51 protein-coding genes, 3 tRNA genes and 1 pseudogene (1 of these 55 only partly in view) are annotated in these 57,163 nt (G+C 69.4%); 32 read left to right on the top strand and 23 right to left on the bottom strand.

Translation table 11 applies throughout. From position 1 onward, the window contains the following. The first annotated feature begins 120 nt into the window (after positions 1-120). The 3 genes from JMF97_RS13875 to JMF97_RS13865 all read left to right on the top strand — a co-directional run bounded on the left by JMF97_RS13875 (position 121) and on the right by JMF97_RS13865 (position 3,979). Positions 121-1,905: an N-acetylglutaminylglutamine amidotransferase gene (locus tag JMF97_RS13875; protein ID WP_203221915.1), complete on the top strand. Its 1,785-nt coding sequence runs from the start codon at positions 121-123 to the stop codon at positions 1,903-1,905. Then, positions 1,892-3,016, top strand: coding sequence for a carboxylate-amine ligase (locus JMF97_RS13870; RefSeq protein ID WP_203221914.1), 1,125 nt, complete (start codon positions 1,892-1,894; stop codon positions 3,014-3,016). Before JMF97_RS13875 ends, JMF97_RS13870 begins: the two co-directional genes overlap by 14 nt. A gap of 93 nt (positions 3,017-3,109) precedes the next feature. Continuing rightward, complete coding sequence (locus tag JMF97_RS13865) at positions 3,110-3,979, top strand: manganese catalase (protein WP_203221913.1); 870 nt, start codon at positions 3,110-3,112, stop codon at positions 3,977-3,979. A gap of 75 nt (positions 3,980-4,054) precedes the next feature. On the opposite strand, the gene JMF97_RS13860 is transcribed toward JMF97_RS13865, so the two are convergent. After that, a complete protein-coding gene (locus JMF97_RS13860) occupies positions 4,055-5,590 on the bottom strand; it encodes a non-reducing end alpha-L-arabinofuranosidase family hydrolase (protein WP_203221912.1) in 1,536 nt (511 codons plus the stop codon). A gap of 540 nt (positions 5,591-6,130) precedes the next feature. On the opposite strand from JMF97_RS13860, the gene JMF97_RS13855 reads away from it, so the two are divergent. The 4 genes from JMF97_RS13855 (at position 6,131) to JMF97_RS13840 (ending at position 9,310) form a co-directional block, all read left to right on the top strand. Next, positions 6,131-6,757: a mycothiol-dependent nitroreductase Rv2466c family protein gene (locus JMF97_RS13855; protein WP_203222007.1), complete on the top strand. Its 627-nt coding sequence runs from the start codon at positions 6,131-6,133 to the stop codon at positions 6,755-6,757. 96 nt (positions 6,758-6,853) lie between these two features. Continuing rightward, a complete protein-coding gene (locus tag JMF97_RS13850; protein WP_203221911.1) occupies positions 6,854-7,984 on the top strand; it encodes an ABC transporter permease in 1,131 nt (376 codons plus the stop codon). Then, positions 7,981-8,667 carry an ABC transporter ATP-binding protein gene (locus JMF97_RS13845; protein ID WP_203221910.1) on the top strand — a complete coding sequence of 229 codons (687 nt, stop codon included), beginning with the start codon at positions 7,981-7,983 and terminating at the stop codon, positions 8,665-8,667. Before JMF97_RS13850 ends, JMF97_RS13845 begins: the two co-directional genes overlap by 4 nt. A 40-nt stretch (positions 8,668-8,707) precedes the next feature. Beyond that, positions 8,708-9,310, top strand: coding sequence for a TetR/AcrR family transcriptional regulator (locus JMF97_RS13840; RefSeq protein WP_203221909.1), 603 nt, complete (start codon positions 8,708-8,710; stop codon positions 9,308-9,310). A 38-nt stretch (positions 9,311-9,348) separates the two neighbouring features. Here the strand turns inward: JMF97_RS13840 and JMF97_RS13835 are convergent, their stop codons facing one another. Continuing rightward, entirely contained in the window at positions 9,349-10,575 is a 1,227-nt protein-coding gene (locus JMF97_RS13835) for a putative manganese transporter (protein WP_203221908.1), read from the bottom strand. A 197-nt stretch (positions 10,576-10,772) separates the two neighbouring features. On the opposite strand from JMF97_RS13835, the gene JMF97_RS13830 reads away from it, so the two are divergent. Then, a complete protein-coding gene (locus JMF97_RS13830; protein ID WP_203221907.1) occupies positions 10,773-11,414 on the top strand; it encodes a response regulator transcription factor in 642 nt (213 codons plus the stop codon). Positions 11,415-11,434: 20 nt separating this feature from the next. On the opposite strand, the gene JMF97_RS13825 is transcribed toward JMF97_RS13830, so the two are convergent. The 5 genes from JMF97_RS13825 to JMF97_RS13805 all read right to left on the bottom strand — a co-directional run bounded on the left by JMF97_RS13825 (position 11,435) and on the right by JMF97_RS13805 (position 15,714). After that, the gene (locus JMF97_RS13825; protein WP_203221906.1) at positions 11,435-12,223 is read right to left on the bottom strand and encodes a spermidine synthase; all 789 of its coding nucleotides are present in this window, start codon (positions 12,221-12,223) and stop codon (positions 11,435-11,437) included. Positions 12,224-12,279: 56 nt separating this feature from the next. Next, the gene (locus tag JMF97_RS13820) at positions 12,280-13,041 is read right to left on the bottom strand and encodes a CE1759 family FMN reductase (protein ID WP_203221905.1); all 762 of its coding nucleotides are present in this window, start codon (positions 13,039-13,041) and stop codon (positions 12,280-12,282) included. After that, entirely contained in the window at positions 13,038-13,511 is a 474-nt protein-coding gene (locus JMF97_RS13815) for a MarR family winged helix-turn-helix transcriptional regulator (protein WP_203221904.1), read from the bottom strand. Before JMF97_RS13815 ends, JMF97_RS13820 begins: the two co-directional genes overlap by 4 nt. Then, positions 13,508-14,698 (bottom strand): LLM class flavin-dependent oxidoreductase, encoded by a 1,191-nt coding sequence (locus tag JMF97_RS13810; RefSeq protein WP_203221903.1) that lies wholly within the window; start codon positions 14,696-14,698, stop codon positions 13,508-13,510. The genes JMF97_RS13815 and JMF97_RS13810 overlap by 4 nt, the downstream gene beginning before the upstream one ends. A gap of 161 nt (positions 14,699-14,859) precedes the next feature. Then, positions 14,860-15,714 (bottom strand): SDR family NAD(P)-dependent oxidoreductase, encoded by an 855-nt coding sequence (locus JMF97_RS13805; protein WP_203221902.1) that lies wholly within the window; start codon positions 15,712-15,714, stop codon positions 14,860-14,862. Between the two features lie 255 nt (positions 15,715-15,969). Between JMF97_RS13805 and JMF97_RS13800 the strand changes: the two genes are divergently transcribed. Further along, positions 15,970-16,851 carry a hypothetical protein gene (locus tag JMF97_RS13800; protein ID WP_203221901.1) on the top strand — a complete coding sequence of 294 codons (882 nt, stop codon included), beginning with the start codon at positions 15,970-15,972 and terminating at the stop codon, positions 16,849-16,851. 284 nt (positions 16,852-17,135) lie between these two features. On the opposite strand, the gene JMF97_RS13795 is transcribed toward JMF97_RS13800, so the two are convergent. From JMF97_RS13795 to JMF97_RS13785, 3 genes are all read right to left on the bottom strand, one after another. After that, positions 17,136-17,864, bottom strand: coding sequence for a zf-HC2 domain-containing protein (locus JMF97_RS13795; RefSeq protein WP_203221900.1), 729 nt, complete (start codon positions 17,862-17,864; stop codon positions 17,136-17,138). Continuing rightward, the gene (locus JMF97_RS13790) at positions 17,861-18,361 is read right to left on the bottom strand and encodes a sigma-70 family RNA polymerase sigma factor (protein ID WP_203222006.1); all 501 of its coding nucleotides are present in this window, start codon (positions 18,359-18,361) and stop codon (positions 17,861-17,863) included. Before JMF97_RS13790 ends, JMF97_RS13795 begins: the two co-directional genes overlap by 4 nt. 838 nt (positions 18,362-19,199) lie before the next feature. Then, positions 19,200-20,246 carry a DUF1996 domain-containing protein gene (locus JMF97_RS13785; RefSeq protein WP_203221899.1) on the bottom strand — a complete coding sequence of 349 codons (1,047 nt, stop codon included), beginning with the start codon at positions 20,244-20,246 and terminating at the stop codon, positions 19,200-19,202. A gap of 769 nt (positions 20,247-21,015) precedes the next feature. Between JMF97_RS13785 and JMF97_RS13780 the strand changes: the two genes are divergently transcribed. Then, positions 21,016-23,454, top strand: coding sequence for a non-reducing end alpha-L-arabinofuranosidase family hydrolase (locus JMF97_RS13780; RefSeq protein ID WP_273543850.1), 2,439 nt, complete (start codon positions 21,016-21,018; stop codon positions 23,452-23,454). A gap of 155 nt (positions 23,455-23,609) precedes the next feature. After that, on the top strand, positions 23,610-24,956 hold the full coding sequence (locus JMF97_RS13775; RefSeq protein ID WP_203221898.1) for a poly(ethylene terephthalate) hydrolase family protein: 1,347 nt from the start codon (positions 23,610-23,612) through the stop codon (positions 24,954-24,956). 125 nt (positions 24,957-25,081) lie between these two features. Here JMF97_RS13775 and JMF97_RS13770 read toward each other — a convergent pair whose 3' ends face one another. From JMF97_RS13770 to JMF97_RS13755, 4 genes and pseudogenes are all read right to left on the bottom strand, one after another. Next, positions 25,082-26,716, bottom strand: a complete 1,635-nt coding sequence (locus JMF97_RS13770) for a hypothetical protein (RefSeq protein WP_203221897.1) — start codon at positions 26,714-26,716, stop codon at positions 25,082-25,084. Positions 26,717-26,899: 183 nt separating this feature from the next. Beyond that, positions 26,900-27,154, bottom strand: a pseudogene (locus JMF97_RS13765) (TetR/AcrR family transcriptional regulator); the annotation flags it as partial. Between the two features lie 40 nt (positions 27,155-27,194). Further along, a tRNA-Arg gene (locus tag JMF97_RS13760) sits at positions 27,195-27,270 on the bottom strand. A gap of 35 nt (positions 27,271-27,305) precedes the next feature. Next, positions 27,306-27,396: transfer RNA gene (locus JMF97_RS13755), tRNA-Ser, on the bottom strand. Between the two features lie 613 nt (positions 27,397-28,009). On the opposite strand from JMF97_RS13755, the gene JMF97_RS13750 reads away from it, so the two are divergent. Beyond that, positions 28,010-29,077, top strand: a complete 1,068-nt coding sequence (locus JMF97_RS13750) for a hypothetical protein (RefSeq protein ID WP_203221896.1) — start codon at positions 28,010-28,012, stop codon at positions 29,075-29,077. A gap of 73 nt (positions 29,078-29,150) precedes the next feature. Here JMF97_RS13750 and JMF97_RS13745 read toward each other — a convergent pair whose 3' ends face one another. Continuing rightward, positions 29,151-29,921: a CPBP family intramembrane glutamic endopeptidase gene (locus tag JMF97_RS13745; protein ID WP_203221895.1), complete on the bottom strand. Its 771-nt coding sequence runs from the start codon at positions 29,919-29,921 to the stop codon at positions 29,151-29,153. Between the two features lie 142 nt (positions 29,922-30,063). Here JMF97_RS13745 and JMF97_RS13740 point away from each other — a divergent pair, with 142 nt between their 5' ends. Then, positions 30,064-31,182, top strand: a complete 1,119-nt coding sequence (locus JMF97_RS13740; protein ID WP_013736459.1) for a globin domain-containing protein — start codon at positions 30,064-30,066, stop codon at positions 31,180-31,182. Between the two features lie 197 nt (positions 31,183-31,379). On the opposite strand, the gene JMF97_RS13735 is transcribed toward JMF97_RS13740, so the two are convergent. Continuing rightward, positions 31,380-32,894 (bottom strand): peptide deformylase, encoded by a 1,515-nt coding sequence (locus JMF97_RS13735; protein WP_203221894.1) that lies wholly within the window; start codon positions 32,892-32,894, stop codon positions 31,380-31,382. Between the two features lie 334 nt (positions 32,895-33,228). On the opposite strand from JMF97_RS13735, the gene JMF97_RS13730 reads away from it, so the two are divergent. Continuing rightward, complete coding sequence (locus JMF97_RS13730; protein ID WP_203222004.1) at positions 33,229-33,951, top strand: hypothetical protein; 723 nt, start codon at positions 33,229-33,231, stop codon at positions 33,949-33,951. Positions 33,952-33,968: 17 nt separating this feature from the next. Here JMF97_RS13730 and JMF97_RS13725 read toward each other — a convergent pair whose 3' ends face one another. After that, positions 33,969-35,792 (bottom strand): hypothetical protein, encoded by a 1,824-nt coding sequence (locus JMF97_RS13725; RefSeq protein WP_438803753.1) that lies wholly within the window; start codon positions 35,790-35,792, stop codon positions 33,969-33,971. Between the two features lie 210 nt (positions 35,793-36,002). On the opposite strand from JMF97_RS13725, the gene JMF97_RS13720 reads away from it, so the two are divergent. After that, a complete protein-coding gene (locus JMF97_RS13720) occupies positions 36,003-36,713 on the top strand; it encodes a class I SAM-dependent methyltransferase (RefSeq protein ID WP_203221893.1) in 711 nt (236 codons plus the stop codon). A gap of 137 nt (positions 36,714-36,850) precedes the next feature. On the opposite strand, the gene JMF97_RS13715 is transcribed toward JMF97_RS13720, so the two are convergent. Continuing rightward, a complete protein-coding gene (locus tag JMF97_RS13715; RefSeq protein ID WP_203221892.1) occupies positions 36,851-37,384 on the bottom strand; it encodes a YbhB/YbcL family Raf kinase inhibitor-like protein in 534 nt (177 codons plus the stop codon). Positions 37,385-37,828: 444 nt separating this feature from the next. Here JMF97_RS13715 and JMF97_RS13710 point away from each other — a divergent pair, with 444 nt between their 5' ends. Then, positions 37,829-38,932: an AlbA family DNA-binding domain-containing protein gene (locus tag JMF97_RS13710; protein ID WP_203221891.1), complete on the top strand. Its 1,104-nt coding sequence runs from the start codon at positions 37,829-37,831 to the stop codon at positions 38,930-38,932. Between the two features lie 97 nt (positions 38,933-39,029). On the opposite strand, the gene JMF97_RS13705 is transcribed toward JMF97_RS13710, so the two are convergent. Both JMF97_RS13705 and JMF97_RS13700 read right to left on the bottom strand, forming a co-directional pair. Next, complete coding sequence (locus tag JMF97_RS13705) at positions 39,030-39,725, bottom strand: HAD family hydrolase (RefSeq protein WP_203221890.1); 696 nt, start codon at positions 39,723-39,725, stop codon at positions 39,030-39,032. Beyond that, positions 39,722-40,588 carry a GntR family transcriptional regulator gene (locus JMF97_RS13700; protein ID WP_203221889.1) on the bottom strand — a complete coding sequence of 289 codons (867 nt, stop codon included), beginning with the start codon at positions 40,586-40,588 and terminating at the stop codon, positions 39,722-39,724. Before JMF97_RS13700 ends, JMF97_RS13705 begins: the two co-directional genes overlap by 4 nt. 339 nt (positions 40,589-40,927) lie before the next feature. On the opposite strand from JMF97_RS13700, the gene JMF97_RS13695 reads away from it, so the two are divergent. The 12 genes from JMF97_RS13695 to JMF97_RS13640 all read left to right on the top strand — a co-directional run bounded on the left by JMF97_RS13695 (position 40,928) and on the right by JMF97_RS13640 (position 51,349). Continuing rightward, a complete protein-coding gene (locus JMF97_RS13695) occupies positions 40,928-41,176 on the top strand; it encodes a DUF6284 family protein (RefSeq protein WP_203221888.1) in 249 nt (82 codons plus the stop codon). Further along, complete coding sequence (locus JMF97_RS13690) at positions 41,176-41,550, top strand: RRQRL motif-containing zinc-binding protein (RefSeq protein WP_203221887.1); 375 nt, start codon at positions 41,176-41,178, stop codon at positions 41,548-41,550. The genes JMF97_RS13695 and JMF97_RS13690 overlap by 1 nt, the downstream gene beginning before the upstream one ends. 29 nt (positions 41,551-41,579) lie before the next feature. After that, positions 41,580-41,888 carry a hypothetical protein gene (locus tag JMF97_RS13685; protein ID WP_203222002.1) on the top strand — a complete coding sequence of 103 codons (309 nt, stop codon included), beginning with the start codon at positions 41,580-41,582 and terminating at the stop codon, positions 41,886-41,888. Then, positions 41,888-42,763 (top strand): ABC transporter permease, encoded by an 876-nt coding sequence (locus JMF97_RS13680; RefSeq protein WP_203221886.1) that lies wholly within the window; start codon positions 41,888-41,890, stop codon positions 42,761-42,763. The genes JMF97_RS13685 and JMF97_RS13680 overlap by 1 nt, the downstream gene beginning before the upstream one ends. A 90-nt stretch (positions 42,764-42,853) precedes the next feature. Then, positions 42,854-43,285 carry a DUF3307 domain-containing protein gene (locus JMF97_RS13675; RefSeq protein ID WP_203221885.1) on the top strand — a complete coding sequence of 144 codons (432 nt, stop codon included), beginning with the start codon at positions 42,854-42,856 and terminating at the stop codon, positions 43,283-43,285. 38 nt (positions 43,286-43,323) lie between these two features. After that, a complete protein-coding gene (locus JMF97_RS13670; RefSeq protein ID WP_203221884.1) occupies positions 43,324-43,536 on the top strand; it encodes a hypothetical protein in 213 nt (70 codons plus the stop codon). 95 nt (positions 43,537-43,631) lie between these two features. After that, on the top strand, positions 43,632-45,845 hold the full coding sequence (locus JMF97_RS13665) for a P-loop NTPase family protein (RefSeq protein ID WP_203221883.1): 2,214 nt from the start codon (positions 43,632-43,634) through the stop codon (positions 45,843-45,845). A 389-nt stretch (positions 45,846-46,234) separates the two neighbouring features. Continuing rightward, positions 46,235-46,534, top strand: a complete 300-nt coding sequence (locus JMF97_RS13660) for a hypothetical protein (RefSeq protein WP_203221882.1) — start codon at positions 46,235-46,237, stop codon at positions 46,532-46,534. A 182-nt stretch (positions 46,535-46,716) separates the two neighbouring features. Then, positions 46,717-47,631 carry a bifunctional DNA primase/polymerase gene (locus tag JMF97_RS13655; protein WP_203221881.1) on the top strand — a complete coding sequence of 305 codons (915 nt, stop codon included), beginning with the start codon at positions 46,717-46,719 and terminating at the stop codon, positions 47,629-47,631. Next, positions 47,628-49,226, top strand: a complete 1,599-nt coding sequence (locus tag JMF97_RS13650) for a YfjI family protein (RefSeq protein ID WP_203221880.1) — start codon at positions 47,628-47,630, stop codon at positions 49,224-49,226. The genes JMF97_RS13655 and JMF97_RS13650 overlap by 4 nt, the downstream gene beginning before the upstream one ends. A gap of 522 nt (positions 49,227-49,748) precedes the next feature. Continuing rightward, positions 49,749-49,949, top strand: a complete 201-nt coding sequence (locus JMF97_RS13645) for a helix-turn-helix transcriptional regulator (protein WP_203221879.1) — start codon at positions 49,749-49,751, stop codon at positions 49,947-49,949. Beyond that, the gene (locus JMF97_RS13640; protein ID WP_203221878.1) at positions 49,946-51,349 is read left to right on the top strand and encodes a tyrosine-type recombinase/integrase; all 1,404 of its coding nucleotides are present in this window, start codon (positions 49,946-49,948) and stop codon (positions 51,347-51,349) included. Before JMF97_RS13645 ends, JMF97_RS13640 begins: the two co-directional genes overlap by 4 nt. 123 nt (positions 51,350-51,472) lie before the next feature. Here JMF97_RS13640 and JMF97_RS13635 read toward each other — a convergent pair. Next, a tRNA-Ser gene (locus JMF97_RS13635) sits at positions 51,473-51,559 on the bottom strand. Between the two features lie 156 nt (positions 51,560-51,715). On the opposite strand from JMF97_RS13635, the gene JMF97_RS13630 reads away from it, so the two are divergent. Then, a complete protein-coding gene (locus JMF97_RS13630) occupies positions 51,716-52,693 on the top strand; it encodes an NAD(P)H-quinone oxidoreductase (protein ID WP_203221877.1) in 978 nt (325 codons plus the stop codon). Positions 52,694-52,714: 21 nt separating this feature from the next. Here the strand turns inward: JMF97_RS13630 and soxR are convergent, their stop codons facing one another. After that, the gene (gene soxR / locus JMF97_RS13625) at positions 52,715-53,152 is read right to left on the bottom strand and encodes a redox-sensitive transcriptional activator SoxR (RefSeq protein ID WP_203221876.1); all 438 of its coding nucleotides are present in this window, start codon (positions 53,150-53,152) and stop codon (positions 52,715-52,717) included. Positions 53,153-53,199: 47 nt separating this feature from the next. Here soxR and JMF97_RS13620 point away from each other — a divergent pair, with 47 nt between their 5' ends. Both JMF97_RS13620 and JMF97_RS13615 read left to right on the top strand, forming a co-directional pair. Further along, on the top strand, positions 53,200-53,934 hold the full coding sequence (locus JMF97_RS13620; protein WP_203221875.1) for a thiamine pyrophosphate-binding protein: 735 nt from the start codon (positions 53,200-53,202) through the stop codon (positions 53,932-53,934). A gap of 32 nt (positions 53,935-53,966) precedes the next feature. Beyond that, positions 53,967-54,863 carry a transketolase family protein gene (locus JMF97_RS13615; protein WP_203222001.1) on the top strand — a complete coding sequence of 299 codons (897 nt, stop codon included), beginning with the start codon at positions 53,967-53,969 and terminating at the stop codon, positions 54,861-54,863. Here the strand turns inward: JMF97_RS13615 and JMF97_RS13610 are convergent. Beyond that, on the bottom strand, positions 54,860-55,558 hold the full coding sequence (locus tag JMF97_RS13610; protein ID WP_203222000.1) for a glycosyltransferase family 2 protein: 699 nt from the start codon (positions 55,556-55,558) through the stop codon (positions 54,860-54,862). The two genes, JMF97_RS13615 and JMF97_RS13610, sit on opposite strands and share 4 nt — an antisense overlap. Positions 55,559-55,682: 124 nt before the next feature. Between JMF97_RS13610 and JMF97_RS13605 the strand changes: the two genes are divergently transcribed. Continuing rightward, positions 55,683-57,163 carry the 5' portion of a DUF2142 domain-containing protein gene (locus tag JMF97_RS13605; RefSeq protein WP_203221874.1) on the top strand. The gene runs 754 nt beyond the window's last position, so the window shows 1,481 of its 2,235 coding nt (coding positions 1-1,481); it begins with the start codon at positions 55,683-55,685; its stop codon lies beyond the right edge, outside the window.

Genomic DNA, 57,163 nt, shown 5'->3' with positions numbered 1-57,163 from the left:
GGACGCTCGATATTCCTCCTCACCGATCTAGGCTCGGTCGCCCCTCCGGGCCGCATACGGTCAAGGTCAGCCGCTGCTCCGAGCGCGTGTTCGCTGACCTATGGCTAGCTAGGGGGAGGCATGTGCGGGATCAGTGGAGAGGCGAGGTTCGACGGTACGAGCCCGGACGCTGCCGCGGTGACTCGGATGACCGAGGCGATGCAGTCCCGAGGGCCGGACGGCACGGGCCGGTGGAGTGACGACTGGGTGGCCCTCGGGCATCGACGGTTGACCATCATCGACCTGTCCGAGGCCGGCAGCCAACCGATGGTGCGGGAAGACCTCGGGTTGGCCCTGGTGTTCAACGGCTGCATCTACAACTACCCGCAGCTACGCAAGGAGTTGCGGACCGCCGGGCACACCTTCCACTCCACCAGCGACACCGAGGTGATCCTGGTGGCGTACGCCCAGTGGGGTGAGAACTTCGTCGACCACCTGGTGGGCATGTTCGCCGTCGGCCTGGTCGACCGGGCGCGACGGCGGCTGGTGCTGGCCCGGGACCGGCTCGGCATCAAACCCCTCTACCTGGCCGAGACGGCCGGCCGGCTGCGCTTCGCGTCGACCCTTCCGGCGCTGCTCGCCGCCGGTGAGGTGGACACCGACGTCGATCCGGTGGCCCTGCACCACTACCTGTCCTGGCATTCGATCGTGCCCGCGCCGCGGACCATCCTGCGCGGGGTGCGGAAGCTGCCACCGGCGACCGTGCGGGTGGTCGAGGCCGACGGGCACAGCCGGGAACGGGTCTACTGGCGGCCCGACTACGTCCGGCAACCCGCCCACCGCGACTGGGACGCCCGGGACTGGCAGGACGCGATCGGCGACGCGCTGCGTACGGCCGTGGCCCGGCGACTCGTCGCCGACGTGCCGGTCGGTGTGCTGCTCTCCGGTGGGCTCGACTCCAGTCTCATCGTGGCGCTGCTCGCCGAGGCGGGGCAGGAGCACCTGCGTACCTTCAGCATCGGCTTCGACAGCCGGGGTGGCGAGGCCGGCGACGAGTTCCACTACTCCGACCTGGTGGCCCGCGCCTTCGACACCGACCACCAACGCATCCAGCTCGCCAACGACGACCTGGTGCCGGCGGTACGCCGGACGATCGAGGCGATGACCGAGCCGATGGGCAGCCACGACGTGGTCGCCTTCCACCTGCTCTCCGAGCAGGTCGCGCGGCACGTCAAGGTGGCACAGTCCGGCCAGGGCGCGGACGAGGTGTTCGCCGGGTACGGCTATCACCAGCCGTTCGCCGAGGTGCCCCGGCACCAGACCGCCGGGGCGTTCGCGGAGGCGTTCTTCGACCACGAGCACGCGGAGTTGGCGGGGGTCGTCGGTCCCGCGTACGCCCTCGTCGACGATGCCAGCGGTGACCTGGTCGACGCCGACCTGGCCGCTTCCGGCGCGGACACCGCGTTGGACGCCGTCCTGCGACTGGACACCCACCGTATGCTGCCCGACGACCCGGTGAAGCGGGTCGACAGCATGAGCATGGCCTGGGGGCTGGAGGTGCGTACGCCCTTCCTCGACCAGGACCTGGTCATGCTCGCCGCCGCCTGCCCTCCGGAGCACAAGGTGGCCCAGGGCGGCAAGGGCGTCCTCAAGGAGGTCGCCCGGCAGGTCCTGCCGGCGGAGGTGATCGACCGGCCCAAGGGTTACTTCCCGGTGCCCGCGTTGCGCAACGTCGACGGGCCGGTCCGCGAACTGGTCGTCGAGGCGCTGCACGCGCCGGCCGCCCGGCAGCGTGCCCTGTTCCGACCCGAGTACGTCGAACGCTTGCTCGCCGATCCGCAGGCGGCCCAGGCGGCGGCCGGCAGCAACAAGCTGTGGCAGCTCGGCCTGCTCGAACTCTGGCTCCAGACCCATGGCGTCGAGTAGTCGCGGGGTCGAGCAGGACCGCCTCACCCTGGGGGTGGAGGAGGAGTTCCTGCTGCTGGACCCCGAGACCGGGGAGAGTCTGCCGGTCGCCGAGCAGGTGCTCGACGCGCTGTCCGGCACCGCTCGCACACAGAGTCGGCAGGAGTTCCGGCACAGCATGCTGGAGATGGTCACCCCGGTCTGTGCCGACCTGACGGAGTTGCGCGAGCATCTGATCACCCTGCGGCGCGCGGCCGCCGAGGCGGCGTCGGCGGCCGGGGCACGGCTGGTGGCGGTGGGGGCAACGCCGATCTGCGAAGCCCATCTCACGGTGCCGGACGAGCAGCGGTACCACGCCATGTCCCGCCGTTTCGGGCCGGTCGCGCACGACCCGGCGGTGTGTGGCTGCCACGTGCACGTCGGGGTGCCGGACCGGGAACTGGCCGTGCAGGTCTGCAACCATCTGCGTCCCTGGCTGCCGGTGGTGCAGGCGCTGACCGCCAACTCGCCGCTGTACGACGGTCGGGACACCGGCCACCACAGCTGGCGGTCCATGCAACTGGAACGCTGGCCGAGCATCGGGCCCACCCCGCACTTCGATTCGGTCGCCGACTACGACGCCACGGTGCAGGAGTTGATCACGGCCGGGATCATGCTCGACGCCGCGATGGTCTACTGGTACGCCCGGCCGTCGGCCAAGTACCCCACCGTCGAGGTCCGGGTCGGCGACGTCTGCCCGTCCGTGGACGACACGGTCCTGGTCGCCGCACTGGTCCGGGCGCTCGTCGTCACGATGATCGACCGGGTACGCGACGGCGTACCGCCCGTACGGATCCGGGACTGCCTGGTCGCGGCCGCGCACTGGCGGGCCGCCCACGACGGGATCGACGGGGTGCTCGTCGACCTGCTCGGCGGCGGTGCCCGGCCCGCCTGGGAACTCGTCAACGCCCTGCTCGACACCATCACGCCCGCACTGGCCCGCTACGACGATCTCGACCTGGTACGGCGACAGGTCGACCGACTGCGCCGGGAGGGCACCGGAGCGACCCGGCAGCGTCGGGTCATGGCCGGCACCGACGGCGACGTCCAGGCGGTGCTGCAACACCTGATCGCCCAGACGGTCGCGGGTTGACCTGGAGGTTGGCCCGGACGGGCCACCGGATGGCCCACGGATGCCACCAGGGCGGGAAGGCACCTCGACAGCGTTCTACGACGAGGAGGCCGGGTGTTCAGCCACATCAAGAACCTTCAGTTCGAGGCCAGACCGGACGGGCCGGACGCCGCTTTCGCCTGCCGGCTGCAGGAGGTCCTGGGCGGCAAGTGGGGCGAGATGACAGTTGCCAACCAGTACCTCTACCAGGGCTGGAACTGTCGGCTGCCCGGTAAGTACAAGGACCTGCTGCTCGATGTCGGCACCGAGGAGATGGGCCACGTCGAGATGATCGCCACGATGATCACCCGGCTGCTGGAGCACGCGCCGTTGTCCCTGGCGGAGGCCGCCGACGGCAACCCGATGGTGGGAGCGATCTACGGCGGCTCGAACCCGGCGCACTTCATCCACGGCGGTGGAGGCGCGATGCCGGTCGACAGCGTGGGCGTGCCGTGGAACGGCAACTACGTCACCGCGAGCGGCAACCTGATGGCCGATTTCCAGCTCAACGTCACCGCCGAGGCCCAGGGCCGGTTGCAGGTCTCCCGCCTGTTCAACATGACCGACGACCCCGGCGTCAAGCAGATGCTGCGCTTCCTGCTGGCCCGCGACACGATGCACCAGAACATGTGGATGGCGGCCATCGAGCAGCTCAAGGAGGACGGCCTGGAGGCCATGCCGGTGCCGGAAGCCTTCCCCGACTCCCCGGATTTCACCGAGGAGTTCAGCTACACGTACCTCGACTTCTCCCCGGACGGCGACGCCGGCCAGGGTCGCTGGGCATCCGGACCGGCGCCGGACGGCAGGGGAGAGTTCCGTTACGACAACAGCCCTCGGGCGCACGCACCGGAACCCGTCCTGCCTCCGGGCGACCCACGCCTGTACGGGACCGACCCGGGGATGGTGCAGGGTGTGATGAACAAGGTCGAGAGCAAGGTCACCTGACGTGTCGGGCGGGCTCGGCTGATTGCCGAGCCCGCCCGCCTTTCACGTCATTCGTCGTGGGACGGTGTCACCTGGTCAGCGTTGCAGGGTGAGGACGCCCGGACGGTAGGGCAGCAGGCCGTAGTCGCCGCCGGAGTTCGGGGCACGGCCCTGGTAGAGCAGTTGCAGGTTGCAGGGGTCAACGGTCATCGTCTGGTCGGCGTTGGAGCGGATCAACTCGCCGTGGCTGATGTCGTTGGTCCAGGTCGCGTTGCTGTTGGCCTTACCCGCGAACGGGTTGCTCTCCGACGCGGCCTGCGGCGTCCACGTCCCACCCAGACTCGTCGCGGTGAACGACCGGAAGTACCGGCCCTGCGACCCGATCGCCTCCACCAGCATCAGGTACCGGTTCTGACCCTGAAGCTTGTACACCTGCACACCCTCGAACAGGTTGTTCGTGGTGTCCGTCATGATCGTCGTGTAGTTCGACCCGAAGCTGCCCGGGAAGTTCCCGATCGGCATGCTCGCCCGGTAGATCCGACCGTTGTCACCGGCGAAGAACAGGTACATGTTCTGGTCATCACCGATCAACGCCTGATCGATCGGCCCGGTCCCCGAGTTCGAGATGCTGCCGGTGAACAGGGTCTGATGCGCCGACCAGCTGTTCACATTCGCCGGGTTCGTCGACGTCCGGTACGAGAACGCCGGCCCACCCCACTGGTAAGCGAGGACCCAGATGTTGCGCGGCGCGAAGTAGAACAACGACGGCGCCACAGCCGCGAACGGCATCTGGTTCTGGCTGGCCGAACCCATCTGGTTCCAGTTCGAGAACAACCCGAAGTTCATCGAACCCCACGTCGTGCCCGTGTCATGCGTGGTCGCGTAGACCAGGTGCTGACCGTTGTACGGGGCGTGCGTGAAGTCCTTCAGCGACACCCAACCGGCACGGGGCTGCGCGAGCGCGCCCGTCGACGACCACCGGTACGACGACGGCAAGTTGCAGGTGCCACCGGGCGGCGGGGTGGTGGGGGTCGGGTCGGGGTTGTTGCCCCCGTCGACGCGGACGAGCTGCCACTGCTGGTTGGCGCCGTTCCAGTCGTCGTACTGCACGATGTTGCCACCGTCAGCGGTCGAGGCGCCCTGCACCTCCACCACCTTGTTGCTGTGCCGGCTGATCAACCGGACATGGCCACCGTCGGAGTCGGCCAGCCGGAACTGCTGATTGGTCCCGTTGTGGTCGGTCCACTGCACGATGCTGCCACCGTTGGCGGTCGACCAGTTGTAGATGTCCAGCACCTTGCCCGACAACCGCGACTTCAGGCGGTAGTAGCCGCCACCCGAGTCGACGAACTGCCACTGCTGCTGATTGCCGTTGTTACGCGTCCACTGGGTGATCCGCGCTCCGTCGTTGGTGGCCAGGTTGTACACGTCCAACGCCTTGCCACTGTTGCGGTTGAGCAGCACGTACCACGCGTTCGTGTCCACTGTCGCCGCGGCGGCCGGGGTCGACGTCACCGCTACGGCGGTGACACCGCCCACCACCGCCGCCACGCCGGCCGCGACGACGCGCAGCAACCGCCCACGCCGACGCGACGGCGGCGCGAGCAATTCAGATCTACCAAAGGCAGACATGATCCTCCTTCAAGATGACCAGGACCCCGAACGGCCCAGGACGGTCACACCACGACGCGCAGCGACCGAGCCGTGACGTGTTAGCGCTAACAGTGGCGTCCGCATGCCCTGGCGCACGCCTGAACCAAGATCCGACGACACAGGCCTGCCCGGTGAACCTCCGGCGTCATCACCCTTGAACATCGAATGTGGGCGATAACATGCCGTTCGTCAAGCCGTAACTTGGTGGTTTCACGGAGACCGGCCGCGCCGGGAACCCGGGCGCGGCCAGTGCCGAACCGTCGCTGCGCAGGCATCGCCCTGCCCACCGCCACAGTCCAGGACGGACCGCCCGCAGCAGGCTGCCTGATGGCGCTAACATCGGCGTTTACGCATGATTCGGTCGCCGCCGCGCCTGCCCGGGAAAGGCGTACCGAACCCGGCCGGGCAGAGACTCGCCTTGCAGCGCACCAGCGCGGTCGCGCGGACTGGCGAACAAAAGACTTCCGTGCAGGAGATTTGGTATTGACCGGCCGCATGCCTGAAGGGACAGGGACGTCGATGACCCGCGAGGTGGATATCTGGTTCGACCCGAGTTGCCCGTACACCTGGATCACGTCGCGCTGGCTGGTCGAGGCCGCGACGGTGCGACAGCTGCACATCCGCTGGCACGTGATGAGTTTGTCGGTGCTCAACGAGCACCGGGAAGTCGATCCGGAAGGCGACACGGAGGGCTACCTCTGGGGACCGGTGCGCATCTGCGCGGCCGTCGAGCGGCGGTACGGCCAGGCCGGGCTGGCACGATTCTTCACCGCGTACGGTATTCGGGTTCACCAGGGCGGGCAGTGGGTCGAGTTCGCCGACGCGCTGGCCGACGCGGGCCTGCCCACCGACCTGGCGACGGCGGCCGACACCACCGAGTTCGACGATGCGGTCCGCGCGTCACACGCGGAAGGTGTCGCCCTGCTCGGCGATCACGTCGGCACTCCGATCATCAGCACCATCGGCGACGGCGGAGATCCGATGGCCTTCTTCGGCCCGGTGATCTCCCGGATTCCGCGGGGCGAGGAGGCGGGCCGGCTCTGGGACGGCGTCGTACTCGTCGCCGCGATGCCCGGCTTTCACGAATTGAAGGGGCGATCACACGCCGAACCGCAATTCGGCGAGGTCACCCCTCACTCTGCGTGAGCTCCCTTACAGCATCCACCCTGACGCCATCTTCTCGACAGGGCGTCGGTATCTTTGCCGACATGCTGTCGGCTACCTATCGGATGCGGTGAGCCCATGTTCCTCGCCATACGCGAACTTACTTTCGCCCGCGGTCGATTCGCCCTGATGGGCGTCGTCGTCGCGCTCATCGCGATCCTCACCGTACTGCTGAGCGGACTCTCCGTCGGTCTGGTCAACGACGGAGTCTCCGGCCTGAAACGTCTCCCCGTGACCTCGCTGGCCTTCCAGCACGAGGTCGCCAAGGACTCCGCCTTCTCCCGCAGCGTGGTGGAGACCTCAGCCGTCGACACCTGGGCGGCCCAGAACGGTGTTGCCGAGGCGGCACCACTGGGCAACACCCTCGCCAACGGTCGGACGAACCAGGGCATCGAGGTCGACCTCGCCCTCTTCGGCGTCGAGGTCGGCTCCTTCCTCGACCCGGCCGTCGCCGAGGGTCAGCGCCTGGCCGGCGAAGGCGAGGTGGTGATCAGCTCCACCGCCGCCGAGCTGGGCATTTCGGTGGGCGACACGATCACCCTGGAACCCGCCGGGACCCCCCTCAAGGTGGTGGGCATCCTCGGCGAGCAGCACACCTTCGGCCACGTCGACATCGGTTACCTCCCGCTGCGCTCGTGGCAGGAAGTGAAGGCAGGCGTACGGTCCGGCGACGCCGCACCCGAGCGCATCTACAACGAGATCACCGCGGTCGCCGTACGCGCCTCCGACGGTGCCGACGTCGACCTGGCGGCCGGTGACAAGGCCGCCGGCACGACCTCGATGACCCTGGAGCAGTCCTTCGGCGCCTCGCCGGGCTACACCGCCGAGACCTCCACGCTCCAGCTGATTCAGGTCTTCCTCTACGCCATCTCGGCCCTCGTGGTGGGCGCGTTCTTCACCGTGCTCACCGTGCAGCGCAAGCAGGAGATCGCCGTGATCCGGGCGCTCGGTGCCAGCACCCGTTACCTGCTCCGGGACAGCCTGCTCCAGTCGGTGGTGCTCCTCGTCCTCTCCGCCGGGGTCGGCGTCGGCATCGGTGTGGCAGCCGGCATCGGCATCTCGGCCAGCCCCATGCCGTTCGTGCTGGAGGCCGCACCCATCGCCGTCGCCACCGCTCTGCTGCTCATCCTGGGCGTCGTCGGTGCCACCGTGGCCGTCCTGCGCATCACTCGCGTCGACCCGCTCACCGCGCTCGGAGGCAACCGATGACCGCCATGCTGTCCCTGTCCGACGTCACTCTGATCCACGGCGACGGCGAAGACACCGTCACCGCCCTCGACAAGGTCAACCTGGAGGTCGAGGCGGGCGAACTGGTCGCGATCGTCGGCCCCTCCGGCGCCGGCAAGTCCAGCCTGCTGGCGGTCTGCGGAGCGCTCATCAGCCCCACCTCGGGCACGATCCGGCTCAACGACCTCGACCTCAGCGTGCAGTCGCCGCGCCGGCTCACCGCGATCCGTCGGGAGCGGATCGGCTTCGTGTTCCAGAGCGGCAACCTGATCCCCTCGCTCACCAGCCTGGACCAGGTACGGCTGCCGCTGACCTTCGGCAAGGTCGCCAACCCGCGTGACCCCCGGGAGTTGCTGGCCGAGGTCGGCATGTCGCACAAGGCGGACCGACGCCCGCACCAGCTCTCCGGCGGCGAACGGCAGCGGGTCGGCATCGCGCGGGCACTCGTCACCCGCCCGCAGGTGCTCCTGGTGGACGAGCCGACCGCGGCGCTGGACCGCCAGCGCAGCCAGGACGTCGTCGCGCTCCTGGCCCGCGAGGCGCACGAGCACGGGGTCGCCACCGTCATGGTCACCCACGACCACGAGGTGCTGCACCACTGCGACCGGGTGCTTGAGATGATCGACGGCAGGCTGTTGCCCGCCGAGAGCAACGCCGCGGTCTGAGGTCACCGCCCGGACCAGTTAGCCAGACGAGGAGGAGCGCGTGCCGCGGATCCAGGCGGCCAGCGTCGCCGAGCACCACGCCCGACAACGGCGTGCCCTGCTGGACGCGGCACGCGCTCTGCTGGCCGAGACCGAGCAGGCGCCCTCCATGGCGGCGATCGGACGCCGCGCCGGGCTCGCCCGCTCCAGCGTCTACCAGTACTTCGCCTCCGCCGAGGACCTTCTCGCCGCCGTCGTCGCGGACGTCTTCCCGACGTGGGCGGGCCAGGTTCTGGAGCGGGTGACGGCGGCGCCGACGCCGGGCACCCGCATCTGGGCGTACGTGGTGGCGAACGTCGACCTGTTCGCAAGCTCCGAGCAGGCGGTGGCCCGGGCCCTCACCCGGGTGGTGGAACCGCGCGTGTTGCAGGGCCCGCTGGAGGAGTTCCACGCCCAACTCCAGGGGCCCCTGCGGCAGGCGCTCGCCGAGTTCGGTGAGCCGGAGCCGGAGACGATGGCCGAGCTGATCGACTCCCTCATCGTGCGGGCGTCCCAGGACGTCGGCGCCACCGTCCGCACGCAGGCGAGGAGGACCGCAGACGTCACGCTCGCCCGGTTACGCCGGCTGCTCGGCCCGTACCTCGGCCTGGGTCCGCAGGACTGACGCCCCACCGGCCCCGGCCGAGGCACGGGCCGCGCTGGTCAGAGCAGGAGCAGCAGGGCCGATCCGACCACCACCGCCGGAATGGTGGTGATGACCGTGGCCATCAACGCGGAGTGTCGGCGCAGTGCGGCGAGCGGGATCAACGCGTCGCCGTCCTGACTTATCGCGTTGGCGACCAGGGTCGGCAGCGGCAGTCCCCCGCTGACGTACAGGCCGGTGAAGACGATCTGCACCGCGCAGCCGGGGATCAGGCCGATGCCGGCGCCGACCAGCACACCCAGCAGCCCACCGAGCGCGATCTGCGAACCGTCGAATCCGGTGGTGCTGGTGACCACCTGCCAGGCCAGGTACGCCACCGCCACCCAGACGGTGATGAAGGACGCCTCGTGGGCGCTGTGCCGCAGGGTCGCCCCGATCGACTGCGGGTGCGCGGTCTCCAGGTTGTCGTCCGCCAGCCGTCCGCGACCGGCGGCGAAGATCAGCGTGGCGAGCAGGGTGCCGAGCACACCGAGCGCCAGGTACGGGTCGACCCCACCGAGTGCCCGGGTCAGCATCGCCGGGTCGATCAGTTGGAACAGCACCGGTACCGACACGGCGAAGGCCGGCACGGTCAAGCCCCAGAAGATCGTGGACGCCGACATCTGCGGCAGCACGCCACCGAGCAACCGTCGTGAACCGGCCAGGTCGGGCACCCCGACCGCAACCAGGCCGCCACCGCCTCCGACCGGCACGGCCCCAGACCCGCCGGACCCGGACCCGCCGACCCCAGAACCGCCGGAACCAGCACCGCCGACCCCGGAGCCGACGGGCGTGGTCAGTGCCGCGGAACCGGCGGGCACGGCCACCACGGCGGGTGTCCGGCGTACCGCACGTGCCGGGTCGATGCCGAGCGCGTCCACCACGTACCCGGTGATCAGACCGACCACGAAGAGCAACGTGTGGATCTTGAGCGCGAACATCGGATTCCAGGCCATCACCACCCACGAGGAATCGCCCATGGTCGCCACCAGGGCAGCGATCACCGTGCCGAACGACACCTTGCCCCGGGCGTACAGCGGCATGAGGATGATCGCGCCACCGCAGCCGGGACTCACCCCCAGCAGCGCTCCGACCATCGGCCCGAACCGCCGATGCCGGGTCAGCCCGTCGGTGACCCGGTCTCCGTAGCGCCAGCGCAGCCAACCGAAGAGCGCCACCATCACCGCGACGTAGACACCAACCTGCATGAACGCGTCAGCGATCGGACGCAGGACGATTTCGGCCATGAACACACCTCCAGGCGACAGACGGCCTGCGGGGGATGTGCTGCTTCAGGCCGCAGCAGGTACGCCACGGCACTTCCCCGGACGCTGGCCCTTATGGGCCATTCGGCGACCCCGCTGGGTCATCCGGTCCAGTCACGGTCCGGGATCGCCTTCGGTACGAATGCGCATGATGGCTCGTTAACCGGGAAGGAGCGAACATGTCACACTGTTCCCCCATCCGGGTCGCAGTCGTCGACGGCCAGCCGATCTTCGCTCGCGGCCTCGAACTGCTCCTTCCTGCCGCCACCGATGGGCGGGCGCAGGTGGTGGGCTTCACCGCCGACGCCGCGGCGGCGGCCTCGCTGGTCCGCCGGTGCGTACCTGACCTGGCCCTGGTCGACCTGCACATGCCGGCGCCGGGAGGGATCCGAGCCGTGGCGGCGATCCGACGGACCACGCCACAGGTCCGCATCGTGGCCATGTCCGACGCGGAGGACCTGAGTTCGCCGCTACAGGCGCTGGAGGCCGGCGCCGGGGCGTACGTGCCCAAGAGCGCCGAGCCGGAGAAGCTGCTCCCCCCACTGCTGGCGGTCCTGGACGGCTGGGCGGTGATGCCGACGCAACTGCTGAGCACGTTGCTGCGACCCGCCCGGTTCCCGCCCGTCAGCCTCGACGAGGCGGAGCGTGCCCTGCTCCGATCCATCGCCGCCGGCCGGAGCACCCTGGAGATCGCCGATCAGATGCACGTCTCCGACCGGACCGTGAAGCGGATGTCGGCCGCGCTGTTGCGCAAGTTGCGGGTCTCCAACCGCGCCCAGGCCGCAGCCCTCGCCGGCCATGCGGGGCTGCTCGACGACTGACCGGTCACGCCCGGCAGGTCTCATCGCTCGACGTCGTCGGTACGCGGGCGGGCACCGGCGATGAACGTGTCGAGCGCCGGCCCGTGCAGCACGCCGCCGGGCAGCGGATCACGCAGTGCCCGTACCACCAGGCGCGCCACGGGTAGTCGGTCCGGGCGCAGCGCCGCCGCGAGGACCACGTTGCCGTACCGCCGGCCGCGCAGCATCCGGCGGTCGGCGACGACGCAGACGTCGGCGAAGACCGCCCGCAGGGTGGCCGCCTGCACCCGGGCGAGGACCAACGGCGGCAGGTCTGTCACGTTGACCAGGTAGATGCCGTCCGGTCGCAGCACCCGGGCGACCTCGGCGGCGAACGCCACGGTCGCCACGTGCGGCGGCATCCGGGCCGCCCGGTAGATGTCGGCGAGCACCAGGTCGTACGCCCCGGCGGGTGCCTCGGCGACCGCGTCCCGCGCGTCGGCGACGTGGATCTCGACGCCGCCCGGGACGGGCGGCAGCTCGCGTGTCACCAGGTCGACCACGGCCTGTTCCCGCTCGACGACCAGCTGCGCCGAGCTGGGCCGGGTGGCGGCGAGGTAGCGCGGCAGCGTCAGTGCGCCGCCGCCGAGGTGCAGCACGTCCAGCGGCCGACCGGCGGGCGCGGCGAGATCGGCCACGGCGGCCATCCGCCGGACGTACTCGAAGTGCAGGTACGTGGGATCGACGAGATCGACGTACGACTGCTCCACACCGCCGGCCAGCAGCGTACGCCCGGTGGGCCGGACCGGATCGACGACAAGTTCCAGCCGGTCGTCGTCGGATGCCCCCATGACCAGGCAGGCTAACCGACCCGCCCGAGCTGCTCTGCCGGCCCGCCGGCACCGCCTCAGGCGGTGCCGGTCTCGCGGCCGGCCCGGATCGACCCGCCGGTCGCGAGCCGCATGAGGTCGGTGTTGAAGTCGATCTCCTGCGGGCCGCTGCTCGGCCGGGCGTTTCCACCCCAGGTGTGCTGGTAGCTGTCCCAACTCTGGTCGGTGATGGCGCTGCGGACGGAGCTCGCCACCAGCGCTGCCAACTCGGCGGCCGTGCGGTCGATCCGACGCCCGAGGGAGGTGTCTCCCCAGTCCTCGGGGGCGGCGAAGACCGAGGTCGGGACCGGCAGGGCCCGCATGAAGGCGAAGAGCGGACGCAGCTGATCGTCGATCACCAGGGCGTGCCGCGAGGTGCCCGCAGTGGCGCCGAGCGCGATGGGTGTGGCGATGAGCAGGTCGTTGTCGAGCACGTCCACGAAGGATTTCAGCAGCCCGCTCATGCCGGCCTTGTAGACGGGCGTGGTGACGACCACGCCGTCGGCGCCGGCCAGCGTCTGGATCGCGGTGAGGAGGTCACCTTGCGGGTGACCACTGACGATGGCGCTGGCGATCTCACCGGCGAGCGGCCCGAGGTCGATGATCGTGACGGTGGCCTCGATGTCACGGGCAGCGAGCCGGTCGAGGGTCTTCTGCGCGATGCGGTCGGCGAGCCGACGCGAGGACGAGGGCACGCTCGTACCACCGTTGACCACGACGATGCGGCGGGGCGCGGTGTCGTCGGGGTCGGTGTGTCCGGGCGCGGAGGTCGCCGGGGTGTGCGAGGGCTCGAAGGTCATGCCGAGTCCTGACTGTCGTGTCGGGTGGGGCCGGGGTCGATCCGGTCGATGACCTGCTGGGTGAGGGCCCGCAGCTCGGTGAGCTGGGCCGGGGTGAGTGCGCCCGTCATGGCCGACGTGACCGCCTGGGCGTGACGGGCGCCGACGGCCCGCTGGAGCGCGGCACCCTTCTCGGTAAGCGTGAGTACGGACGCACGGCGGTCACGGGGGTCGCAGTCGCGAGCGACAAGTCCGCGCTGCACGAGCCGGCTGCACAACCGCGACACCCCGGCCTGGGTCATGAGGATGCCGCGGTTGATCTCCGTCATGCTCATGCCCTGCGGCGATTTCCTCAGCGTGTAGAGGACGTCGTACTCGTTGGGCGTGAGCTCGTGCCAGATGTCGTCGGCCAGGAACCGGCGGGCGAGGAGGACCTGGGCCCGGAAAAGGCTCTCCCAGGCCTCGTTCGCCAGCCGCTCCTCGGCGTTCACCGGATCACCGGGTAGACGGCGGGCGTCGCGGGGTCGCTGTCCTGGTAGGGCGAGGTGCCCGTGACGTTGTCACCGCGGTTGGCGTTGGGTCGCGGCTGCCGCGGCTGCTCGTCGCCGTACTTCTGCCGGACCCGCTGCTCGTGGGTGGGTGCCTCGGCGGCCTGCGGGGAGCGACGCGACGCCATCTCCTTGCGCAGCACCGGGACGACCTCCTCGCCGAGCAGGTCGAGCTGTTCGAGAACCATCTTCAGCGGCATGCCGGCGTGGTCCATGACCCAGAGTTGGCGCTGGTAGTCACCGAACATCTCCTGGAATCCGAGCGTCTTGTCGATCACCTGTTGCGGGCTGCCGACACTCAGCGGGGTGCGCTCGGCGTACGTCTCCAGGGAGATGCTGTGGTCGTAGACCGGCGCCTCGTCGAAGTACGGGCGGAAGGTGCGGAAGGCGTCCTGCGACCTGCGGGCGATGAAGGCCTGACCGCCCAGCCCGACGATCGCCTGCTCCTCGGTGCCGTGCCCGTAGTGGGCGAAGCGCCGCCGGTAGAGGTTGACCAGCGGCAGGAAGTGCCCGGTCGGGGCCAGGATGTTGTTGGCGAAGAAGCCGTTGCCGTAGTAGGCGGCCTGCTCGGCGATCTCCGGCGTACGGATCGAGCCGTGCCAGACGAAGGGCGGTACGTCGTCCAGCGGCCGAGGGGTCGAGGTGAAGCCCTGCAACGCCGAGCGGTACGTGCCCTCCCAGTCCACGACGTCCTCCCGCCACAGCCGGTGCAGCAGGTTGTAGTTCTCGAGGGCCAGCGGCAGCCCTTGACGGATGTCCTGACCGAACCAGGGATAGACGGGAACCGTGTTGCCTCGGCCGAGCGTGAGATCCAGCCGGCCCTTGGCCAGGTGCTGGACCATCGCGTACTCCTCGGCGATGCGCACGGGATCGTTCGTGGTGATCAAGGTGACCGAGGTGGAGAGGATGATCCGCTTGGTCAGCGCGGCGACGTGGGCCAGGAAGGCCGCCGGGGACGAGGAGAAGAACGGCGGGTTGTGGTGCTCGCCGATCGCGAAGACGTCCAGGCCGACCTCTTCGGCCTGGACCGCGATCCGGGTCATGGCGTCGATGCGTTCCGCCTCGCTCGGTGTGGTGCCGGTGACCGGGTTCCGGGTGACGTCACTGACGGAGAAGATGCCGAACTGCATGGTGATGCCTTTCCGGGGTTGGTGAGGTCTGACGGCGTGCCCACCGACCTCAACGTACATGACAAGTCATGTATTTCGACGGCCGGTGCGGCTGAGGCCAGGACGGTGCTGCCGGAGCGGTGGGCAGGGTCGTCCACCGCCCCGGCGACGGCAGGCCGGGCTCAGGCGACGCGGGCACCCAGCAGTTCGGCGCGCAGCGCGTCGAGTTGCTCGTCGGTGTCGCTCGCGACCCGGCGCAGGATCTCCACCGCGTCCTGCCCGACCGGTGCCCGGCTGGGGGCAGGTTCCTCGGTGGCGAGGCGGACCACCCAGGCCGCCGCGTCCACGGCAGGCAGCCCGGAACCCTGCATGCTGTTGAGCGCGTCCTTGAAGGCGGCGAAGTTCTCCCCGTACAGATCTCGCTGCTGCGCTGTGAAGCTCTCGGTGACGCGGTCCAGCGCCGCGGCGGTCTTGGCCGGTCCGCCGGTGAGCATGTTTCCGGCCTGGGCGATCACCACGTCGACCCCGAAGGGACGCAGTTCGTTGCGGTAGACGTCGGCGATCGCTTCGAGCGCGGCCTTTGTCGCGCTCGATGGTCCGTTGAACTGCAACGGGAAGCGACCGGTCATCGCGCCGATCAGCACGATCCGCCCGCGGGCGGTGCGCAGCAACGGCAGGAAGGCATTGGTCGCCGAGATGGTGCCGAAGACGTTGACGTCGAACTCCCGGCGTATCTCCGCGATGGGCAGCACCTCCAGCGGGCCCGGGGTGAGGATGCCGGCGTTGTTGATCAGAATGTCCAGGCCATGGTCGCCCACGGCCTCGGCAACCTCGTCCGCCCAGGCACGGACGGCCGCATCGTCGGCGACATCGACGATGCTGAGGTTGACGCCCGGCTCGTCCGCGAGGCCGCCGGCCTCCTCCATCGAAAGCGCGGTCCCGTAGACCGTGTAACCCACCGCGGCGAACTGCAGCGCGAGCTCACGCCCCAGGCCGCTCGCGGCACCGGTGACAGCGACGGTCCGAAGCTCAGACATGGCGAGCACCCCTTCCCCGATTCGTTGTGCCGATCCGTGGTGGACCGGCACTCCCCCCAACATTCATGACTCGTCATGTATTTCGGATGACGGTCGTCGGTCGGCCTTCTCGGCTCAGCCACGAGCCGACGCCGAGACCCTGAACCGTTTTCAGTCTGGCTGCGTGTAGATGCCGAGCGGCTTTGGAAGCGCTTAAACCAGGAGAAAACGGAGAGTTCAGTGTCGCGAAAGAGTGCTTTGTCCATTGTTGTGCTGATGGCGGTCGGTGCCGCGTTGGCCGCCTGCGACTCGACCCCGAGCACCCCCGCCCCGCAGCCCACCGCCGTCGGGCAGGGCGAGACCACTCCCGCTACGGTGCCCGGCGAGGGCGCTGCCGGGCTCTCACTGCTCACCGGCACCGCCAGAGCCAACAACTCCCCCGCCGACACCGGGGACTGGGCGGTGCCGAACGGCGGCGTGCCGAAGGGTGCGGTGGCCCGGGCCGCGGCGAAGTGGGTTCAGCTCACCGCGAGCAGAGCCGGCGACCTCGACCCGGTCGTGGTGAACGGCGCCCGGCTGACCCTCTACCGCTTCGACAACGACAGCAACAAGCCGTCGAAGTCGAACTGCAACGGCGACTGCGCGGCCACCTGGCCCCCGGTGACCATCGCCCCCGGCGGCACGATCTTCGTCGCCGGCGTCGAGCAGTCCGCGATCGGCACCGTACTGCGGAACGACGGCCGACTTCAGGTCACCATCGACGGCTGGCCGGTGTACCGGTTCGCTCGCGACACCCAGCCCGGTGAAACCCTGGGACAGGGCGTCGGCGGCACCTGGTTCGGCATCACCCCGAACGGTCAGAAGGCCGGCGGTGCGGACGCCCCGCAGGACGGTGGGCCGAACGTTCCACCGGCGACCAGCGTCATCCTCTTCGACGACGCCAACTTCAACGACCTCGGCCCGTCCCAGGGGGTCGCCGGCAGCGGTTGCCGAGACGTCGGCCGGGCCGGCGTCGCCTCCTCGCTGATCACGTCGGGTTCGCTCAAGCTCTGGTCCGGGCCGAACTGCACCGGCCGCTCGGTCGTGGTGGACGGCGACGTCGCCGACCTCGCTTCGATCAACTTCGACGACACGGTCGCCTCCGTCCTCTTCGGCTGACCCCTTTCGCTGCTTCACCGGATGTGCCGGCTCCGCCTCGCGCGGGCCGGCACATCCGTTTGTGGTGCCCGGCCTCCTGACCAGAACGGCCGGCAAGCACACCAGAGAACCTGATCGCCGCCGATGTCGACGACCGCAGTCTCCCGTCCGGTTTCGCCCGGGTGCAGGCGTTCCGGGAGGGCTTTGCGGCCGCCGACCCGACGGCCTGCGCCGACCTGTTCCGGTAAATGCCACACCGGCCGGGGCCCGCTACGGATGCCCCGGACGGTGGCTGGTGTCGACGCCTACAGCGCCACGTCGGCGTACGTCTTGCCGTCGGTGTTCTCCACGCGGACGGCGACCACCTCGGACGGCGCGATCAGGGCACTGCCGTCCAGCGTGACCCCTTCGGTCTCGCCTTTCGCGGAGACCAACCAACTGCCGGCCAGGATGGTGCTGCCATCCCGACCGACGACGATCAGCCGACAGCGTTCCCCGGCCGGTATACCGAGAACCGCCGCGTTGACCCGGACCCAACCCTCGGACGGCGCCACCGCGACCGTCATGCGTACACCGGTGTCCTGGTCCAGTGCGGTGGCGAACCGGGTCCCCGGCGCGGCGGGGGTGGCGGAGACGGCCGGGGTCGGCACGGCGGCCACCTGCGCTGCCGCACCGTCGGCCGAGCGCCCCACCATCACGCCGGCCGAGACGGAGGCGGCGACGGCCGCAGCCGCAGCCACCGCGATCAGACCGGTCCGGCGCTGCCGCTGCTCCCGCGACTCCGACCGGATCTGCCGGAGGGTGCGTTGCAACAGCAGGTCACCACCATCGGGCGGCCCATCCAGCAGCATCGCGTCGGGTACCGCCTCCAACGCCATCTCGTACTCCCGCAGGGACTCGACCTCGGCGCGGCACTGCGCGCAGCCGGTCAGGTGCTCCTCGATCTGTCGGACCTGCTCGGCGTCGAGTATCTGCATGAGATATCCACCGATGTCAACGTGTTCATCGGCAAGGTGCGACGGGTTTGTGCTCATGAGGCAGGCCGTTCCGCTTCGACCGGACGCTTCGCGATGTCGCGCAGCGCGCGGAGTGCGTAGTAGGAGCGTGACTTGACCGTTCCCGGCGGGATGTTCAACGCCTTGGCGGCTTCCGCGACTGTACTCCCCAGTAGGTACACCTGCTCCAACACCTCACGGTGTTCGGTGGAAAGCTGGTTGAGGGCGTCCATCACCACCATCGAGGTGACCACCTGGTCGGCGTGGTCGCGTTCGATGGCGATGTCGGTGGGCGACTCCGGCACCTCGGTGGGCCGGGCCCGGCGGGCGCGCACCTGGTCGGTGACGATGTTGCGGACCACGGTCAGCAGCCAGCCGCGTACCGATCCCTTGCCGTTGACCAGGCTGTCCGGATGCCGCCAGGCCCGAACCAGTGCCTCCTGCACCACGTCCTCGGCCGCCGCCCGGTCCCGCGTCAACTGCGACGCGTACGCGAGCATCGCCCGCCCGTGCTCGTGAAACAGCGACCGCACCAGCGCCTCGTCCGCCACCTCCCGGCGTCGGTCACCCCGCAGCCCGGTCACCGACCGCACCTTCTGTCGCCCCGGCGTCGACGATCCAGGCTCCTCGGGTTCCGGCGACGAAGGTCTCGACCACCCCCGACGGGTCATCGGCCTGGTCATGTCGTTCCCCCCTGGGCATCCGACGGCGTCGCAGAGACGGCGGCGGCACAGTTGGTGGCCATCACGGACCACACCCCTCGTGCCCGCCTCGGCCGGCCGGGCGGGGTCACCGCACGCGGTAGGGACACGTCCGGCGGCACGAGCGGAAGCAACAGCCTGCGGACGGAAGAACAGGTCATTTTCGTACCAATCTCACGAAACGAAGGGCGAGCCGAACAGCCCGGTGGCCGGGCGGGGAGCCGATCGGGCGCGCGAGGCCGCCGCGGGTGTCAGACGCAGCCCGCGTACGCCGATGTCAAAGGCACCGTCGGGCCGGCGAATCCTGGCCGCGGTGGATGGGGAGACCGCTGAGCTGACCCGGTCGGGGCCGCGTGGCTGGCCCCCCTCGCCGGGCGGCCCCGACCGGAGCGCAACGGGAATCAGCCGAAGCTGTTCCCGGTCCGGGTGTCGACGGGGTAGCTAGCCATGCTGGTATCCGCTCCTGTCCTGGTGGACTGCTCCGAAGGGGTCCGGACTGCCCGGCACGGCCAGCGCCACCGGCGTTGACACCACCCACACGGTTACCGACACACAGCAGTTCACACAGTTCGACGGCAAGGCCGGAAAGTGGTCGGCACCACAGCCGGACGGCACATCTGAACCGGTTCGCGACCGGTTCCGTGTGCCCGCCGAGCCGACGGACGAGCAGCGGTCAGTTGCGAAGTGCCGGCCCCGGTGCCGAGGAGGGCTCGTCGACGCAGGTCCGGCCGCTGTTCAGGCAGGCGACCACCCGCGCCATCAGCTCGTCCGGCATGAGGTTGACGAAGAACGCGTGATCGGTGCGGGGGCTGTTGCGTTGCCCGTCGAACGCGTCGATCCGGAACCGCTGGCCGGTCGGCAGGTCGTAGGCGGCGACCAGGCGCAACTGCGGCACCGGGAAGGTGCCCTTCGGGCAGCCACCGTTCACCGCCGGGAAGACGAGGTGGGCCCGGTGATCGGGGGTGTCCAGGTGCCGACCGTCCCAGCAACTCGGGAAGTCGTGGATGCGGACCACCTGGTCACCAGGCGGGCAGACCGGGTAGCTGGTGGTACGCCGGTCCGACGTACTGCCGCAGGTCCAGGTGGCCCGCGCCCGCGCGCCGCCGTTGGTGATCGCCGCGGCGTCACCGACGGTGCCCCGCAGCAGGCGCGGCATCGGCACGACGTTGCCCTGCGGGTTGCCCCGGTAGGTCAGGGTGAACGCGCTCGGCACCTGAATCCGCCCACCGTGCCCGCCGGTGGTGTTGTCGTGCCCGTCGGCGGGTTCTTCGTCGATCAGGCGCAGCACCGGCCAGAAGTACGTCGACAGGTCGCCGTTGCGGCACGTGGTCTCGCCGTCGGCCAGGCTCTCGACGGTGGAGTCGACGTCGGTGGAGAGGTTGCCGACGTAGTCGTGCACGTGGTGGGCGGGGCCGGGGTGACCGGGTGCGGCGACCACGTTGACGGTGTTGCGGTGGCCGTTCTCGTTGCGACCGCAGTCCCAGGTGTAGCTTCCGGTCGCGGCACCGAGGGCCGGCACCGGCTGGGTGAGGTTCGGTGGTACGGCGCCGATGTCGACGAAGTCGCCGCCCAACTGGGCCGCGATCTCGGTGCCCGCCGGTGCCCCACCGAGGTTGACGCCACAGCCGGCGACCAGGCCCAGCCCGGCTCCGATCAGCGCCATCTCCAGCGTCATCGCCAGGGCGTACGCCCGCCGCCGAGCCATCCCCGCCTTGCTCATGACGTCACCATATGCAGATTCCGCCGCCTCCCTCGCCGCTCATCGGCCGCCCGATGGGCCGTGCTGACCAGCGCAAACGCCCTTGGTTGTCGATCCCTGGTCGCTGCTGGTGTGACGATCGACGCGGTGTGACCCGGGTTACCCGGACCTCCCACCGCGCGTCCTCACCGGTCGGGTGGCGGGCCGAGCAGTTCGGTGAGCGCACCCTGCGCCGACCTCGGCGACCCGGTCCGACGGCCCGGCCAGCAGGTGCCGGATGTCCTCGTCGTCACGGATCACGGCACGACCTCCCGGTTGGTGAAAAGACGCAGATCCGGGCCGGGCCGGAAGGTTAACGCGCACTTTGCGGGTCTTCCGCGCCACCGGATGTGTCGAGTCCTCCACTCCGGAGCGACGGCCGGAAACGGTACCGATTACTTACCGAAACTACCGGTTGAAAAGGCTGGAACTTTCTGCCAGCCTGATAGCCACCGATCGATGTTGTCGTTAACATGATCTTCCGGACCGGGGAGGCGCCTCTCGCGACCAAGGCCACCTACGCACCCGGTCACATCTCCACCACCTGCCAGTCCACCGCCCGCAACAACGTCTCCGCGGGCAGACCGGGCAACCCATTTGGAACCCCTTCACCCGCTGGTCAGCCGACTCGCCTCCGGGCGGACGCTGACGTGATTCCTGGCCCGGTCGGCGGACCGACATCGCAGCTCGCCGCCGTCCGAGCGCCCCGAACAGCGACAGACATCTCCTATCCCACTAGTGGAGGATCAACATGATCTCCCGGACCCGTCCCTCCGGGCGTCGACTTCGAACGCTCTCCCTATCCGGAACGACCGCGATAGTTGCGGTCCTCGCCGCGTCGATGCTGCCCACTCTGGCCCACGCTGCCGAGTCCACTCTCGGTGCGGCCGCGAACCAGTCCGGCCGGTACTTCGGTGCCGCTGTGGCCGCTAACAAGCTCAACGACGGCGCGTACACGACGATCCTGAACCGCGAGTTCAACAGCGTCACGCCCGAGAACGAAATGAAGATCGACGCGACCGAGCCGCAGCAGAACAACTTCACGTTCGGCAACGCGGACCGGATCGTCAACCACGCCATCTCCCGCGGCTGGAAGGTCCGGGGTCACACGCTGGCCTGGCACTCGCAGCAGCCCGCCTGGATGGAGCGGATGGAAGGCCAAGCCCTGCGCTCGGCCATGCTCAACCACGTCACCCGGGTGGCGACTTACTACCGCGGCAAGATCGACTCGTGGGACGTGGTGAACGAGGCGTTCGAGGACGGCAACAGCGGCGCACGCCGTAACTCGAACCTCCAGCGCACCGGCGGCGACTGGATCGAGGCCGCGTTCCGCGCCGCCCGCGCCGCCGACCCGGGCGCGAAGCTCTGCTACAACGACTACAACACCGACAACTGGACCTGGGCCAAGACCCAGGCCGTCTACAACATGGTGCGCGACTTCAAGCAGCGGGGCGTACCGATCGACTGCGTCGGGTTCCAGTCGCACTTCAACGCGCAGTCGGCGTACAACAGCAACTACCGCACCACGCTGTCCAGCTTCGCCGCCCTCGGCGTCGACGTGCAGATCACCGAGCTGGACATCGAGGGTTCGGGCACCACGCAGGCCAACACCTTCCGCGCCGTGGTCAACGACTGCCTCGCGGTGCCGCGCTGCAACGGCATCACCGTGTGGGGCATCCGGGACAGCGACTCGTGGCGTTCCTACGGCACGCCGCTGCTGTTCGACAACAACGGCAACAAGAAGGCCGCCTACACGGCCACCCTGGACGCGCTGAACAGCGCCACCCCGGGTCCGACCCCCACGCCGACCACTCCGGGCCCCGGACCGACCACTCCGCCGCCCGGCGCGGCCAGTGAGATCGTCGGCACGCAATCGGGCCGGTGTATCGACGTACCGAACGCGTCACAGAACAACGGCACCCGCGTCCAGCTCTACGACTGCAACAAGCAGACCAACCAGGCCTGGACCTACAACGCCAACAGGCAACTTCAGGTGTACGGCAACATGTGCCTCGACGCCGCCGGCTCGGGCAACGGCGCAGCCGTACAGATCTACAGCTGCCACAGCGGCACCAACCAGCAGTGGAACGTCAACTCCAACGGCACCATCAGCGGAGTCCAGTCCGGGCGCTGCCTCGACGTCTGGAGCACCGCCAACGGCGCCCAGGTCCAGCTCTACGACTGCCACGGCGGCACCAACCAGCAGTTCCGGCTCGTCTCCCTCGGCGGTTCCAACCCGCCGCCCACCACCCCGCCGCCGACGACTCCGCCGCCCGGCACCACCTGTGACCTGCCGTCGTCGTACCGGTGGTCGTCGACCGGCGCGCTCGCGCAGCCCCGGGCCGGTTGGGTGTCGCTGAAGGACTTCACCCACGCCCCGTACAACGGTCAGCACCTGGTCTACGCCACCACCCACGACACGGGCACGACCTGGGGCTCGATGAACTTCGGTCTGTTCTCGAACTGGAACCAGATGGGTTCGGCCAGCCAGAACCAGATGCCGTTCGCCGCTGTGGCGCCGTCGTTGTTCTACTTCGCGCCGCGCAACATCTGGGTCCTCGCCTACCAGTGGGGTGGGCCGGCGTTCTCGTACCGCACGTCGACCGACCCCACCAACGTCAACAGCTGGTCGTCGGCCCAGACCCTGTTCACCGGGTCGATCTCCAACTCCAGCACCGGTCCGATCGACCAGGCGCTCATCGGTGACGACCAGAACATGTACCTGTTCTTCGCCGGCGACAACGGCCGCATCTACCGGGCCAGCATGCCGATCGGGAACTTCCCCGGCAGCTTCGGCTCCAACTACACCACGATCATGACCGACACCACGAACAACCTGTTCGAGGGCGTTCAGGTCTACAAGCTCCAGGGCCAGAACCGGTACCTCATGATCGTCGAGGCGATCGGCTCGCAGGGCCGCTACTTCCGGTCGTTCACCGCCACCAGCCTCGGCGGCACCTGGACCCCGCAGGCCACCTCCGAGAGCAACCCGTTCGCGGGCAAGGCCAACAGCAACGCGACCTGGACCAACGACATCAGCCACGGCGAACTCATCCGCTCCAACGCCGACCAGACGATGACCGTTGACCCCTGCAACCTCCAACTGCTCTACCAAGGGCGCTCCCCGAACTCGGGCGGCGACTACGGCCTCCTGCCCTACCGCCCGGGAGTACTGACTCTGCAGCGCTGACCGCGTGCAGGTCCGGCTCGGGCACAGCCGGAGCGGGCGGGTTCGGCAGCAGCCGAGCCCGCCCACCCCTTGATCACCCCCACCACCAGGAGGTACCGACCGTGCAAGGACAGGCACACCATCCCCCACCCGCGGCGACTCCCGATGCTGACCGAGTGCCCAGCTTTCGGGGACGGCTGGCCAAGCTCGCCGCAGCCGGGATCGCCGCAGCCGTCGGACTGCTCACCGTGACGGTGGCGGCCGGATCGGCATCGGCCGCCGACAACCCGTACGAGCGGGGCCCGGACCCCACCCGGACCAGCGTCGCCACCGAGCGCGGCCCCTTCGCCAACACCTCGGTCAGCGTCCCGACCGGGTACGGCTTCAACGGCGGCCGGATCTACTACCCGACCGACACCAGCCAGGGCACCTTCGGCGCCATCGCCATCTCGCCGGGCTACACCGCGTTGTTCTCCGCGGAACTGGCCTGGATGGGACCGTGGCTGGCATCGCACGGCTTCGTCGTGATCGGCATCGAGACCAACAGCCGTAACGACTTCGACACCGCCCGCGGCACCCAACTGCTAGCTGCGTTGGACTACCTGACGCAGCAGAGCCCGGTACGCGACCGGGTCGACGCGAGCCGGTTGGCCGTGGCCGGTCACTCCATGGGCGGCGGCGGGGCGCTGAGCGCCGCCACGCGACGCCCGTCGTTGAAGGCGGCGGTCGGCATCACGCCGTTCTCGCCGTCGTCGAACCTGGCCAACGACCGGGTGCCCACGATGGTCATCTCCGGACAGGCCGACACGGTGGTCACCCCGTCCTACGCCCTCGACCTGTACAACAGCCTCCCGTCCACCACGGAGAGCGTGTACGTCGAGGTCGCCGGCGGAGACCATGGCTTCATGGTCGGCCGATCGAACCCGGTGATGATCCGGACGATGCTGCCCTTCCTGAAGATCTTCGTCGACAACGACGCCCGGTACAGCCAGTTCCTGTGCCCGCTGATGGACAACAGCGGCGTGGTCACCTACCGCAGCACCTGCCCGCTGATCGACACCCCGACCACTCCGCCGCCCACCAGCCCTCCGCCCACCAGCCCGCCACCGACCAGCCCTCCGCCCACCACGCCGCCGCCGGGCTCGGCCACCCAGATCGTCGGCGTCCAGTCGAACCGCTGCATCGACGTCCCGAACTCCTCCCGGAACAACGGCACCCGGGTCCAGCTGTACGACTGCCACGGACAGACCAACCAGGCCTGGACCTACACCGCGAACAAGCAACTTCAGGTGTACGGCAACATGTGCCTCGACGCCGCCGGCTCGGGCAACGGCGCAGCCGTACAGATCTACAGCTGCCACAGCGGCACCAACCAGCAGTGGAACGTCAACTCCAACGGCACCATCAGCGGAGTCCAGTCCGGGCGCTGCCTCGACGTCTGGAGCACCGCCAACGGCGCCCAGGTCCAGCTCTACGACTGCCACGGCGGCACCAACCAGCGATTCAACCTCGTCGCACGATGACCACGGTTGACCGCCTGTTCGAGAACAGGCAGGTCGACAAGCTGGCCAGCTAGTCCCCAGATCGAGCCGGAAAAAGGCACCCGGCGCCGCACATGGCGCCGGGTGCCTTTGTCGGAGCAGGTCGATCAGCCGATCGCGTACGCCCGGATGATCGTCACGTCGGTGTAGCCGCCGGTGGTGTCGGTGACCCTCGTCCGCAGCGAGACCGCACCGGAGGTCGGGTTGCCGACCTGGGCGGTCCAGGTGCCGTCGATCTTCTTGACCTTCACCGAACGCCAGGTCTTACCGCCATCGAACGAGGCCTTGGCGGTGACCGTCTTCACCTTCGGGTTCTTGCCCAGTTTGGCGTCGGGGCTGAGCTTGGGCCGGCTCAACGTCAACTTGACGTCGGTGGTGCTGCCCGGCTTCGCCTGGTTGTAGAGGTTCAGGCCGGTGGGCAGCATGGTGACGGCGTAGACGGGCGCCGTCACCGAGGTGTTCGGCTTCGCCTTGAACCGGTACGTGACGCTGGTCTTCGGCGACAGCATCCCGGCCGGGAAGGTGATCTCCGGGTAGTAACGGCTCGCGTTGTTGGTGAGCTTGTACCAGCCGGACTTCTTCACCTTGTACTCGAGGGACGTGTCGCCGGGCTCCCAGCCCCTGTCCTTCTTGGTCTTGACCGTCTTGCCACCGAAGGTCAGCGTCGCGGTCGCCTTGTCGCCACCCTCGACGTTGTCGTTGCGAGGAAAGCCGGGGTCGGCGAACATGCTGTTCAGCGAGTAGGAGATCCGGCCGTTGATCACGATCGGCAGCCGCGCGGACGGGCCCCAGGCAGCCCGGAAGAAATTCAGGGTGTGCGACTTGCCCGCCACAACCTTGCGGGACACCATGTAGCCGCCGAGGGTGACAGTGGTGCCATCCTTGGCCGCTGCATAGCTACTTGCACGGATGAGCCAGTTGCCGGGTGAGAGGTGCACCTTGGTCCGGTACGGCCGGTCGGTGCCGAACAGGCCGGCGTACATGTGGTCGCCGCAGACGCGGTTGGTCGGCTGCACCGCGAGGTCGAGGCCGTCGATGGTCGCGGCCGTGCCCTGTCGGCCCGTCGCGTTCACCGTACCGAGCGAGGAGCGCTTGTAGGTCTTGGACAGCCCACTGGGGACGCCGGTGCGGGTGTACATGACCGCGTAGCTGTCGGAGAGCCCGGAGCTGTCGCTCCACTGCCGCATCGCGCCGAAGGCAAGCTTCTTCGACGAGTTCGGAATGACGTAGAGGCTGCTGCCGTCCCAGTCCGAAGCCTCGACGTCGTAGCTGGCGGAGTCGGACTTGGTGCAGATCTGCGCCCTGGTCTGCGCCATGATTCCTTCACCAGTTGGTGCTGGACTGACACCCAAGGTGATCTTCTTGCCCTTGCGGGCGTCCACAGTCGTCTTGCTGGCACCGGAGACCTTGACCGTACGCGCGCCGAGCGTCACCGCGGAGCCGGTCCTGATCGAGGCGAGCACCGCGTAGCTGCCCTTCGGCAGCTTCTTCGGCTTGTTGGACTTCACCGAGCGGCTCGAATTGGTGGCGAGGTTGACCACCGTCGTGGTGACGTTGACCTTCTTGCCGTTGCGATCCAGCGTGGTGATGGTGAGCGTGTTGCTGGCGGCGACCGCGGGGGCGCCGATGACCAGCAGGATTGCCGGCACGAGCGCCGCCGCGACGACCTTGCCGACGATCCGGCGGCGGTTACGGGTGAACGCGCCGAGGCTGGCCCCGGCCGGGCTCAGTCGATCAGACAAATCCACATCCTCACGGGTGGAAACCGATCCAGCCCGTACGACAACGGGCGGAGCGTCGATGATAGGTCGAGATCACCCACTCCCGCTGACCCGAATGACCGCGACGAGGCGCTCGTCGGTCACGGCGTGCCTGACAGGTCGCCGAAGCGCCGGTTCACGGCCGCCGTACGGGCTCGCTTCGGCTCAGGCCTCGGCCAGGGCGGCGTCGATGAGGGTCGCGGCCGCGGCGCGGGCGTGACCGGCGGCTTGACTGGTGCCGGCGATGGCAGCCGTCGTCTGCGCCCCCTCGGCGAGGATGGCGAGTTGGAAGGCGAGTGCGGGCGGGCCGCCGGCCTCGGCGATGAGTTCGGCGAGACGGGCCTGGAACTGGGCCTTGTGCTCGCGGACGAGGTCGGCGATCCGGGGCATGCTGGCACCGAGTTCGCCGAAAGAATCAAGGCCGCGATCGGCGTTTCCGCTGATTACGGCCTTGATCGTGTGGCGCGCCCGAAGGGACTCGAACCCCTAACCTTCTGATCCGTAGTCAGATGCTCTATCCGTTGAGCTACGGGCGCTGGTGCTCGGCCAGTCTACACACCCGGCCTTCGCGCGGAGACTCCGGGATTCGAACCCGGGAGGGGCTTTAAGACCCCAACCGCATTAGCAGTGCGGCGCCATAGACCAGACTAGGCGAAGTCTCCCAGGTGGCCCTGCAGACCACCGCGCCCGAGGATACAGGTCCGCCCCGGCCGGGAGCAAAGCGACTATCGGGTGCCGCTCGACCGTGGCCGCGCGGGCGGGGAACGTGACCGCTGTGCGCTGCCGTTTTCCGGACTACGCTCCATCGACATGCAGGAGCAGCCGCCCAGCGAGCAGGACCGCCCGAAGTCTGCCGAGGGAGCACGTCGGCGCTCCCCGGAGGCGACCTTCACGCCACCTCCGGCACCGCCCGCCCCGACCCCGGATGAGCAGAACGAGCCTGGTGGGGCACGTCCTCGGCGCGCGAAGGCGGCTCCCGGCGTGCTGTTCCAGCCGCCTCCCACTGCGGAGCAGCCGCTGCCGCGTCAGGCGCGGCCGGCCTCGTCCTCACCCGCGCCGCCAACGTTCGCGGCCACGCCGGTCGACGTCGGCGAGACGAGGATCACCGATTCGACCTCGGGTACGGGTAGACCTCAACCCAGCGGCGAGGAGGGCCAGCCGGAACCGCTGACAGTTCGGCAGGCTCCCCGCACAGCGAGGAAGGCCACCCCGAAGAAGGCGACGCCGGCGAAGAGAGCGACTCCCGCCACGAGAGCGACTCCCGCCGAGAGCGCCGTGCCGCCGAACACCACGGTCGAGGACGCCGACGCCACCGGGACGAGCGCTGCGAGGAAGGCACCAGCACGCAGGGCCGCGTCCGCGAAGGCGACGACGGCCCCGCAGCCACTCGCGGCCAAGAAGACACCGGCCCGCAAGGCCACGTCCCCCACGATCCCGACCGACGCGAAGCCGAGCGACACGAAGCCGAGCGGAGTCCGGAAGGCATCCGCCCGCAAGACGACGTCGCCCGAGAGCCTCACCGGCGAGGAGCAGACCGGCGCCAAGAAAGCGACATCCCGCAAGGCCGCCGCCCAGCAGACCGCAACCACAACCACAACCACAGCGGCCGAGCTGGACCTGACCAGCAGCACAGCGGCCGAGGCGGACCTGACCAGCAGCACAGCGGCTGGCCGGGCCGAGGACGCTGGCGGGACCGGCGGGGTGCCGGAGGTGGAGGTGCGGGCGCTTGTGGCGCGCGTACTCGATCATCCGGGTTTTGCGCCGGAGTTGCTGGCGCTGACGGCGGTCGAGGTGCTCGGGCCGCGCGCTGCGGAGTGGGCGCGGCGGCTGCGGGAGACGTACCCGGGGGCGAGCGCGGACGGTCTGGCTCGGCTGGCCGGTCAGCGGTTCCTCCGGCAGGCGACGGTCGGTGGGGCGGGTGCCGCGTTGGCGGGTGCCTTCGCGCCGGTGGTCGAGTTGGCCGTGGTGCTCTGGTCGCAGGCGAGTCTGGTGCTGCACCTGGCGGCGGCGTACGGCCGGGATCCGGCGCATCCGGACCGGGCGGCGGAGTTGTTGGTGTTGACCTTGGTGCATCCGGACCTGGAGGCCGCCCGTTCGGCGCTGGCGGCGGCCCGCGCGGCCGACGGGCCCGGCGAGGAGCCCGGCCCACGGGCGGTCGAGGCGGCCTGGCGTCTGGCCGCTCCCCTGACCGCCCAAGCCGGCGGCTGGCTGGCCCTGCGCCTGGCCTCCCGCCTTATCCCCGGCGCCGCCCCCCTGGCCGCCGCCGTCACCACCTCCACCACCACCCAACGCCTCACCGCCCGAGCCCTCACCGCCTACCGCCCACCCCGAAGCCAAAGTTGATCAAGAGGTTTGCGTCACGTCAGGCCCCGCCACAGACGCAAACCTCTTGATCAACGACGCAAAGAGGGAGGGGTTAGAGCCAGGTGAGCCAGGAGTCGGGGACGAGGGTGTAGCCGACGAAGGCGACGATGTCGAGGAGGGCGTGGGCGATGATGAGGGGCATCACGCGGCGGGTGCGTAGGTAGAAGTAGCTGAAGACGATGCCCATCACGGCGTTGCCGACGAATGCGCCGAAGCCCTGGTAGAGGTGGTACGAGGCGCGGAGCAGGGCGCTGGTGGCGATGATCGCGCCGACTCGCCACTGGAGTTGCCGTAGCCGGGTCATCAGGTAGCCGACCACGATCACCTCCTCCAGGATCGAGTTCTGGAAGGCGGCGAGGATCAGCACCGGCACGGCCCACCAGAGGTCGGGCAGCGCGGCCGGGACCAGGGTGGCGTTGAGACCCAGCTGCGCCGCCGCCCAGAACAGGGCCAGGCCGGGCAGCCCGATCAGCGCCGCCAGCCCGGCACCCTGCGCGAGGTCGGGTCCGGGCCGCCGGAAGTCGACGCCGAGGGTCCGCGCCGGGTCGCCGGGGTCACGCGCCAGCAGGTGTACGGCGAGCAGCACCGGCAGCAACGCGAAGACGATGCCGAGCAGCTGGTACGTGAGGTCGAGGTACGGCCGGGCCGACGCGGAGGTGTTGAGCGCGGCGGTCTGCTTCGACAGCCCACCCTCAGCGGTGAGCTTCGCGATGATCGACACCGTGGCGTAGACGGCCGACTGGCCGAGGGAGAGGCCCAGCACCAGGATTGTTTCGGTGCCGAGCATCCGGCGGGACACCGGTCGGGTGAGCTCAACGGTCACCGCACCACTCTGCCGCACTGCCGGCACCCGGGTGCCACTGAGCCGGCCTCACGATGCGATCGCACATTCTGTGCGACCTTCATACACGCTCCGTGGACATTCTATGAGGGCCCGAACCGCCGTCAGAGAAGGAGCGCCCCAGGTGGACAACTTCGCGCGGCTGCTGAAGGAGAGTTGGGCCCTCGTCGAGGCCGACCGGGTCCGGTTGAGCGAACACTTCTACGCCCGGCTCTTCCTCCTCGATCCGGAACTGCGCAAACTCTTCCCGGTGCAGATGGCCGGGCAGGGCGACCGACTGCTGGAAGCGATCATCGCGGCGATCCACACGGTGGACGACCCGGAGGGCTTCGACGAGTTCCTCCGCGCGCTCGGCCGGGACCACCGCAAGTACCACGTCGAGGCGGCGAACTACGACACCATGGGCGTGGCGCTGCTGGACGCGCTGCGCAGCACCGCCGGCGACGGCTGGAACCTGGAGTACGACCAGGCGTGGCGGGACGCATACGCGGCGATCAGCGAGAAGATGCTGGCCGGCGCTGCGGCGGACGACAACCCGCCGTTCTGGCACGCCGAGGTGCTGACCCACGAGCGGTACGGGCCGGACACCGCCGTGTTCACCTGCCGGGCGCTGCAACATCCGCTCACCTGGAAGGCGGGGCAGTACGTCAGCATCGAGGCACCTCGCTACCACCCCCGGGTGTGGCGCACGTACTCGGTGGCCAACGCCCCGAACGACGACAACGTGCTGGAGTTCCACGTCCGTACGCCCGAGGGGGCCGGCTGGGTCTCCGGTGCGCTGGTCCGTCGGGTGAAGCCGGGCGACCTGCTGCGGGTGGCCGCCCCGATGGGTTCGATGACCCTGGACCGCTCGTCGGACCGGGACGTGCTCTGTGTCGCCGGTGGTGTCGGGCTGGCTCCGATCAAGGCCCTGGTGGAGGAGTTGGTCAGCTTCAACCGGACCCGCTGGGTGCACCTCTTCTACGGCGCGCGTACCGAGTCCGACCTCTACGGGCTGGACGGGTTGCGCGACCTGGTGGCGGCGCACCCGTGGTTGTCGGTGACCGCCGCCTGTAGTGACGACCCGGACTTCGACGGCGAGCACGGCGACATCTCCGACGTGGTGGCCCGCTACGGCCCGTGGACGACGCACGACTGCTACGTCTCCGGCTCGGCGGCCATGGTGCGGTCGACGCTGCGGGTCCTCGCCGCCGACGACGTCCCGCCGCAGCACACCCGGTACGACACCTTCGGCAACCTGTAGAGCTTTCCTCCCCCCGAACCGGGGCGCGTGCCCCTGCCCCCTGGGGCACGCGCCCCGGTCCCCCGAACGGGCGGACCGGCACCGCCCGCACGACCACGCCTGGCCGGCCGTCGTTCCCACCCGGACCAGGCGTGGTCGTGCAACAAGCGCTGCCCTGACCAGACGCGGTCGTGCAGCAGCCGTCGCGCGGGCACGACTCAGTAGCGCCAGGGGTGGCCGGTTTCGCGGTATTCCTCGATCGGCACCAGCGGCACGCCGGGTGCCATCCGATCGACGTACAGCCGGCCTTCCAGGTGGTCGATCTCGTGTGCCACCAGGCGGGCCATGCCGAACTCGAACGAGGTGATCACCCGCTGGCCGTCGAGTTGGGCGTGCTCCACGTCGAGCCGGAGCGGGCGTGGCACCAACCCCCGGTGGTCGAAGAAGGAAAGGCAGCCCTCGTACTGCTCGTCGGTGTCGGGTGCCGCGTCGACGACCCGGGGGTTGAGCAGCACCAGCGGCTCGGCGGTGCGGTCGGGTGGGCGGATCACGGCCGCGGCCCGGCCGATCTCCAGTTGCGGGGCGGCGATCCCCACTCCCTTGGCGAACGGGTGCAGCTCGTCGAGGCGGGCCAGCGCGTCGGTCAGCCGATCGATGACCTCCCGGGCGGCCCGTACCTCGCGCGGCAGGTCGAACGGGCGGGCCGGTTGCCGCAGCAGGTCGGCCCCGCGTTGCAGAATCCCGAGCCCGCGCATCCGCTCGGAGGGCCGGATCCGCTCGCCCTCCGGTTCGGCGTCCGGCTGGGCGCGGAAGCGCCACTGCATCCGGTAGCGGGCGTTCAGCGGCGGATCGTCGGTCCCCCATTCGAAGATCGCCCGGTCACCCTCGTCGCGCCGGGCGACGGCCCGCCGCAGCGGGCCCTCCTCCGCCGACAGCGAGGTTTCCGCGCCCCAGACCTGCGGATCCAGCTCGGCAGGCAGATCCAGGCGTACGGCGAGGTGCCGGGTCGGTACGCGGACCGCCCGCTGGAACCACGGCCCCCACTTGTCCCGCCCGACGGTGTACGTGTACTCGATGGTGGCGCGGCGACCGGGGTAGAGCGGGAAGCGCCGTTCGCCGTTCTCGAAGAGCAGCCAGATCTCCTTGAACGCGTCCCGGTCGTACTTGGCCCGCCAGTGCATGGCCTCGCGTTCGCCGGATTCCTCCCGGTAGGCCCGTAGGCCGAGTTCGGCGAAGGTGAGCGGGCGTTCCCGGTGGTGCCGGTTGGAACGGCCGGGATCGTTGGGGTAGCGGTCCACGGCGACCCGTACCAGGTAGCGGGTGATCGGTTCGGTGCCGGCGTTGTACAGCTCCCGGCGGATCAGGCAGCGGTATCCGTCCTCGGTGTAGGTGAGAATGCTCAGCTCGTTCTCGACGATCAGCCCGGTGCCGGGTGGGATCCACCGGCCGCTCGGGTCGGGCTCCCGCGGGTCCCGCTCGGTGCGGGCGTGGCGCAGGTGGTCGTACTCCCGGAAGCGTTGCCAGATCGCGCCGCTGGCCTCCAGGACGGCCTCGGCGCGCCGGGCGAAGTCCTCGGTGGGTCGGTGCCGCCGCCCTTCGACGTGGCTGACGTACGACGGGTCGAAGCCCATGAGCGTGGCCAGCTGTTTTTTGGACAGACCCCGCTCGGTGCGGTGGCGGGCGAGTTCGGCGGCGAAGGAGTCGGCAGCCCGATCGAGCGGTGAGGTCGTCATCAGCTTCCTCGTGGCCGGGAGTACCAAAAGTTTCACGTTCAGTGGCCGAACGTGTACAGGACTGGCACCTTCTCGACAGGAGGCTTGACGACTAGGCGTTTGACCCCGATACTGCGGCGCGTTTTCGGATGCACACTCTGGGTAACCGCGCGTCGTGCTTCCCATTTGTTGCCTCTGTAACTGCCTCCGTCGAGGGTTACCACCACCGCCAAAGTGTGGTTAGGCTAGCCTTAATTGAGGATCTCGGACGGAGGTGGAGCAGGTGACAGCCGTACTACCGGCGCACGCCGCCTCCTCGACGGCTCTCGGTCCGGTGACCGCGACCCTGCGGGCCATGTTCGGCACCGACGTCCTCCCCGGGCTGGCACCGGGGCTGCTGGTCGTCGACGAGGCCGACTGGGCCCCGGCCGCGGCCCTCGCCGACGGCGGTCGGCTGCCGGAGCTGCTCGGTTCCGCCGCCCGACTCTGGGGTGGCAGCCCGCACGCCTCCGCAGCGCTGGCCTGGAAGGCGTACAGCTATTGGGCGGCGTTGCCGGTGGTGCTCGGCTGGGCGGTCGCCCGGCGCGTACCGCTGCTCGACGCCGAGAGCACGCTCATCCACTTCGCCGACCCGCACACCTTGATCACCCTCGGTCTGCGCCAGTCGACCCGGGTCGCGGTGCTGCCGGCCGATCCGCTGGTCGTCACCGAGCCGCAGCGGGTCCAGGTGGTGGCCGACGAGCAGGAGCTGCTGGCGACGCTGCGGGCTTCCCTGCTGGAGGCGCACCTGTCGCCGCTGATCACCGCGATCCAGGGTGAGGTCCGCATCGGCACCCGTACGCTGCTCGGCTCGGTGGCCTCCGGCATCGCGTACGGGTTGCTGACGGCCTCCGACAGCGTGCCCGGTTCGACGGTCGATGCGATCGACACCCTGCTCGACACGCTCGGCCTCGCCGACCTGGTGGAGCTGGTGCCCGACGCGGACGGCAAGCCGACCGTGCAGCGGCGCACCTGCTGCCTCGCCTTCACCCTGCCCAAGCCGAAGGTGTGCCAGGGCTGCTGCCTGCGCACCGCCTGACGGGCCCACTCACGCTCTCAGCCGGTCAGCGGCCGGACATCCCAGACCCACACACCGCCGGTGTGCACCGGCTCGATCCCGGTCAACGCGGTCATCGCCTGGCGCAGCGCGTCCGCGCGCTCCTGCGGGGCGAGGACCACCGCGCCGGCCCGCCAGTAGCGCAGATCCTCGACCGCCTCGCGCCGATTCTCCGCAGTGACCGGCGGCACCTCACCGCTGCGCCGGACGGTGGCGACGAAGCTGCTGGTCGGGCGGGGTGGCGCGCCGAACAACGCGATGCGGTCCTTGCCGGGGCGGGTGTCCGGGCCGAGGAAGTAGCCGCGGGCGATCGGCATCTCCAGCCGGGTCTGGGCGGACCAGCGCAGCGGGTCGGCGTACTCGGTGTCCGGCAGCGGCAGGGTGACCAGGCTGCGTCCGCCGGCCAGGTAGGGACGCCAGGCACCGGAGGTGACGAACTCGGGGGTCGGATCGAGGCGCTTGGTCGGCAGCGGGGTGGGCAGCACCGGCACCAGCGCCATCGCCAGTACGGTCACCGTGCCGAAGCGGATCTGCGAACGCCGGGCCGGGTAGCGGGCCGCCACCTCCCGGGCACGCTCGGCACCGTAGGCGAGCAGCAGCCCGATGATCGGTGTGATCGCCAGCGCCCAGCGGGTCGGCACCACCGAGTGCAGCACCGGCAGGTCCTCCAGCAGCGCCCACGGGGCCGGTATGCCGGTCCCCTCCCGGTCGAAGCGGATCTCCCGGCCGAGGGAGAGCACCGCGAAGAGCACGCCCAACGCGGCCAGTGCGAGCACCACCACGTTGCGCCGCAGCCACCAGACCAACGCTGCAATCAGGATCACCAGCGGCCAGCCGAAGAAGGAGTTCTCCTCGGTGGGGTTCTTGGCCAGGCCAGTCGCGCTCCGCGCGTCCCCGGCCAGGGACTCCCGGGCGTACGCCACGAACGAGGCCAGGTCGGTGGAGTAGCCCCGGATCACCCAGGACAGCCCGTTGTAGGCGCCCGGACCGAAGAACTGGACGTACAGCGGGTACGCCAGCAGGACCGCGGACGCCGCCGCGGCGATGCCGAGCCCGGCCAGGAAGGTACGGGCCCGGCCGCGTAGTGCGGGTCGGGCGAGGGCCAGTGCCACGATCACCACGCCGAGACCGATCGCGGTCATCAGCAGAATCTCCAGGTTCAGGAAGGCCTGCCAGACGATCACCAGCGCGAGCAGGAGGCCGTTGCGCAGCCAGCGTCCCGCGTCGGCCAGCCGCACCGTACGCCAGATGATCAGGGGTACGACGTACTGCGACACGATGTTCGGGTGCGCGTTGGCGTGCGAGATCATCGCCGGCGCGTACGCGCAGAAGGTGGCGCCCAGCCAGGCCGGGCCGCGCGCGCCGACGAGCACCCGGGACAGCACGAAGTACCAGGCGGTCGCCGTGGCGATCATCCCCAGCGTGAGGAAGACCAGGAACGCGGTACGGGTACCGAACAGCAGGGTGACAGGCGTCATTGGCACCGAAACAGACAACACCGAGGTATTTGCTACCAGATTGACTGATTCGGGGACATTCATCCGGTCCGACGAGAAGGGGTGGGCAAATTCGGTCACGACCCGCGCGCCGTGCGCCATCATCCATTCGAATTGCGCCATATCCGTCTTGTTGTCCCGAATGCCGTGTGTGGGATTCCACCACATCCGGGCCGTCACCCAGAACGCCAGCAGCACGAAACTCGCCACGGCGGCGACATCCTTCCACCGCCCTGACCTGCCGAAACGCCTGATGCCCCGTTGCTCGCCCGGCGACTCTCCCGTCCCGGACTCCTCGACGTGGCGACCCGATTCAGGAGTAGTCATAACAATTCGCAGCGTAGTCGGCCAATCAGGCCGTCGTGCAGGGTTCGGGTCACTCGCGTAACATCTGCCAAGTTCGCTGACCACCACCGATCGTGCACCTAGCCCCCGACCAATTCGGTTGTGCCAGACCCCGACAATTCCGTCACGCCGGGCGGATGGTTCACTCAGTCGGTCCTGGCGCGGTCGAGTCGTATCGTGAGGAATCGACGCATGACAGAAATCACTGGGGATCAGCGCATACAGTCCGAGGTCCTGGAGGGCCTCGCCACCGCGGTCAACCACCGACGCTGGTTCGTCGAGCTGGCCGTGCCCTACCTCGGCGACAACCCGATCGAGATCGGCAGCGGTCTCGGCGACTACGCGCTGGAGTGGGCTGAGCACTTCCCCCGGTTCACCGCCACCGAGGCCGACCCGGACCGCCTGGTCGCGCTCAAGGAACGCCTCTCCGACCGGCCCAACATCGAGGTCCGCCAGATGCTGCTGCCGCACTCGGAGCAGGGCGACTACAGCGCGGCGGTGTCGTACAACGTGCTGGAGCACATCGAGGACCACGTGGGCGCGCTGCGCAGCATGGGCGAGTTGGTCCGTCCGGGCGGCGCCGTGGTCATCATCGTGCCGGCCTTCCAGTTCGCGATGAGCCCCGCCGACATCGCCACCGGCCACGTCCGCCGCTACACCAAGAAGACCCTGTCAGCGGCGATGACCGAGGCCGGCCTACAGGTGGAGAAGATCCACTACGCGAACGCGCTCGGCCTGATCGGCTACTTCATGGCCACCAAGGTCTTCCGCCTGATGCCGAAGGAGGGCCCCATGGTGAAGGTCTACGACACCCTGGTCCTCCCCGCCACCAAGGCCGCCGAACAGGTCCTCCGCCCCCCCTTCGGCCAATCCGTCTTCGCCGTAGCCCGCACCCCCGCCTAACCCTGCACCCCCCTCCCTCCGCGCCGCCGCCCGCCCCCGCCCGCCGCCCGTCCCGCCGCGTTGATCAAGAGGTTTGCGTCTGGATCCGGCCGGATTCTGACGCAAACCTCTTGATCAACTGGGTTCAGGGCGAGGGGTCAGGGTGCGATCTGGTAGGTGGGGCGGATGGTGGCGCGGGCGAGGGTGTGGAAGGTCAGGTTGAAGCCGACGTAGGCGGGGGTGGCGTCGGGGGTGAGGTCGAGGCGCTCCACGTCGAGGGCGTGGACTGCGAAGACGTACCGGTGGGGGCGGTCGCCGGGCGGCGGGGCCGCGCCGCCGAAGCCCTGCTCGCCGTAGTCGTTGCGGACGGTGAATCCGCCGCGCAGGTCGTCGTCGGCGGCGCCCCGCGGCAACTCGGTCACATCGGCCGGCAGATTCACCAGCACCCAGTGCCAGAAGCCGCTGCCGGTCGGCGCGTCCGGGTCGAAGCAGGTCACCGCGAAACCCTTGGTCTCGGCCGGAAAACCCGACCAGGACAGCTGCGGTGAGACGTTGCCGCCGCCGGTGCTGCCGTGCGCGTGCGCCGCGTCCATCGGCTCACCGTTCTGGACGTCCTGACTGGTCAGCGTGAACGAGGCGACCGTCGGCAGCAGCTCGTACGGGTCCGGGGCGATGGGACGTTCCAGGGTCATCGAGTCAGGTCCTTCCGATGCGGGTGGCGTTCTGCCGCCCCTTTCATACCCTGTGGCTCGACCGCATTCGCGAAACCCGCACGGTGTCAGCCGAACGCCCTCACCCATACGACCGGCGGAGTCCCCCAGCAGCACTCAGCCCTGACCTCATCACACGGGGCTGAGCTGCGCTTTAGAAGGAGGGGAGCGGAGGGTGTGGGATTCGAACCCACGAAGACATCGCTGCCTTACCGGTTTTCAAGACCACACCGATCAACCCGCTGACCAGCGGGAACGCTGGTCAGCCCGGACGTAAAGACACGGACGCGACGCGGATCAACCAGGAAGGCCGTCGTGGACCCTGCTCGGCCACGCAGCCTCCTCGGGCCACGCACATAGGCAATGATCAGCGCGCGCCGAATCATTCGCGTTGCGTATAGCGGAGCGACCAGTCATCCTGACACGATGACCGGAACTGTGGTTTGGGACAAGAACAAGAACGCCCTACTAACACCAAATGCCATGATTGCGCCATACCATCAAGCAAATCACGAATTCTACTGCGATTTCGAAGACGCCCGCCAAATTGCTCTAAGCGACCTAGCCGACGCGTTTCGAGAGATAGATAAAACGGTTCCGTATTCACCCCAGGGGGAAATTAGCTTAACAGTCACTTCGCACTACGATCACCAGAATTCGTGGCGACCCTTTTCATATCGGCTCGACACCTTCTCATTCTGGGAGCAGTGGGGACTGATCCTAGATTGTGAGTACAGCTTTCCTGCGTCCGACCAAGAAACGTGGACCGTCACCGCAATTGGCCCACTACTCGCAGCCAACGGAGGCGAGCTTCTAAAGGTTAACTGGCACAAGGACGGCGGCGACGGCCCCTATGTGCAGTTGAAGGCACGCTTTCCCTTGTCGTGCACGGTTGGCCAAATGGTCGCCCTCAGCGCCATTTTCGAAAGCTTGATTTCCAATGACTCTATTGCACCCAGCTCGCCTGGTGGCGCATTTGCGCTTGTAGTTTCCGGAATGCCGGACGCGCTTTTAGGTCAGCCAGAGTCAAGGTGGCTAGAAGTCAAGAGGAAGGGATACGGACTTGAAAATGATCGCCAAAAACACGAACTGGCGGTTGACTTGGCCGCTCTTGCCAACTGCGACGATGGAGGGTTGATCGTAATCGGCTTATCGACAAGCAAGGGAGCCGGAGGGCAAGACATTATCTCTGCCGCCAACGGTTGTGCCGTTGGGTCGTTGATCGTAGACCAATATTCCGAGGTCGCGAAAAACCGGGTAGTGCCAGCCATCGAAGGGTTGGATATTCGTGTCATCGGGCACAAGGGAAAGCATTTTCTTGCTGCGCTCATACCGCCTCAACCAGAGCAGTTCAAGCCCTTCCTGGTTCGAGGAGGAATCCTGAATGGAGACAGGGTTAGCGGGGCAGCCTTCACAATTCCACACCGGGTCGGTAGCGAAAAATGGAACGTCTCGGCAGAGGCAGTGCATTCACAACTAGTTGCCGCACGCATCGCGCTAAGGAAGGGTCAGCCAATGAGTGACGCCTAGCACGTTAGCCAGAGCTTGGCCGTCGATCGAGGCGACCGTACAGCCAATATCAACTATCTCGGTTACGACGACACGAAATGCGGCATGCGGTCCAACCTCAACAGCTGGAGCGTTCGACAAGGACACTAGCGATCTCGCCCATGCTCGTAATCACTGCGTCTGCCCCGGCAGACCGAAACGGCTCGACCTTGCTCGGCCGATTCGCGTACGCGATCATCCGCACCCCGGCCGCACGTGCCCCTTCGATGTCAGACAGTGAGTCGCCGACCAGAACGCACCTGATCGACGGCACGCCGACAGCACGTGCAGCTTGCACGATCGGCGCTGGGTTGGGCTTCATCCGGTCCGGGTCGGCGTACGCACGGCCAATTACCGGCGACACGTGCCCGGCGAGCCGTTGCGCTGCCAGGTAGGCGCTTACCGCCCCGGCCGAGTTGTTGCTGACCACCGCCACCGGCATTCCGGCTTGCCGTGCCGCCACGATGACTTCCCGTCCGTACGGCGTGGGTTCGGCAGTCTCGACGGCCCGGCGTTCGGCCGCGCAAAGTGCGTCTTCCACGGCCCGCGTGACGTCCTGGTCGCCGGCCGCGCCGGTGCGGCGGAGCACTTCAAGCGGGTCTGGCTCGCTGGCGAGTTCCGGCGGCACGTCGACCCCGTGTTGCCGGAGTACGTCGACCAGCTCGGCGGCAACCTGCGGCGCGGGGTATCCAGCGAAGATGCTGCACACCGGGCCGTCGAAGTCGAGTAGTAGTGCGTCGACCTCGCCGAGCAGTCGGCCGAGGTCGGCGTTCATGCGTCGTACCGGTAGGCGATGGTCGACCACACGGAGTCGAACCATTGGCGGGATGCTTCCACGAACTGTGTGCCGTGTGAGGTGTCGTCGTCGGTTACGGCGTAGTGGAACAGCGGCACGTCTTTGCCCATGAGGTCATAGATTGCCATCGGCTCGCCCTTGATCGATACGGTGCGCTCCGTGACGGGGTAGAAGCCGTAGAAGACTTCCTCGCCGTTAAGGATGTAGAGCTTGAACAGCGGGGACGCTCGGTGCATCCGTACCTCGACGGTGGTCGAACGGACTAGGCCGAGGTCGCCTAGCTCGGTGACCTGGTCGATGATGCCGTCTGCGGCACGGCGCGTGATTCGCTCGGCGCGTTCGCGTACCGCCGGATCGTCGGCCTGTGTCTCGGCCCGTGATGGCAGCGCCATCGGCGCGGTCATGTCGGAGATCAGGACTCGCACGGCGATCGTCTCTGGTGCGAGTCGACCGACGCGCACCTTGTCGAGTGCTTCGGCAAGCGCATCGCGCAGCGTCTCACCGGAGAAGCCGGCGAAGTCGATCGTGACGTGAGGTCGCTCGAACGCGGCTTCGATGTGGGGGCGTAGCTCGACGGCTCGCTGTGTTTGTGCTCGGACGAACGCGCCGCTTCCCTGCCTGGACACGATCAGTCGCTCTGCCCGGAGCAGGTCTAGGGCTCGCTTGACGGTCTCTCGGGCTACGCCGTAGCGGGTGGCTAGCTCTGGCTGAGACGGCAGCTTGTCGCCGGGGGTGAGTCGGCGCGTGAGGATGGCGGCTCGCAGCTTGTTCGCGATCTGCTGTGACGCCTGTTTCGGGTCGTCGGGGTCTAGCTGGCCGAGGAAATCAAGGCTGTCGGTCACAACTTCACACTATCGCTGACTAGCCAAGTTGAGGAAGTTCGCCGGACCCCCTTGACCTGACTAGCCAAGCCGGCCTACGTTCATGGTGTTGCACCTGGCTAGCCAGGAACGACAAGCCGGTTGGTTGCTGCGTCGGCGTTGCGGCTTTGGCTGCGGCGTTCGCGAACGGGCCGCCGTGTGGCAGTTCGTTGACAACCGCATCGGGCCGCACCTCCCACCGAAAAGGTGCCACGCACGGCCCATGGTCGCCGTGCATCCAATCCCGTGCTTGCTGCGGCGGTGCCGGCTGTTCCTGGTCGGCACCGCCGCGCTTTCCATCAACTCAACCCGGAGGTTCCTGTGCGGAAGCACCTCGTTGCCGTCACCGCCGAGCCGACCGCCGCCGACCTGGCCGCGATCGACGCCGAGTGGCCGCTGATTGCCGCCGAACTGGACGTGTTGGACGCGCAGATCACGCTGATCTACGCCGAGGACCACGGCGGCCCTTCGCCGCTGGACTGGCGTCGGCTGCGCCGGGCCGAGGCCCGCGTGACCCGCGCCGCCGCCGAGGTGGCCACCCGCACCACCGGCCCGCAGCGCGCGGCCTGATGTCCCGTATCCGTGCCGCCTACTTCGACCCGGACGGGTCGAAGTACGGCATCCCTACCTACTGGTGGCGTGGTGCACCTGCCGGTTACGCCACCCGCCGTCAACTGCGCGCCGCCGGCCTACGTCCCGGTGGCCAACCGGTCGCCGCGCAGATCCTGTGGCGCGGCGTGGGTGGCACCCGTACCGCCTACCTGTACCGGGTCGACCTGGCCCGACCGAAGCGCACCGCCACCCCCGCCCAGCTGCGCGCCATCGCCGCCGCCCTGATCGCCCGCCGTACCTGCCCGACCTGCCTGGTTGTCCGGCCCTACTGCATTCCGCGTTCGCTCGGCGAGTGCGTCGACTGTGCCTACCCCGAAGGAGCATCCACGTGAACACCACCCGCAAGACCCGACGTGCCGTGATGGCCGAAATCCTGCTGTTGGCCGACCCCACCGAGATCCGCACCCACACCGACGGCGTATCCCTGGCCGTGTCCTTCGACCGCATCGCCGAACTGCGGTCCTGGCTGCACCTCGCCGGACTCAACAGCCCGGACCTGCTGAGCAGCGAGCACACCGACACCGACGACGACGGCCGCCACTGGCAGGTGATGACCGCCTACCCGACCGTGCACGGGTGGAAGGTCTACGCCCACGCCAAGGAGTACACCACCGGCGGCGACCTCGACCCGACCACCGTTGACCGGCTCGCCGCGCTGGCGGTGGCCTGATGACCGCTCCCACGCTGAACGGCACCCGCTACCCGCAGCCCGTCGAGAAGCTGTTGCCTGCCGCCCGCGCCCTGGAGTTGCCGGACGGGCAGGAGTTCCCGTCGCGTAACCGGTTGATGCGGGAGTTCCGCATCGGTGCGCCGAAGGCCGATGAGCTGTTGGCCCGGCTCAAGTCCGAGCACACCGAGCGGACCCGCACCGACACGCTGCGCTCGGCGATGGCCGTCCGGGGTGCGCTGCTGGCACCCGACACCGGCACCGGTAGCCCGATGGTGCCTCGGTGGGACTACGCCCAGCCGATCGGCCCGGACCCGGTACCGGCACCGGCCGTGCCCGAGCACACGTCACCGCCCGCCGAGCCGCCGATGATCGCACCCGCCGAGCCGGTTGCCGAGGCCACGCCGGTCGGTCACCCGGACACGCCCACCCCACCGGCCACCGGCAAGCCGGGCCGTCCGGCGGTGGTGTGGCCGGTGATCCTGCTGGCGTTGCCGGCGTTCGTGGCTATCTGGTCCGGGTGGGTCGGACTCGGCGGACTCACCGGGTTCGGGGTGGTGCACCCGCTGCCCGGTATCGCTGACGGGTTCGCCATCAACACCGCGATCACGCTCCCGATCGGCGTCGAAACCTACGGCGCTTACGCCCTCTACGTGTGGCTGTCCGGCCGGGTGCCGGACCGGGCACGCCGGTTCGCGAAGTGGTCGGCGATCGCCTCGCTGCTGGTCGGCGCGCTCGGCCAGGTCGCCTATCACCTGCTGGTCGCCGCCGGAGTGCAAGTCGCCCCGTGGTGGATCACCACCGCTGTCGCCTGCCTGCCGGTGGCGGTGCTCGGCATGGGCGCCGCGCTGGCGCACCTCGTTCGCTCGCACGACTAGCTACGCCCGGCAGCGCAGCACGGTTCCTAGGCCAAGCGCTGCGCTGCCGGCCTCACCCCGCAACCCTCACGGACCTTGGGAGAGACACCCATGCTCGCAGACCCCACCGGCGCGCACGCCGCCGCCTTCGCCGCCGTGTTCGCCACCCTCTACGCCGCCCACCAGGTAGCCGACCACTGGATCCAGACCCAACGGCAGGCCGACTGCAAGGGCCAGCCCGGATGGGCAGGCCGCCTCGCCTGCGCCGCGCACGTCGCCACGTACACGGCCACGGCGGTGCTGGCGCTGGTGTTCCTGATCGCCGGCACCGGCCTACGCCTCGACCCCTCCGGGGTGACGGTCGGCCTCGGGATCTCCGCCGTGACGCACTACATCGCCGATCGACGCACCCCGCTGCGGTGGATCGCCGACCAGCTCGGCAAGTCCCCGGCCTGGCTGGACAAGGCGGGCGGCATGTACGCCCTCGATCAGTCCTGGCACGTCGGGTGGCTGTTCATCGCCGCCCTGTTCTGCGCGGTCTGACCGCTCCCACCACCACCGACCCTGGAAGGACACCACCTGTGGCGATCTCGTCCTGCGACCAGTGCGGCAAGGGCTTCCGCAGCGTCTCCATCGACGACACCGGAACCCTGGCCATCTGCACCGCCGGCCACTACAACTTCGACCCCACCACGACCAGCACCAGCAGTGTGCAGACCGGCGCGGTGCAGGTGACCGGCCAGTCCGCGATCGGCAACGGCGCAATCGCGATCGGCCGACGCAACAAGCGCTAACCCAACCCGGCGGCACGGCCCACCGGCCTCGCAAACCACGAGCCGTGCCGCCGGCCCCCTACCGATCCGACAGACCCGTTGGAGGGACCCCCATCATGACTGCCCCCGATGACGACCGTTTCGACTGGCACGCGGCCGAACGCGACCTGACCGACAACGCCACCAACGGCGAGGGTGCCGAGGTAGTTGACCTAGCCGCCCGGCGGCGCAAGCCGGATGCGCGGGCGTTCTCGGTCGACCTGGACGATGAGGCCGACGACTTGGACGACGACACCCGCCCGGCGGTAGACCCGCCCGCGGTTTCCGAGCCGTCCGGGTTCGCGGCGGTGTTGGCGGGCCGCTCGGCGATGCGTCGGCCGATCGTGCCGGCCTGGTTGCGCTCACGCGCCGAGCTGCTCACCGCCGGGCGGTGGGCGCTGTCGCACGTCGCCCACGTCAGCGTCTATCACCTGACGCGTACGCCGAAGTACGCCGGCCGGTTGGCGTGGCGTGCCCCGTTCGGTGTGGCCCGGCTACTCGGGTCGACCGTGCGGTGGGCGTCCGACGCCGAGGGCATCCCGGTCCGGCTCGCCGCCGTCCGGCAGGAGAACGCCGAGCTGTACTTGAAGCTGTCGCGGCAGCGTGACGCCCGGGTGCGGTGGCGCGGCCTCGTGGTGGCAACCGTGCTGCTGCTCGGTCTGCCCACCGTCGCGGTTCTCGCCGTGTTGGCCGGATCGTGGCAGCGGTGGCTGATGCTCGCCGCCGCTGTGGCGGTGTTCGGGCTGGCCGGGTCGCCGAAGGACAAGCCGCTACTCGACGTGGCGGCGGTGACGCCCAGGGCGCGGCGGCTGTCGGCCGACGTGGTGACCCGCGCGTTCCTCGCCGCCGGGCTGTGCAAACCGGACGACCTGATCACGTTCCCGATGCCGATCATGCGCGACGGTCCCGGCTGGCGAGCGGTGGTTGACCTGCCGTTCGGCGTGACCGCTGACAAGGCCGTCAAGCGGCGTACCGGCCTAGCCGCCGGCCTGGACCTGGATGAGGTGCAGGTGTGGCCGGAACGGGTACGCGGCAGCGCCGGGTCGGCCCGCCGGGTCGCGTTGTGGGTGGCCGATGAAGACCCCTACGCGAAGTCGTCCGGGCTGTGGCCGCTGATCGACAAGGGCACCGTGGACATCTTCGCGCCGTTCCCCTTCGGCGAGGATCAGCGCGGCCGGGCCGTGCCGCTGCTGCTGATGTTCACCTCTCTGCTGGTCGGGGCGATCCCGCGCATGGGCAAGACGTTCGCCGCCCGCCTGCCGGTGCTCGCCGCCGCGCTGGATGCGTCCGTGGAGCTGCACATCTACGACGGCAAGGGTGGGCAGGACTGGCGGGCGTTCGAGCGCATCGCCCACCGCGCCGGGTTCGGTGTCCGCGATGACGTAGTGCTCGGCCTGGTCGAAGACCTGCGGGCGCTGGTGGTCGACATGAACCGCCGTTACGACACCATCGCCACCCTGCCCCCGGACCTGTGCCCCGAATCGAAGGTGACCCGGCAGATTGCCGACAAGCGGTCACTCAAGTTGTGGCCGGTGCTGGTGGCGATCGATGAGTTCCAGCGCTACAGCGGCCACCCGGAGTACGGCAAGGAGATCGTGGAGCTGCTGACCGAGCTGTGCAAGGTCGGCCCGTCGGTCGGCATCATCATCCTGCTCGCCACGCAGAAGCCGGACGGCAAGGCCGTGCCGACCGACCTGCGCGACAACATCGGTACCCGCTTCGCGCTCAAGACCATGACGTGGCAGTCATCGGAGGCGGTGTTGGGTGCCGGCTCCTACCCGGCCGGCTACGACTCATCGCGGTTCCAGCGCGCCCACAAGGGCGTGGGCATCCTGCTCGGCGCGGACGACTCCGGCGCGGTGGAAGAGGCCGTCACGGTGCGGACGAAGTTCGCCAAGACCGAGCATGTCGAGAAGGTCATCGCGCGCGCCTACGCGCTGCGCGAGGCCGCCGGCACGCTGACCGGGTACGCGGTCGGGCAGGCCCCCGAACCGGTCGGCGGCCCGGCGGACACCCTGCTCGACGACATCCTGACCGTGGTGCCGGCCGCCGAGCCGAAAGTGTGGTCCGAGACTGTCGTCGCCCGGCTGGCCGAACTGCGGCCCGACGTGTACGGCGGGTGGGAGCCGGCGCAACTCGCGGCGGCGCTCAAGCCCTACCGGGTGCCGGTCGGCAGGCAGGTATGGGGCACCGACCCGACCACCGGCAAGGGAGCCAACCGCAAGGGCATCCACCGCGACGACATCACCACCGCCGTCACCGAACGTGACCAGCGACGGAAGGCCGGATAGCCCGATCCGGGCCGCTAGGTCTAGCGCCTAGATCCGCTAGACCTAGCGGCACCGCTAGCCCCACACACCAACCCCCATCAGGACGCTAGCGATCTAGCGCCCTACCTGCTCTACACCCGAAAACCGCCCGTGGAGGCACTTGTGGACTCCCTCGCCATGATCGCTAGCGCCCTCTGCCTCATCGTCACCGTTGTCACGCTCGGTTACCTCATCCGGTGCGCGGCCGACCCGTTCGGACCCTGCCGACGCTGCCGGGGGACCGGCCGGCTTCGCACCATTACCGGCCGGCGTGGCTCGCCCTGCCCCCGATGCGACGCGACCGGCCGCCGCATCCGCCTCCCCGTGCACCTGTTCAACCGCATCTACGACGAACACCGCCGAGGCAACCGATGAACCGCCGCAGCACCCGCGACGGACACACCGACTGGTGCGGCCGGGACCACCGATGCGGACTCGGCGAACACCGCTCCGACGAAATCGTGGTCGACGCCGGGCGCGCCCGGGCCGTGCTGGTCCGCGTACGTACCGCCGCCGGCCGCGACCACGCCGAGGTACGGGTCCGGGTCGCGCTCGCTCCCGCCGAGCTGGCCGCGCGGCGTCAGTTGGTCGGCCTGCTCGACGACATGCGGCAGGCCGTGACCCGCGCGGCCATCGCGGCCCGGCCTCGGCCCAGGCGGGCCGGGCCGTGACCGGCGGCCGGTGCGGTCACTGGATCGGCACCGCTGGCCGCTACTGCCACCGCACTGACCGGCTACGGCCCTACCTGCAAGGGCCGCGCTGTCCCGCCCACACACCCGCCGCCCTGGCCGGGCGGCCGGAACCTGCGTCAACGCCTATCCACGCCCCGACCATCCCGCAAGGGAGCCTCACCATGACCACCAATGACCTGCTTACCGCCGCGCTCGGCCACGCCGAACGCGGCTGGCACGTCTTCCCGCTGCGTCCCGACGACAAGCGGCCCGCGTTCCCCGACCACGCCGCCGACCGGTGCACCGGCCGCGATCCACGCTGCCGCACCGGTGGCCGGCACGTGGGGTGGGAGGAACGGGCCACCACCGACCCCGACCGCATCCGCCGGGCATGGTCGGCCCGCCCCTACGGCATCGGCATCGCGTGCGGGCCGTCCCGCCTGGTCGTGATCGACCTCGACACGCCGAAAGACCCGGCCGAGGCGGACGGGCGCGACGGTGTGGCGGTGCTCGCCGAGCTGGCCGCCACGCACGGCGCGACCATCGGCCCGACGTACACCGTGACCACCGGCCGAGGCGGCACCCACCTCTACTACCAACACCCCACCGCCGGCCCGGTGCTGCGGAACACGGCCGGGACGCTCGGCCCGATGGTCGACACCCGCGCTCACGGTGGCTACGTCGTGGCGGCCGGTTCCACCGCCGCCGGCCGCCCCTACACGGTGGCGGTTGACGGCGACCCGGTGCCGTTGCCCGCGTGGCTGGCCGGGCTGCTCGCACCGGCACCGTTGCCGCCGCAGCGGCCCGTGGTGGTCGACCTGCCCACCGACCGGGCCGGCGCGTACGTACGGGCCGCCATCGGGCAGGAGGTCGACCGGGTTACCGGTGCCGCACCGGGTGAGCGCAACCGCAGCCTGTACGTCGCCGCCGTGGCGCTCGGACAACTCGTTGCCGGTGGCGCGCTCGCCGAAGACGTCGCGCAAACCGTGCTGGAACAGGCAGGCGTGACGGCCGGATTGCGCACCGCCGAGGCGTACCGCACCGTCCGATCCGGCCTCACCGCCGGTGCCCGCCGGCCCCGGCAGGTGGCCGCATGAGCGCCGCACGGTTGCACCTGGTCACCGACCACCCGCACGCCACCGACGAGCAGTCGCCCGGCGGGCCGCTGTGGGATGTTCCAGTGCCCTTGACCGGCCCCACCACCGCGCCGCCGCCGTTCCCGGTCGATGTGTTCCCGCGCTGGCTCGCCGACATGGTCACCGGCGTAGCCCGGTTCACCGCCACCGACCCGGCCATGGCCGGCACCCTTGCCATGGCCGTACTCTCCGCCTGTGCCGGTGGCCGGCTGGAAGTCGAACCGGTGCCGGGGTGGCGGGAGCCTGTCAACATCTTCGCCGCCGTCATCGCCGGCCCCGGCGAGCGAAAGTCACCCGTGCATCGGGCGATGACCGCACCACTGTTCGCCGCACAGTCGACGCTCGCCGAGGCGGCCCGCCCGAGGATCGCCGAGGCCGCCGCCCTACGGGACATCGCCGACCGGCAAGCCGAGCAAGCCAAAGCCGCTGCCGCAAAGGCCACCGACCCCGGTAAGCGCGATGACGCTGCCGCCGAGGCGGTTGCCGCCGCGATCGCCGCCGAGGCGATCACCGTTCCCGGTCTGCCGAAACTCATCGTGGACGACGCCACCCCCGAAGCGTTGATCGGGTTGATGGCCGCCAACGGCGGACGCATGGCGATCATCAGCGATGAAGGCGGGATCTTCGACACCCTCGCCGGCCGATACTCCGGCGCGCCGAACCTTGACCCCTACCTGAAGGGTCACGCCGGGCAGCCGATGAGCAACGAACGGCAGACCCGCGAAGGTGCCTCGGTCGACAAACCCGCGCTCACGGTGTGCGTGATGGCGCAACCGACCGTGCTGCGCAAGTTCGGCGGGAATGCCGACCTGGCCGGGCGCGGCCTGCCGGCCCGGTTCCTGTTCGCCCTACCCCGCTCGCTGGCCGGGTGGCGGCCGGTCGACACCCCGCCCGTGCCGGAGCAGGTGACCGCCGGCTACCGCCACCGCGTTCACGACCTGGCCGCGACGTTCGCCGAGTGGACCGACCCGGCCGTGGTGACCCTCACTGACGACGCCGGCCGGGTGCGGCGGGCCGCCGCCGAGCAGGTCGAAGCCGAGCTACGGCCCGGCGGAAGCCTGTACGACATGCGGGAATGGGGCAACAAACTCTCCGGCGCAACGCTGCGCCTAGCCGGCCTGTTGCACGTGGCGCATCACCCGGCGGACGGGTGGCGGAAGCCGATCGACGCCGACCGGATGGCCGACGCCGTACGGCTCGCCGAGTTCTTCGCCGCGCACTACCGGGCCGCCCTCACCACCATCGGCACCGACAACGCGATGGAGAACGCCCGGTACGTGCTCGGCGTCCTCACCGGCAAGCACATGACCACCTTCACCCGCCGGGAGCTTCACCGCCGGGTGTCCCGCCGGCTACCGAAGTCCGATGACGTGTCGGCGGTGCTCGCCGAGCTGGTCGCGCTCGGATGGGTCCGGACCGGGCCGGACGGCCGGTACGAGCTGCACCCCCGCGCCGTCGGAGACGACGGCGGAAGCGTTGACATGCTGACAACCGCCCCCGATGACGGCGTTTCCGCAGGTCAAGACACACGCGAGGGTGTCAACGGGCCGCGTTGACAGCCGCTGACAGTCGTTGACAATCCGCCGCCGCCCCGCCCGGTGTCAACGGTGTCAACGCCCTGTCAACGGCCCCCGTTGACACCTACACACCCGCCACCACCTGCGGAAACGGCCGCATGTCGGCGGATTGTCAACGTGTCAACGCTTCCCGGTCCCACCACCGGATCACACCGGCCCCACCAGTGGCCGAAAACGGCCCGCTGAGAGCGCCTCAGAGCGACATGCCCTACGCCCAACACCGGGACGGCCGGGATCTTGCGTCCAGGGCGCTCTCAGCGGGCCGTTCTACGCCGTTCTGCGGCGATACCTCCCTGTACCTCCATAAGTGACCGCCACCGACCGGAAGGCCCTCAGCGTGCAAATCAGGCTGCACGGCACACCCGCTGAAACAGCCGCAGCGCTCAACGCCATCGCCCAAGTGCTGCACATTCGCTCAGTGTCCCGGCCCTACCCAGACCGCCGATCCCCGATGTTCCAGCGCCTCTACATCGACGCCACCCCGAGGGAGGACACCCGCCGATGACCGCCCGCCGCACTACCACCGGCAACCTGCTCACCCTCGCCGAAGTCCTGGACGAACTCCGCGTACCCCGGTCGACCTTCTTCCGCTGGAAGGCCACCGGCCGCGCACCCCGAACCATCAAGTACCCGAACGGCAGCCTCTACGTCCGCCGCCGCGACCTGGACACCTGGCTCAACGATCACGAGGAGGCCGCTTGAGCAGCTACGACGTACGCATTCACGCGATCCTGACCAACGAACTATCGGGCCGGAAAAAGTCGTACACGGTCCGATGGAAGGTCGCCGGCAAGCCGTTCCGGAACACGTACGCCACTCGGGCACTCGCCGAAAGCTTCCGATCAAAGCTGGTCGTGGCACAGCGCGAGGGAACGGCTTTCGATGAGAAATCCGGGCTACCGGAGCCGATGGCGCGCGAACTGAACAGCCGGAATTGGTACGACCTCGCCGTTGCGTTCGTGGACATGAAGTGGCCGCGTGCCGCAGCAACTCAGCGCAAGAGCATCGCTGATGCGCTCACCACGGTCACGCTCGCCCTGCTGGCCACGACACGCGGCGCACCGAATGACGCCGAGATTCGGCACGCCCTCTACACCTGGACCTTCAACAAGTTGCAGCGCGACCGCGACAACGGCCAACCGCCGGAGAACCTTGCGCCGGCCGTCCGGTGGCTCACCGCGAACACGCTGCCGCTGTCGGACGTGGCGAACCCGGCCACCATCCGAAAGGCACTCGACGCGCTCACGGTTCGGATTGACGGCGGACCGGCCGCAGCAAACACGGTTGCCAGGAAACGTGCCGTCTTCTACAGCGCCTTGAAGTACGCCGTTGAGCTTCGCTATCTCGACGCCCATCCGATGGACTCGATCCAGTGGCGAGCACCGAAGAACACGGATCAGGTAGACCGGAAGGTGGTGGTTAATCCCGAACAGGCCCGTTCCCTGCTATCGGCGGTGCGGGAACGCGACCCGCACTTGGAAGGCTTCTTCGCCTGCATGTACTTCGCCGCACTCCGGCCTTCAGAGGTGATCCACCTACGCGCCGACGAATGCGAGTTACCCGAAAGCGGGTGGGGCTGGCTTCACCTCAGCGGCTCAACGCAACAGGTCGGCGAGGATTGGAGCGATAGCGGCCGGTCGCTGGAAGACCGGGAGTTGAAGCACCGGGCGAAGAAGGCGACCCGTGACGTTCCGGCCTGCCCGGAGTTGGTTCGCATCCTGCGGCATCACCTTGGTGAGCACTGCCGCGACGCCAACGGGCGGATGTTCAACGCCGCTGGTGCGCGACCGGCACCGGTGTCCAAGAGCACCTATCTGCGCGCCTGGCGACAGGCACGCGAGGCAGCACTGACACCGGCTCAACAGCGCTCACCGCTAGCGCACCGGCCGTACGACCTGCGGCACGCCGCTGTGTCGCTCTGGCTCAACGCCGGAGTGCCGGCTACCCAGGTCGCTCAATGGGCCGGACACAGCGTGCATGTGCTGTTGAAGGTCTACGCCTCGTGCATCGACGGCCAGGATGAGGCCGCCCGGAAGCGGATCGAGGGAGCGCTAGGCACCGACGACCAGGCCGAGAATGCGCCCGGTGACGCCGACACGTAAACGACACGACCAGTGAGACACGGCGGCACCGGGCGAGACAAAGTGAGACTGATTCACCATCAATAAATGCGCCCCCTGATCAGCGTTCGCGCTGGTCAGGGGGCGTTTTGCTGTCCAGGTGAGCGGAGGGTGTGGGATTCGAACCCACGAAGACATCGCTGCCTTACCGGTTTTCAAGACCAGCGCCATCGGCCACTAGGCGAACCCTCCCGGACCGCGCGCCGCGCGGCCGTGCTTAGTCTGCCACGACCGAGCGAGCGCCGAACGGGGGAGCTACCCGTTTCGTCATGATCACTCACCCTCTGTGCGGGCAGCAGGTGGGGACCTTGAGGTGGGGTGCGGGGCGGATCGGGTATGACTGGGGGCATGCGTGCGATCGTTGTGTCCGAGTCGGGTGGGCCGGAGGTGCTGAGCTGGCGCGAGGTGCCTGATCCGCAGCCGGGGCCGGGTGAGGTGCTGGTCGACGTACGGGCCACCGCGGTCAACCGGGCCGACCTGTTGCAGCGGCAGGGGCACTACCCACCACCGCCGGGTGCGTCGGAGTATCTCGGGTTGGAGTGCTCGGGTGTGATCAGCGCGGTCGGTGCCGGGGTGGACGGCTGGGTGGTGGGGCAGCAGGTCTGCGCGCTGCTGGCCGGTGGCGGGTACGCCGAGCGGGTGGTGGTGCCGGTGGGGCAGCTGCTGCCCGTACCGGATGGGGTTGATCTGGTGGATGCCGCGGCGTTGCCGGAGGTGGCGTCGACGGTCTGGTCCAACGTGGTCGAGTTGGCGCGGTTGGCGGCGGGCGAGACGTTGCTGGTGCACGGCGGTGGCAGCGGGATCGGCACGTTCGCGATCCAGTTGGGTGCGGCGTGGGGCGCGACGGTGGTGGCGACCGCCCGGGCTGCGAAGCACGATCGGCTGCGGGCGTTGGGTGCGGCGCACCTGATCGATTATCGGGAGCAGGACTTCGTCGAGGAGGTCCGCAGGGTCACCTCCGGCGGGGGCGCGGACGTCATCCTCGACATCATGGGCGCGTCGTACCTGGGCCGTAACGTGGCCGCTCTGGCGTACGACGGGCGGCTCGTGACGATCGGCATGCAGGGCGGGCGCAAGGGGGAGTTGGACCTGGGTGCGTTGCTGGCCAAGCGCGGCACCGTCGCCGCGACGGCGCTGCGGTCCCGCCCGCTGGAGCAGAAGAGCGCCATCGTCCGCGGGGTACGCGAACAGGTGTGGCCGCTGGTCGAGGCGGGTCGGATCCGGCCGGTGGTCGACCGGCGGATGCCGATCAGCGAGGCGGCCGACGCGCACCGCCTGGTCGAGTCGAGCGACCACGTCGGCAAGGTGCTGCTGACCGTCGACTGAGCCAGCCTGGGCGGCAACAGATCAGCGGGGCAGGGTCAGCCGCGCTCCGGGGCCTTCACCGGCCAACTCGTCGCCGGGGTTGTAGAGGGCGCAGCGGCTCAGGGACAGGCAGCCGCAGCCGATGCAGCCGTCGAGGTCGTCGCGGAGCCGGTTCAGCAACCTGATCTTCTCGTCCAGGCGGTCGCGCCAGGCCATCGACAGCTGCGCCCAGTCGTCGGCGGTGGGCGTACGCGAGGCGGGCAGTGAGTCCAGTGCGGACCTGATCTCCTCCAGCGAGATGCCGACCTGCTGGGCGATCCGGATGAAGGCGACCCGGCGCAACTCGCCACGGTGGTACCGACGCTGGTTGCCGCCGGTGCGGTCGGCCCGGATCAGCCCGAGCCGCTCGTAGTAGCGCAGCGCGGACTGGGCCACCCCACTGCGGGCGGCGAGTTGACCGATGGTGAGTGCTTCGTGCATCACTTTCGCCTTGAGTTGAACCTCGCTTCAACTTGCAGGCTAGTCGCATGTCCTCACTAGCCACCATCACCACCCAGGTCGCCGATGCGGCCGCGCCGCTGGACGGTCGAGACCCCGTCGCCCCGCTGTTGGAGCGGGTCCGCGCCGGCCGCGACTTCGGCCCGAACGTCTACTCGACCCGCGACGTGCTGTGGGTGCTCTACGACCGCATCCTGCGGGTCACCCCGGCAACCGTCGACGAACCCGACCGGGACCGTTTCCTGCTCTCCAAGGGGCACGCGGTCGCCGGCTACTACGCGGTGCTGGCCGCGAAGGGTTTCATCCCACCCGACTGGCTCGACGACCAGGGCGGGCCGGGCAGCCGGCTCGGCGACCACCCGGACCGGACGCTGGTGCCGGGGGTGGAGATCGGCTCCGGGTCGCTGGGGCACGGTCTCGGCCTGGCCGTCGGCAGCGCGCTCGGCCTGCGCGCCCAGGGCCTGCTCGACCCCCGGGTGTACGTGCTGCTCGGCGACGCCGAACTGGACGAGGGCTCCAACCACGAGGCGATCGCGTACGCCGGTGCCGTCGGCCTGGCCAACCTGACCGCGATCGTGGTCGACAACTCCTCCGCCACGTACGGCTGGCCGGGCGGGGTGGCCACCCGCTTCACGGTCAACGGGTGGATCGCCGCCACCGTCGACGGGCACGACCAGGACGCCCTGCACGCGGCCCTGACCGGGCATCACGGCCACCGGCCGCACGTCGTCGTCGCGGTCGTCAACAACGGAGAGCAGGCATGAGCGAGATGAGCACGGCAGTAGCGGAACTGAGCATGCGGGACTGCTTCGTCGACACCACCACCGCCCTGCTGGCCGAGAAGCCGCGTACGGCGTTGGTGCTCGCCGACATCTCCGCCGCCCTGTTCGCCTCGGCGGCCGAGCGGCATCCCGACCGGGTGCTCAACGTCGGCATCCGGGAGCAGTTGATGGTGGGGGTGGCCGGTGGGCTGGCGTTGACCGGGTTGCGCCCGATCGTGCACAGCTACGCGCCGTTCCTGGTGGAGCGGGCGTACGAGCAGATCAAGCTCGACCTCGACCACCAGGCGGCGAGCGCGGTGCTGGTCAGCGTCGGCGGCTCGTTCGACCGGGCGGAGTCCGGTCGCACCCACTTCAGCCCGGCGGACGTCGCGCTGTTCGACACCCTGGCCGACTGGACCGTGCACGTGCCGGGGCACCCGGGCGAGGTGTCCGGGCTGCTGCGGGCGACGGTGGCCGCCGACACCTCGGCCTACCTGCGGCTGTCGATCATGCACAACGACCGCCCGTACGCCGATGCCGGTGATCTGGTGGTGGTGCGGGACGCGGGTCCGGGCGCGGCCCTGCTGGTCGCGGTCGGCCCGATGCTGGACGCGGCGCTGACCGCCGTCGCGGACCTGCCCGTCACGGTGGCCTACACGCACCGGCCGCGTCCGTTCGACGTCGCCGGTCTGCGGGCGCTCGCCGGCACGGAGGTGATCCTGGTCGAGCCCTACCTGGCGGGGACTTCGGCCCGCGTGGTCTCGGCGGCGTTGGCGGATCGGCCGCACCGGCTGCTCGCGCTCGGGGTCGGTCGGAAGGAGCTACGCCGCTACGGTTCGGCGGAGGATCATCTGCGCTGGCACGGGCTGGATCCGGCCGGGTTGCGTCGCGCGCTGACCGGCTTCCTCAACCCGGTCGCGATCGCGGGCTAGGCAGCGGTGGGACGGCGGCGAGTGCGCTCGCGTCCGAGGATCCAGAGCGCCTCGACCCCGTCCCGCCAGGTGATCTTCTTGCCTTCCTCCCGGCCCCGGGCCCGGTAGCTGATCGGCACCTCGTACGGCCGGATGCGGCGACGCAGCAGCTTGCCGGTCACCTCGGCCTCCATGCCGAAGCCTCGGGAGCGGATGTCCAGCGAGCGGTAGAGCTCGACCGGCATCAGCTTGAAGCAGGTCTCCAGGTCGCCGATGTAGGAGTTGAACAGCACATTGGCGGCCATGGTGACGCCCCGGTTGCCCATCACGTACCAGAAGCTGTAGGCGCTGTGGCTGCCGAAGGTCCGGTTGCCGTAGACCACGGTGGCCCGCCCGTCGAGCACCGGGGCGAGCAGTTTCGGAATGTCCTGCGGGTCGTACTCCAGGTCCGCGTCGAGGATGACCATGTATTCGCCCTCGGCGGCGGCGACCGCCGTACGGATCGCGGCGCCCTTGCCTGCGTTGCGTTGATGCGTGATCACGCGCAGTCGGGCGTCGTCGGCGCGACCGAGAACCTCTCCGGTGCCGTCGCGGCTGCCGTCATCGACCACCACGAGTTCGATCTCGCACGGATATTCCACGGCCAACGCCTGCTTGAGGGCGTCCCCGATGCGCTCTTCCTCGTTGTAGACCGGCATGAGGATCGACAGCTTCACGGGATTCTCCACGAGGGCGGCAGTGTGTCGGCCATAGCCTAGCCTGGCAGCTCAGCGATGTGGTGGCGACTGCCGATGGACATCCGACGTCGCGCATTCAGGCTGATGGTGTTTACTTCCGGCCATGTCGGCCGCCGGCTTTCCGCTCGTCCTGGCACCCGTCGCCGCCGTCGTCGCGCTGACCGTGGCGTTACGGCCACGGGCTGTGGACAGTGTCGCGCCCCGACGCCTCGCGGTGATCCGGGCCGCCCTGGCCACCGGCGCGTTCGCGGTGGCGACCGTCGAGGTGCTGGGCGCATCGGGGCTGCTGACGTTGCCCGCGTTCGCCGTGGCCTGGCTGCTCTTCGTGGCCGGGTGCGTGGCGGCGGCCGGGTGGCGGCAGCGCCGCGACCGGCGGAGGCTGTCCACCGAGGCCGCGACGGCGTCCCTTGCGGATGCCGTGGACCGCATCGCCGCACCGCCGCCCGCCCTGGTCACGGCCGGGTCGGGCACGTCCGTGTCGTCCGGCACCCGACGGGCCACCGACGTCCGCCCTACCGGGGCACGCTTCGACCGGGCGCCGACACCGGGCGGGGACGGCCCGGCACGCTGGTGGGCGCCGCTCACCGCTTTCTGGCGTACGGCGGGTCGGGGCGAGCGGCTGCTCGCCGGTACGGTCGGCGGCCTCGTCCTGGTCGAGTTGCTGATCGCGCTGCTGGCCGCACCGAACAACTTCGACTCGCAGACCTACCACCTGCCGAAGGTGGAACGCTGGGTGGCGCAAGGTGACCTGACGTTCTGGGCCACGGCGATCCACCGACAGGTGACCATTCCGCCGGGTGCCGAGTACCTGCTGCTGCACCTGCGCCTGTTCACCGGCTCGGACGCACTGTTCAACCTGGTCCAGTGGGCCGCCGGGGTGGGCACCCTGCTGGCGGTGACCCGGCTGACCGCTCAACTGGGCGGTGGCCGGCGGGCCCAGTTGCTGACCGCGTTCCTGCTGGCCACCACGCCGATGGTGGCGTTGCAGGCGACCAGCACGCAGACCGATCTGGTCTGTGCCGCCTGGGCGGTCTGCGCGGCCACCCTCGCCCTGGACGGGCTGCGGCGACGCGCCCACCTCGGCGACCTGCCCGCCCTGGGTGCGGCCACCGGCCTGGTCGCGGTGACCAAGACCAGTGGCCTGCTCGCGGTGGGGCCGCTGCTGGTGCTCTGGGGGCTGGGCCAGCTGCGCCTGGCGTACCTGGCCCGGCCGGCGGGTCGACAGCGGATCCCGGCCGGCAGCCTGGCCCGTACGGTCGGCGCGTCGGTGCTGATCCTGGCGGTCGCCACCACCGTGGTCGGTCCCTTCATGGGTCGGGTGTACGCCGAGTTCGGTCATCCCCTCGGCCCGGACCGGCTGCGCAACTCGGTGCCGATGGAGCGGCACGATCCACCGTCGGTGCTGGTCAACGCGCTGCGCATCGGGCACACCGCGTTCGACACCCCGCTGGCCCCGCTGCGTGACGTCACCGCCCGGGCGATCGTCGGGGTGGCCGACCTGCTCGGCGTCGATCCGCAGGACCGCGACATCACCTTCGGGCGGGAGAGCTTCCCGGAGCCGTCCTGGTATCCGGACGAGGATCG

The sequence above is a fragment of the Micromonospora fiedleri genome, from assembly GCF_016774385.1.
GTDB classification, from domain to species: Bacteria; Actinomycetota; Actinomycetes; order Mycobacteriales; family Micromonosporaceae; genus Micromonospora; species Micromonospora gifhornensis.
Note: the sequence above shows the minus strand (reverse complement) of the source record. Positions and strands in the feature narration are given on the sequence as shown.

Coding starts and splice junctions, on each gene's coding strand:
- JMF97_RS13875 (WP_203221915.1), top strand. CDS start 121: ATGTGCGGGATCAGTGGAGAGGCGAGGTTCGACGGTACGAGCCCGGAC.
- JMF97_RS13870 (WP_203221914.1), top strand. CDS start 1,892: ATGGCGTCGAGTAGTCGCGGGGTCGAGCAGGACCGCCTCACCCTGGGG.
- JMF97_RS13860 (WP_203221912.1), bottom strand. CDS start 5,590: ATGTCTGCCTTTGGTAGATCTGAATTGCTCGCGCCGCCGTCGCGTCGG.
- JMF97_RS13855 (WP_203222007.1), top strand. CDS start 6,131: ATGACCCGCGAGGTGGATATCTGGTTCGACCCGAGTTGCCCGTACACC.
- JMF97_RS13850 (WP_203221911.1), top strand. CDS start 6,854: ATGTTCCTCGCCATACGCGAACTTACTTTCGCCCGCGGTCGATTCGCC.
- JMF97_RS13845 (WP_203221910.1), top strand. CDS start 7,981: ATGACCGCCATGCTGTCCCTGTCCGACGTCACTCTGATCCACGGCGAC.
- JMF97_RS13835 (WP_203221908.1), bottom strand. CDS start 10,575: ATGGCCGAAATCGTCCTGCGTCCGATCGCTGACGCGTTCATGCAGGTT.
- JMF97_RS13830 (WP_203221907.1), top strand. CDS start 10,773: ATGTCACACTGTTCCCCCATCCGGGTCGCAGTCGTCGACGGCCAGCCG.
- JMF97_RS13825 (WP_203221906.1), bottom strand. CDS start 12,223: ATGGGGGCATCCGACGACGACCGGCTGGAACTTGTCGTCGATCCGGTC.
- JMF97_RS13820 (WP_203221905.1), bottom strand. CDS start 13,041: ATGACCTTCGAGCCCTCGCACACCCCGGCGACCTCCGCGCCCGGACAC.
- JMF97_RS13810 (WP_203221903.1), bottom strand. CDS start 14,698: ATGCAGTTCGGCATCTTCTCCGTCAGTGACGTCACCCGGAACCCGGTC.
- JMF97_RS13805 (WP_203221902.1), bottom strand. CDS start 15,714: ATGTCTGAGCTTCGGACCGTCGCTGTCACCGGTGCCGCGAGCGGCCTG.
- JMF97_RS13800 (WP_203221901.1), top strand. CDS start 15,970: ATGGCGGTCGGTGCCGCGTTGGCCGCCTGCGACTCGACCCCGAGCACC.
- JMF97_RS13795 (WP_203221900.1), bottom strand. CDS start 17,864: ATGAGCACAAACCCGTCGCACCTTGCCGATGAACACGTTGACATCGGT.
- JMF97_RS13785 (WP_203221899.1), bottom strand. CDS start 20,246: ATGAGCAAGGCGGGGATGGCTCGGCGGCGGGCGTACGCCCTGGCGATG.
- JMF97_RS13780 (WP_273543850.1), top strand. CDS start 21,016: ATGATCTCCCGGACCCGTCCCTCCGGGCGTCGACTTCGAACGCTCTCC.
- JMF97_RS13735 (WP_203221894.1), bottom strand. CDS start 32,894: ATGACGACCTCACCGCTCGATCGGGCTGCCGACTCCTTCGCCGCCGAA.
- JMF97_RS13730 (WP_203222004.1), top strand. CDS start 33,229: ATGTTCGGCACCGACGTCCTCCCCGGGCTGGCACCGGGGCTGCTGGTC.
- JMF97_RS13725 (WP_438803753.1), bottom strand. CDS start 35,792: ATGACTACTCCTGAATCGGGTCGCCACGTCGAGGAGTCCGGGACGGGA.
- JMF97_RS13720 (WP_203221893.1), top strand. CDS start 36,003: ATGACAGAAATCACTGGGGATCAGCGCATACAGTCCGAGGTCCTGGAG.
- JMF97_RS13715 (WP_203221892.1), bottom strand. CDS start 37,384: ATGACCCTGGAACGTCCCATCGCCCCGGACCCGTACGAGCTGCTGCCG.
- JMF97_RS13710 (WP_203221891.1), top strand. CDS start 37,829: ATGACCGGAACTGTGGTTTGGGACAAGAACAAGAACGCCCTACTAACA.
- JMF97_RS13705 (WP_203221890.1), bottom strand. CDS start 39,725: ATGAACGCCGACCTCGGCCGACTGCTCGGCGAGGTCGACGCACTACTA.
- JMF97_RS13690 (WP_203221887.1), top strand. CDS start 41,176: ATGTCCCGTATCCGTGCCGCCTACTTCGACCCGGACGGGTCGAAGTAC.
- JMF97_RS13685 (WP_203222002.1), top strand. CDS start 41,580: ATGGCCGAAATCCTGCTGTTGGCCGACCCCACCGAGATCCGCACCCAC.
- JMF97_RS13680 (WP_203221886.1), top strand. CDS start 41,888: ATGACCGCTCCCACGCTGAACGGCACCCGCTACCCGCAGCCCGTCGAG.
- JMF97_RS13675 (WP_203221885.1), top strand. CDS start 42,854: ATGCTCGCAGACCCCACCGGCGCGCACGCCGCCGCCTTCGCCGCCGTG.
- JMF97_RS13665 (WP_203221883.1), top strand. CDS start 43,632: ATGACTGCCCCCGATGACGACCGTTTCGACTGGCACGCGGCCGAACGC.
- JMF97_RS13660 (WP_203221882.1), top strand. CDS start 46,235: ATGAACCGCCGCAGCACCCGCGACGGACACACCGACTGGTGCGGCCGG.
- JMF97_RS13655 (WP_203221881.1), top strand. CDS start 46,717: ATGACCACCAATGACCTGCTTACCGCCGCGCTCGGCCACGCCGAACGC.
- JMF97_RS13650 (WP_203221880.1), top strand. CDS start 47,628: ATGAGCGCCGCACGGTTGCACCTGGTCACCGACCACCCGCACGCCACC.
- JMF97_RS13645 (WP_203221879.1), top strand. CDS start 49,749: ATGACCGCCCGCCGCACTACCACCGGCAACCTGCTCACCCTCGCCGAA.
- JMF97_RS13630 (WP_203221877.1), top strand. CDS start 51,716: ATGCGTGCGATCGTTGTGTCCGAGTCGGGTGGGCCGGAGGTGCTGAGC.
- soxR (WP_203221876.1), bottom strand. CDS start 53,152: ATGCACGAAGCACTCACCATCGGTCAACTCGCCGCCCGCAGTGGGGTG.
- JMF97_RS13620 (WP_203221875.1), top strand. CDS start 53,200: ATGTCCTCACTAGCCACCATCACCACCCAGGTCGCCGATGCGGCCGCG.
- JMF97_RS13615 (WP_203222001.1), top strand. CDS start 53,967: ATGCGGGACTGCTTCGTCGACACCACCACCGCCCTGCTGGCCGAGAAG.